Annotated in this window: 55 protein-coding genes and 1 pseudogene (1 of these 56 cut by a window edge); 34 read left to right on the plus strand and 22 right to left on the minus strand. The window is 67.3% G+C overall.

Annotated features, from left to right (window positions below):
• The 9 genes and pseudogenes from ACFVTE_RS21730 to ACFVTE_RS21770 form a co-directional block, all read right to left on the minus strand.
• Positions 1-791 (minus strand): annotated as a pseudogene (locus tag ACFVTE_RS21730) (hypothetical protein); the annotation flags it as partial.
• Between the two features lie 87 nt (positions 792-878).
• Positions 879-1898 carry a hypothetical protein gene (locus ACFVTE_RS21735; RefSeq protein WP_387104213.1) on the minus strand — a complete coding sequence of 340 codons (1020 nt, stop codon included), beginning with the start codon at positions 1896-1898 and terminating at the stop codon, positions 879-881.
• 309 nt (positions 1899-2207) lie between these two features.
• Complete coding sequence (locus tag ACFVTE_RS21740) at positions 2208-3278, minus strand: Gfo/Idh/MocA family protein (RefSeq protein ID WP_387104215.1); 1071 nt, start codon at positions 3276-3278, stop codon at positions 2208-2210.
• 222 nt (positions 3279-3500) lie between these two features.
• Positions 3501-4208, minus strand: coding sequence for an ABC transporter ATP-binding protein (locus ACFVTE_RS21745; protein ID WP_387104217.1), 708 nt, complete (start codon positions 4206-4208; stop codon positions 3501-3503).
• A 2-nt stretch (positions 4209-4210) separates the two neighbouring features.
• Positions 4211-5656 (minus strand): ABC transporter permease, encoded by a 1446-nt coding sequence (locus ACFVTE_RS21750; RefSeq protein ID WP_387104219.1) that lies wholly within the window; start codon positions 5654-5656, stop codon positions 4211-4213.
• A gap of 189 nt (positions 5657-5845) precedes the next feature.
• A complete protein-coding gene (locus ACFVTE_RS21755; protein ID WP_387104221.1) occupies positions 5846-6946 on the minus strand; it encodes a substrate-binding domain-containing protein in 1101 nt (366 codons plus the stop codon).
• A gap of 55 nt (positions 6947-7001) precedes the next feature.
• A complete protein-coding gene (gene mmsB, locus ACFVTE_RS21760) occupies positions 7002-8279 on the minus strand; it encodes a multiple monosaccharide ABC transporter permease (protein WP_387104223.1) in 1278 nt (425 codons plus the stop codon).
• The gene (gene mmsA / locus ACFVTE_RS21765) at positions 8276-9880 is read right to left on the minus strand and encodes a multiple monosaccharide ABC transporter ATP-binding protein (RefSeq protein WP_387104225.1); all 1605 of its coding nucleotides are present in this window, start codon (positions 9878-9880) and stop codon (positions 8276-8278) included. The genes mmsB and mmsA overlap by 4 nt, the downstream gene beginning before the upstream one ends.
• A 129-nt stretch (positions 9881-10009) precedes the next feature.
• On the minus strand, positions 10010-11200 hold the full coding sequence (locus ACFVTE_RS21770) for an ROK family transcriptional regulator (RefSeq protein ID WP_387104227.1): 1191 nt from the start codon (positions 11198-11200) through the stop codon (positions 10010-10012).
• Positions 11201-11400: 200 nt separating this feature from the next.
• Between ACFVTE_RS21770 and ACFVTE_RS21775 the strand changes: the two genes are divergently transcribed.
• Positions 11401-12216: a nitrilase-related carbon-nitrogen hydrolase gene (locus tag ACFVTE_RS21775; protein ID WP_387104229.1), complete on the plus strand. Its 816-nt coding sequence runs from the start codon at positions 11401-11403 to the stop codon at positions 12214-12216.
• On the opposite strand, the gene ACFVTE_RS21780 is transcribed toward ACFVTE_RS21775, so the two are convergent.
• Together ACFVTE_RS21780 and alr are read right to left on the minus strand one after the other, a co-directional pair.
• The gene (locus tag ACFVTE_RS21780; RefSeq protein WP_387104232.1) at positions 12213-13832 is read right to left on the minus strand and encodes a helix-turn-helix domain-containing protein; all 1620 of its coding nucleotides are present in this window, start codon (positions 13830-13832) and stop codon (positions 12213-12215) included. The two genes, ACFVTE_RS21775 and ACFVTE_RS21780, sit on opposite strands and share 4 nt — an antisense overlap.
• Positions 13822-15054 carry an alanine racemase gene (gene alr / locus ACFVTE_RS21785; RefSeq protein WP_387104233.1) on the minus strand — a complete coding sequence of 411 codons (1233 nt, stop codon included), beginning with the start codon at positions 15052-15054 and terminating at the stop codon, positions 13822-13824. The genes ACFVTE_RS21780 and alr overlap by 11 nt, the downstream gene beginning before the upstream one ends.
• A 138-nt stretch (positions 15055-15192) precedes the next feature.
• Between alr and ACFVTE_RS21790 the strand changes: the two genes are divergently transcribed.
• Together ACFVTE_RS21790 and ACFVTE_RS21795 are read left to right on the plus strand one after the other, a co-directional pair.
• Positions 15193-16731: an amino acid permease gene (locus ACFVTE_RS21790; RefSeq protein ID WP_387104234.1), complete on the plus strand. Its 1539-nt coding sequence runs from the start codon at positions 15193-15195 to the stop codon at positions 16729-16731.
• Complete coding sequence (locus ACFVTE_RS21795) at positions 16728-18461, plus strand: FAD-dependent oxidoreductase (protein WP_387104235.1); 1734 nt, start codon at positions 16728-16730, stop codon at positions 18459-18461. Before ACFVTE_RS21790 ends, ACFVTE_RS21795 begins: the two co-directional genes overlap by 4 nt.
• 85 nt (positions 18462-18546) lie before the next feature.
• Here ACFVTE_RS21795 and ACFVTE_RS21800 read toward each other — a convergent pair whose 3' ends face one another.
• From ACFVTE_RS21800 to ACFVTE_RS21815, 4 genes are all read right to left on the minus strand, one after another.
• Positions 18547-19071 carry a gamma carbonic anhydrase family protein gene (locus ACFVTE_RS21800; protein WP_387104236.1) on the minus strand — a complete coding sequence of 175 codons (525 nt, stop codon included), beginning with the start codon at positions 19069-19071 and terminating at the stop codon, positions 18547-18549.
• 104 nt (positions 19072-19175) lie between these two features.
• Positions 19176-19922, minus strand: coding sequence for a haloacid dehalogenase type II (locus tag ACFVTE_RS21805; RefSeq protein WP_387104238.1), 747 nt, complete (start codon positions 19920-19922; stop codon positions 19176-19178).
• Between the two features lie 23 nt (positions 19923-19945).
• The gene (locus ACFVTE_RS21810) at positions 19946-20284 is read right to left on the minus strand and encodes a DMT family transporter (RefSeq protein WP_387104316.1); all 339 of its coding nucleotides are present in this window, start codon (positions 20282-20284) and stop codon (positions 19946-19948) included.
• 126 nt (positions 20285-20410) lie between these two features.
• Entirely contained in the window at positions 20411-21823 is a 1413-nt protein-coding gene (locus ACFVTE_RS21815; protein WP_387104239.1) for a PLP-dependent aminotransferase family protein, read from the minus strand.
• On the opposite strand from ACFVTE_RS21815, the gene ACFVTE_RS21820 reads away from it, so the two are divergent.
• Positions 21822-22781, plus strand: coding sequence for a DMT family transporter (locus ACFVTE_RS21820; protein ID WP_387104241.1), 960 nt, complete (start codon positions 21822-21824; stop codon positions 22779-22781). The two genes, ACFVTE_RS21815 and ACFVTE_RS21820, sit on opposite strands and share 2 nt — an antisense overlap.
• 24 nt (positions 22782-22805) lie before the next feature.
• Here ACFVTE_RS21820 and ACFVTE_RS21825 read toward each other — a convergent pair whose 3' ends face one another.
• Complete coding sequence (locus ACFVTE_RS21825; RefSeq protein WP_387104244.1) at positions 22806-23165, minus strand: class I SAM-dependent methyltransferase; 360 nt, start codon at positions 23163-23165, stop codon at positions 22806-22808.
• A 143-nt stretch (positions 23166-23308) separates the two neighbouring features.
• Positions 23309-24169 (minus strand): formyltetrahydrofolate deformylase, encoded by an 861-nt coding sequence (purU, locus tag ACFVTE_RS21830; protein WP_387104245.1) that lies wholly within the window; start codon positions 24167-24169, stop codon positions 23309-23311.
• 303 nt (positions 24170-24472) lie between these two features.
• On the opposite strand from purU, the gene glyA reads away from it, so the two are divergent.
• The 13 genes from glyA (at position 24473) to ACFVTE_RS21895 (ending at position 36342) form a co-directional block, all read left to right on the plus strand.
• Positions 24473-25777, plus strand: coding sequence for a serine hydroxymethyltransferase (gene glyA / locus ACFVTE_RS21835; protein WP_387104247.1), 1305 nt, complete (start codon positions 24473-24475; stop codon positions 25775-25777).
• Positions 25778-25780: 3 nt separating this feature from the next.
• Positions 25781-26680 carry a bifunctional methylenetetrahydrofolate dehydrogenase/methenyltetrahydrofolate cyclohydrolase gene (locus ACFVTE_RS21840; protein WP_387104248.1) on the plus strand — a complete coding sequence of 300 codons (900 nt, stop codon included), beginning with the start codon at positions 25781-25783 and terminating at the stop codon, positions 26678-26680.
• Between the two features lie 164 nt (positions 26681-26844).
• Positions 26845-28029, plus strand: coding sequence for a sensor histidine kinase (locus ACFVTE_RS21845; RefSeq protein WP_387104250.1), 1185 nt, complete (start codon positions 26845-26847; stop codon positions 28027-28029).
• Positions 28026-28691 carry a response regulator gene (locus ACFVTE_RS21850; protein WP_387104253.1) on the plus strand — a complete coding sequence of 222 codons (666 nt, stop codon included), beginning with the start codon at positions 28026-28028 and terminating at the stop codon, positions 28689-28691. Before ACFVTE_RS21845 ends, ACFVTE_RS21850 begins: the two co-directional genes overlap by 4 nt.
• Before the next feature lie 156 nt (positions 28692-28847).
• The gene (locus tag ACFVTE_RS21855; protein WP_387104255.1) at positions 28848-29168 is read left to right on the plus strand and encodes an SHOCT domain-containing protein; all 321 of its coding nucleotides are present in this window, start codon (positions 28848-28850) and stop codon (positions 29166-29168) included.
• Between the two features lie 195 nt (positions 29169-29363).
• Positions 29364-30299, plus strand: coding sequence for an ABC transporter ATP-binding protein (locus tag ACFVTE_RS21860; RefSeq protein ID WP_387104318.1), 936 nt, complete (start codon positions 29364-29366; stop codon positions 30297-30299).
• Between the two features lie 100 nt (positions 30300-30399).
• On the plus strand, positions 30400-31218 hold the full coding sequence (locus tag ACFVTE_RS21865) for an ABC transporter permease (protein ID WP_387104320.1): 819 nt from the start codon (positions 30400-30402) through the stop codon (positions 31216-31218).
• Complete coding sequence (locus ACFVTE_RS21870) at positions 31215-32048, plus strand: ABC transporter permease (protein ID WP_387104258.1); 834 nt, start codon at positions 31215-31217, stop codon at positions 32046-32048. Before ACFVTE_RS21865 ends, ACFVTE_RS21870 begins: the two co-directional genes overlap by 4 nt.
• A gap of 63 nt (positions 32049-32111) precedes the next feature.
• Positions 32112-32675, plus strand: a complete 564-nt coding sequence (locus ACFVTE_RS21875) for a hypothetical protein (protein ID WP_387104259.1) — start codon at positions 32112-32114, stop codon at positions 32673-32675.
• Positions 32676-32685: 10 nt separating this feature from the next.
• On the plus strand, positions 32686-33519 hold the full coding sequence (locus ACFVTE_RS21880; protein WP_387104261.1) for an exodeoxyribonuclease III: 834 nt from the start codon (positions 32686-32688) through the stop codon (positions 33517-33519).
• A gap of 19 nt (positions 33520-33538) precedes the next feature.
• Positions 33539-34627, plus strand: coding sequence for a tryptophan--tRNA ligase (gene trpS / locus ACFVTE_RS21885; protein ID WP_387104264.1), 1089 nt, complete (start codon positions 33539-33541; stop codon positions 34625-34627).
• 4 nt (positions 34628-34631) lie between these two features.
• A complete protein-coding gene (locus tag ACFVTE_RS21890; protein WP_387104323.1) occupies positions 34632-35240 on the plus strand; it encodes a 2'-5' RNA ligase family protein in 609 nt (202 codons plus the stop codon).
• Between the two features lie 37 nt (positions 35241-35277).
• Positions 35278-36342, plus strand: a complete 1065-nt coding sequence (locus ACFVTE_RS21895; RefSeq protein ID WP_387104325.1) for a YihY/virulence factor BrkB family protein — start codon at positions 35278-35280, stop codon at positions 36340-36342.
• On the opposite strand, the gene ACFVTE_RS21900 is transcribed toward ACFVTE_RS21895, so the two are convergent.
• The 5 genes from ACFVTE_RS21900 to sdhC all read right to left on the minus strand — a co-directional run bounded on the left by ACFVTE_RS21900 (position 36299) and on the right by sdhC (position 40741).
• Positions 36299-37069 carry an alpha/beta hydrolase family protein gene (locus ACFVTE_RS21900; RefSeq protein WP_387104266.1) on the minus strand — a complete coding sequence of 257 codons (771 nt, stop codon included), beginning with the start codon at positions 37067-37069 and terminating at the stop codon, positions 36299-36301. The genes ACFVTE_RS21895 and ACFVTE_RS21900 overlap by 44 nt on opposite strands.
• Positions 37070-37173: 104 nt before the next feature.
• Positions 37174-37956 (minus strand): succinate dehydrogenase iron-sulfur subunit, encoded by a 783-nt coding sequence (locus tag ACFVTE_RS21905; RefSeq protein WP_354261993.1) that lies wholly within the window; start codon positions 37954-37956, stop codon positions 37174-37176.
• 1 nt (position 37957) lies between these two features.
• The gene (gene sdhA, locus ACFVTE_RS21910) at positions 37958-39760 is read right to left on the minus strand and encodes a succinate dehydrogenase flavoprotein subunit (protein WP_314192674.1); all 1803 of its coding nucleotides are present in this window, start codon (positions 39758-39760) and stop codon (positions 37958-37960) included.
• A 105-nt stretch (positions 39761-39865) separates the two neighbouring features.
• Positions 39866-40357, minus strand: coding sequence for a succinate dehydrogenase hydrophobic membrane anchor subunit (locus ACFVTE_RS21915; RefSeq protein WP_387104267.1), 492 nt, complete (start codon positions 40355-40357; stop codon positions 39866-39868).
• Between the two features lie 3 nt (positions 40358-40360).
• Positions 40361-40741: a succinate dehydrogenase, cytochrome b556 subunit gene (gene sdhC, locus ACFVTE_RS21920; protein ID WP_076798412.1), complete on the minus strand. Its 381-nt coding sequence runs from the start codon at positions 40739-40741 to the stop codon at positions 40361-40363.
• Positions 40742-40998: 257 nt separating this feature from the next.
• Here sdhC and ACFVTE_RS21925 point away from each other — a divergent pair, with 257 nt between their 5' ends.
• The 17 genes from ACFVTE_RS21925 to ACFVTE_RS22005 form a co-directional block, all read left to right on the plus strand.
• On the plus strand, positions 40999-42132 hold the full coding sequence (locus ACFVTE_RS21925) for a sugar phosphate nucleotidyltransferase (protein ID WP_331571499.1): 1134 nt from the start codon (positions 40999-41001) through the stop codon (positions 42130-42132).
• Between the two features lie 99 nt (positions 42133-42231).
• On the plus strand, positions 42232-43431 hold the full coding sequence (locus ACFVTE_RS21930) for an amidohydrolase (protein ID WP_354261992.1): 1200 nt from the start codon (positions 42232-42234) through the stop codon (positions 43429-43431).
• Positions 43432-43566: 135 nt separating this feature from the next.
• The gene (locus tag ACFVTE_RS21935; protein WP_387104270.1) at positions 43567-44001 is read left to right on the plus strand and encodes a MarR family winged helix-turn-helix transcriptional regulator; all 435 of its coding nucleotides are present in this window, start codon (positions 43567-43569) and stop codon (positions 43999-44001) included.
• A 36-nt stretch (positions 44002-44037) separates the two neighbouring features.
• A complete protein-coding gene (locus ACFVTE_RS21940) occupies positions 44038-44469 on the plus strand; it encodes an organic hydroperoxide resistance protein (RefSeq protein WP_387104273.1) in 432 nt (143 codons plus the stop codon).
• The gene (locus tag ACFVTE_RS21945; protein WP_387104275.1) at positions 44466-45494 is read left to right on the plus strand and encodes an NADP-dependent oxidoreductase; all 1029 of its coding nucleotides are present in this window, start codon (positions 44466-44468) and stop codon (positions 45492-45494) included. The genes ACFVTE_RS21940 and ACFVTE_RS21945 overlap by 4 nt, the downstream gene beginning before the upstream one ends.
• Before the next feature lie 201 nt (positions 45495-45695).
• Entirely contained in the window at positions 45696-46127 is a 432-nt protein-coding gene (locus tag ACFVTE_RS21950; RefSeq protein ID WP_387104277.1) for a cytidine deaminase, read from the plus strand.
• Positions 46124-47437, plus strand: a complete 1314-nt coding sequence (locus ACFVTE_RS21955; protein ID WP_387104279.1) for a thymidine phosphorylase — start codon at positions 46124-46126, stop codon at positions 47435-47437. Before ACFVTE_RS21950 ends, ACFVTE_RS21955 begins: the two co-directional genes overlap by 4 nt.
• Positions 47438-47439: 2 nt before the next feature.
• On the plus strand, positions 47440-48057 hold the full coding sequence (locus ACFVTE_RS21960; protein ID WP_387104281.1) for a DedA family protein: 618 nt from the start codon (positions 47440-47442) through the stop codon (positions 48055-48057).
• Between the two features lie 102 nt (positions 48058-48159).
• Positions 48160-48861, plus strand: a complete 702-nt coding sequence (locus ACFVTE_RS21965; RefSeq protein WP_387104282.1) for a DedA family protein — start codon at positions 48160-48162, stop codon at positions 48859-48861.
• A gap of 97 nt (positions 48862-48958) precedes the next feature.
• A complete protein-coding gene (locus ACFVTE_RS21970; RefSeq protein ID WP_387104284.1) occupies positions 48959-50104 on the plus strand; it encodes an adenosine deaminase in 1146 nt (381 codons plus the stop codon).
• 82 nt (positions 50105-50186) lie between these two features.
• Positions 50187-50768, plus strand: a complete 582-nt coding sequence (locus ACFVTE_RS21975; RefSeq protein ID WP_387104328.1) for a MazG nucleotide pyrophosphohydrolase domain-containing protein — start codon at positions 50187-50189, stop codon at positions 50766-50768.
• 142 nt (positions 50769-50910) lie between these two features.
• A complete protein-coding gene (gene eno / locus ACFVTE_RS21980) occupies positions 50911-52191 on the plus strand; it encodes a phosphopyruvate hydratase (protein WP_331571480.1) in 1281 nt (426 codons plus the stop codon).
• 87 nt (positions 52192-52278) lie between these two features.
• A complete protein-coding gene (locus ACFVTE_RS21985; RefSeq protein WP_387104287.1) occupies positions 52279-53076 on the plus strand; it encodes a septum formation initiator family protein in 798 nt (265 codons plus the stop codon).
• Between the two features lie 75 nt (positions 53077-53151).
• Positions 53152-53847, plus strand: a complete 696-nt coding sequence (locus tag ACFVTE_RS21990) for a DUF501 domain-containing protein (protein ID WP_387104290.1) — start codon at positions 53152-53154, stop codon at positions 53845-53847.
• The gene (locus tag ACFVTE_RS21995) at positions 53844-54800 is read left to right on the plus strand and encodes an exopolyphosphatase (RefSeq protein WP_387104293.1); all 957 of its coding nucleotides are present in this window, start codon (positions 53844-53846) and stop codon (positions 54798-54800) included. The genes ACFVTE_RS21990 and ACFVTE_RS21995 overlap by 4 nt, the downstream gene beginning before the upstream one ends.
• Positions 54801-54818: 18 nt before the next feature.
• Positions 54819-56228 (plus strand): S8 family serine peptidase, encoded by a 1410-nt coding sequence (locus tag ACFVTE_RS22000; RefSeq protein ID WP_387104295.1) that lies wholly within the window; start codon positions 54819-54821, stop codon positions 56226-56228.
• Positions 56229-56262: 34 nt separating this feature from the next.
• Positions 56263-57671: the 5' portion of an NAD(P)/FAD-dependent oxidoreductase gene (locus tag ACFVTE_RS22005; protein WP_387104298.1), read on the plus strand. Its footprint extends 52 nt past the window's final position; only the first 1409 of its 1461 coding nucleotides appear in the window; it begins with the start codon at positions 56263-56265; its stop codon lies beyond the right edge, outside the window.

The raw sequence follows: 57671 nt of genomic DNA on the forward strand, positions 1-57671 counted from the left end.
GTGATATCTGCAGCGGCTGCTACGTCGGCTGCGGGGACGGTGGTGCCCGTTCCGGCTGCAGTGTTGCCGAGGTTCACGTCGGCGGCGGCAGCCACGCCGGCCGCGGGGGCGGTACCCGTGGTCGTGTTTCCAAGGTTGACGTCGACCACGGCGGTGGCGTCAGCGGCCGGAACAGCCGTGCCGGTTCCGGTCACTGCGGTGTTGCCGAGGTTGACGTCGAGGGTGGCTGCTACGTCAGCGGCCGGAACAACGGTGTCGGTTCCGGTCACTGCAGTGTTGCCCAGATTGATATCTGCAGCGGCTGCTACGTCGGCTGCGGGGACGGTGGTGCCCGTTCCGGCTGCGGCGTTGCCGAGGTTCACGTCGGCGGCGGCAGCCACGCTGGCCGCGGGGGCCGCCGGGGCGGTACCCGTGGTCGTGTTTCCAAGGTTGACGTCGACCACGGCGGTGGCGTCAGCGGCCGGAACAGCGGTGCCGGTTCCGGTGCCGCCGAGGTTTACATCCACCACAGCCGTCGCGTCCGGTGCCACGCCTGCAGTGCTGCCGTTCGGGGTGCCGCTGTTGAGGTTGAGGTCGGCGTTGACGCTGACCCCGGAAGAATTCGACGGCGCTGGGCCACCCAGCAGACCCAGCGACGTCGAAGCTTTGAGATCCGCCGAAGCGGTTTCAGAGGCGACGTTGACCGCGCCCGCAGCAGTGGTGTCCGCGGCGCTCGCCGCGGTTGCGCCGAGGGCAAGTAACCCTCCGGCAAAGAGGGTGCCTAACAGGCCCCTGCGAATTGTCTGGTGCATTGTGATGTCTCCTGAAAAGTTGTTGACGGGCGCTCATGGCAACCCGATTGGCCGCGTGTCTGCCCCAGGGAGGCAGAGAGGGCCCAACTAGTCAGGAGAGGAGCCGGGGTCGATGGCCACCGGCGAAGGAACATGCTGAAGGGGCCCGCTGACCGGGACAAAGCCCATGAGCGGCAGGTATTCAAACGGGCTGTTCAGCCAGGCGGCAGAAGCAGAGGGGCCGCCAGAGGAGGTGCCGCTTCCCGACCCTGAGGCCGGCGATGGAAGAAGCGCCTCGGGCGACGGTGTGTTGTCTCCACCCGAAGGGGAGTCTCCGCCTGCAGGAATCTTCGGAGCAGACCCCGTGGGGTTAACTGCAGCAGCTTTCGGCGCAAGGGCGTGGCTGAACTGAGGGTAAGACGCGACGGCCGGCTGCACACGAGCCGCGGACACCGCAGAGGGCACGGCCGCAACGCCCAGAGTCGCCCCTGGACTTGCGGAAAGTTGTCCCGTGGCGGCGAGGTCAACTGCGGGCAGCCGCTCCGAAACCGCGACAGTGCCCGCCAGGACGTCGGTGACGGGCTCAACGGTCGGAGCCGTCAGAGAGGGTGCTTGCGTGAGTACCTCGGTGACCGGATCAACGGGAAGCTCGACAGGCAGTGCCTCAGTCACCGGGCTCACGGCGTCGGTTACAGGTTCCATCACCTCGGCTACGGGCTTAAGAACCTCGGCCACCGGCGTCACGACAGTTTCGGCCGTGTCCGTCAGCGATCCATCGGCAACGGAGGCAACGGGATCGGTAATCCCAGCCAAAGTGTCCTCGGGAATCGCCCCGCCAAGGGGTAGTCCGCCGAGAGTGGCGTCAACGGGTTCCACAATGTCCGTCACAACAGGGGCAACGACGGCCACAGGTGCTGGCGCCGCAGGCGTGGAGGAATCGGGAGCCACCGGGGGAGGCACAACAACCGAAGGCTGTGGGGCCGGCGCAACTGTCGCCGGCAATCGTGCCGGGATGGCTGCCGGATCAACGGCGGGAAGGGGCAGGGGCGCTACTTCCGGCGTCGGCTGTGCAACGGCGCGGGCTTCGTGTGCCTTCGGGGAGACCAGCGCACCAACGCTTCCCGCCACGCTGTCAGCATTGCCTTTGACGGACGAGACAGCCGAGGAGATACTCCCGCCAAGCGAGTCAGATCGGTGTGAATCGGCATCGGCGGCCGGGGCGGATACAGCCAGCCAGGCCACAGCGGCGGCGCCGGCCAACAGAACCGGGCGCAAAGGGCGCAGCGCAGACCACGACAAAGCCGCAATGGTCATGCTTACCACCCCCAAGCCCACCGAATGAATCGACGATCGACTACAGCCTAAGCCTGCCCCAAAGTGAGAGTCCAGACCCGGCGAGAATAATTCTTCCGATTCGATGAAGCCCTGAAGAGGTACTCAGTGCGCATCGTTGGGGTACGCGACACCGAGCTGGGCGCGCACGCCGTCGAACAGCCGCATCGTATTGAGCGAGTCCTCGAGAGGCATGACCGGGCTCTCGGTCAGGCCTTGCTGGATGCAACGCGTTACCTCACGAAGCTCGTACGTGTAACCCCGCCCCGTCACCTCAAAGTGTTCCGTCCGCGGTGTTTCCTGTCCGATCCCCACCACCAGCTTTTTGGGGTTGTTGATCGAGCCGAGTGTCTGCAGGTACCCCAGGCTCCCCGCAACCGTAGCGGTACGGGGTCCGTGGCCCAACAGGGATGAGGTGAGCTGTGCCTGCGCACCGTGGTGGTAACCCAGCGTCAGTGCATTCTGGGCGTCCACGCCGTCGTCGTTCAAGGTGCCCATGGCACTGACCGTCTGCGGGAAGCCCAGGGTGCCGAGGGCCCACAGCAGCGGGTAGACGGTGATGTCGAGCAGAGCGCCGCCGCCGTCCTGGACGGCCCAGAGCCTGGCGGTGGGGGAGTAGGGTGCCGGGAAGCCAAGATCCGCCGTGACCCATTGGACAGTCCCGAGTTCGCCGGAATGTGCGATCTCGAAGGCCCGCTGCATGCTGGGCAGGAAACGGCTCCACACGGCCTCCATCAGGAACAGCTTCTGTTCGCGGGCGACGTCGATCAGTTCGGCAGCCTCACGGGCGTTGATGGTGAACGCCTTTTCGCAAAGCACATGCTTGCCTGCCCTGAGCGCAGCCAGCACCACCCGGTAGTGCTGCGCGTGGGGCGTGGCCACGTAGACCACGTCCACCGAGTCGTCGGCGAGGAGCCGCTCATAACCGTGCTGTCCGCCGTCGTCCCCGTAGGCCACAGCAAAGCCGAACTCGCCCGCGAACGCGTCCGCGGTGTGCTGGGCCCGGGAACTGACGGCGTACAGTTCCGCATCCTCCAAAAGCGCCAGGTCCTTTGAGACCAGGGAAGCGATTCGGCCTGTGGCGATGACACCCCACCGCAGCCGGCGGCCCGTCGCCGCAAGGGGATCCTGGTTGGACTGGCTGAAGAGCCATGGCTTGGCGATCGGTGACGTCATGACGCCATCCTCTCACCCGGGTGAGGAAGCGTCGGGTCAAAACCTGCAGGAGGTGAGGAAGCGTCCGGTCAAAACCTGCAGGAGGTGAGGAAGCGTCCGGTCAAAACCTGCAGGAGGTGAGGAAGCGTCGGGATAAAGCGTGCGAAAGGTGAGGGAGGGTTTGGGCCCGCCCCCACCTTTCTGCGCCAACTCGACGTCGGTTATCTTGAACTGCCGCGCTGCCTAGACCGTTGCCGGCTCTGCAGCGCGGCCGCGGACGGGCTCCTCCGTGAGCTTGCCCTGCTGGAGGCGGAACCGGCGGTCCGTCTTGTTGGCGAGCGTGCGGTCGTGCGTCACCACGAGGATGGTGGTGTTGTGGTCGCGGCTGAGGGAGCTGAGCAGTTCGATGATGTGCTCGCCCGTCTGCTCATCGAGGTTGCCCGTGGGCTCGTCGGCGAGGACCAGCTTAGGTTCGTTGGCGAGGGCCCGGGCGATGGCCACGCGCTGCTGCTCGCCGCCGGAGAGCCGGTTGATGCGGCGGCCGTGCTTGTCCGGATCGAGCTGAACCTGCTCCAGCAGCACCCGTGCCCGCTCGGACCGGACCGACTTCCGGACGCCGGCGAACTCCATGGGAAGCATGACGTTGTCCAGCGCGGAGAGGTTGGGGACCAGGTTGAACTGCTGGAACACGAAGCCGATGTCGCGGCGCCGGTAGTCGGTCAGCTTCCCGTCCGGCATGCCAGCCAGGCTCACGCCGTTGACGACGACGTCCCCGCTGGTGGGCTTGTCCAGCGCACCCAGGAGGGAGAGCAGCGTGCTTTTGCCGCTGCCGCTCTTGCCCACGATGGACGCCAGCGTGCCCTGCTCCAGCTCGAAGCTGACGCCGTTGACCGGCTTGATGGTGCGGTCGCCGGACTTGAACGTGCGGACCAGATCCTTGACTTCAATCATGGCTATTCTCCTCGGAGGACTTCGATGGGGCGGATGCGGGCGGTGAGCAGGGCCGGGACCAGGGCGCCAATGATGGCGACGCCGAACACTGCTGCGATGCCGGCGGCGAGGATTTCAGGGGACACGCTGGCGGTGACGGAGGTGAGCAGCTGGGAGGCGCCGCCGAACGGTCCACCTTGGCCGCCGGGGACTCCGCCGGCACCGCCGGCGAACCCGCCGCCGCGCCCGGTGGGGGCCGCCGTCGTGGTTGTGCTGGAGCTGATCAGGGCGGAGGCGATGCCGCCGCTGGCGAAGGAGGCGATGACGGCGCCCACAACGCTGCCGAGGGCCACCAGGACCAGGGCCTCGAGCACGAACTGCAGGCCGATGGTGCGGTTCGGTGCGCCGATCGCCTTGAGGACGCCGATTTCGCGGCGGCGCTCGCGGACCAGCATGACCATGATCAGCAGGATGATCAGGCCCGCGGTGCCAAGTGCTGCGATGAACGCCACCAGGGAGATGTTCTTGACGCTGTCCAGCGAGGTGACGGCGGTTTCGAGGTTGCGCTGGCCCTGGGTGACGTCGGCCTTGTCGGTGCCGAGCGCGCTCTGGAGTGCCGTCTTGGCGGCGTCGACGTGCTCCATGCTGTCCACCGTGACGATCATCGTGGACAGCTCGCCGGGCAGTTCGGCCAGGGTCTGGGCGGTGGGGAGCGTGACGTAGAGAGCGTTGTTGCCGAAGGCGGTGCCGGCATCGAACAGGCCGGCGACGGTGAAGGTCTTGCTGTTGATGGTGAAGGTGGAGCCGACCTTGAGGTTGTTCTTCTCGGCGAGGGTGGTGCCCAGAAGCGCCTTGGTGGACTCTGCCGTGTAGTCACCCAGTCCGGTGCCCGAGGCCAGGTCCAGTGCCTTGCCGGTGCTGTCCACCTCGGCACCCGTTCCGGTGGCCGTGATGGGAAGGGAGCGCGCAGGCTGCGTGGTCCCGGTGGCGCCCGCGGTCCCGGTTGTTCCCGTGCTGTCCTGGTTGCGCGCGCCGAGCGTTCCGGCATCGACTGCCGCGGTGAGGCTGGTGGTCAGGGTGGTGGTGGTCTGGCCGCCGGGGCCGCCCTGCCCGCCGCCGGGGCCAGCCTGGGTGCCGGCTGCCGCCTGGGCGGCGGCTTCGGTCGCGTTCCGCAGCCGCAGCGCTTTGGTTCCGACGACGGCGGCCACGTTCGGGACGCCCGCTGCGGTCGCTGCCTGCTCGGCAGTGAGCGGCTCGCCGCCGCCTTCGAAGCCCTGGCCGCCGGCCGGATTCACCGTCAGCACGGTCCCCACCGAAGCGTTCAGCTCCTGGACTTTGGCGCCGACGGCCTGGTTGGCCACCTGCATGGCCAGGGCCAAGCCAATGGCGACCGCCAGCACGGCCACAACCGCGGCTGTTCGGATCTTGTTTCTAAACGCATTGCCTACACTTCGGGCGAGGACGCTCACTGCACTCCTTGGGATCACATGCCGGGGGATTGGCCGGCTTCGGATCCCACACTGGTGCCCGCTGCTGTGCAGGAAACGGGCGGTACCTATGTTTCCGCTGTGAGGCCCCGGAGGGCGAAAAGAAGAGCCCCGGCCTCCCGAGTGAACTGGTCACTGGCGGGAGGGCCGGGGCCCCGGGTGTCTGCGGTGTTACTTGGTGATCGGGCCGAGAACCGGGTCGTCCGCGTAGGCCGTCTTGACGTTTTCCTTGGTCACGATGACCGGCTCCAGCAGATAGGCCGGAACGGTCTTGACCTTGTTGTTGTAGGACTTGTCATCGTTGATCTCAGGCTTCTTGCCGGCCTGGATGTCCTTGACCATGACGATCGCGTGCTCAACGAGCTTGCGGGTGTCCTTGTTGATGGTGGAGTACTGCTCGCCGGCCATGATGGATTTGACCGATTCCACCTCGGAGTCCTGCCCGGTGACCACCGGAAGCGGCTTGCCGGCACCCTTGACCGACGTCAGGATGGCACGGGCCAGGGTGTCGTTGGGGGAGAGCACACCATCGATCGGGGCGCTGGTGTACGTGCCTGCGAGCAGGGTATCCATGCGCTTCTGGGCGTTCTCTGCCTTCCAGCCCTGGGTCACGGCCTGCTCGAAGGTCTTCTGTCCGGAGAGCACCTTCAGGGTGCCGTCGTCGATTTTCGGCTGCAGGACGCTCATGGCGCCGTCGAAGAAGACCTTGGCGTTGGCATCGTCAGGGGAACCTGCGAAGAGCTCAACGTTGTACGGGCCGTTCGGCTTCTTGGCCTTCATGCCGTCCAGCAGCGCCTTGCCCTGCAGCTCGCCCACCTTGAAGTTGTCGTAGGCCACGTAGTAGTCCACGTTCGGGGTGTTCAGCAGCAGACGGTCGTAGGCGATGATGGTGGCGCCGGCGTCCTTGGCCTGCTTCAGCTGGGTGCCGAGCTGGGCGCCGTCGATCGCGCCGACGATGATGACCTTGTCACCCTTGGTAATCATGGCGCTGATCTGGTTCTGCTGCTCCGAGACGCCGCCATTGGCGAACTGGACGTCCGGCTTGAAGCCCGCCTGGCTGAGTCCGTCGTTGAACAGCTTCTCGGCAAGCACCCAGTTCTCACTGGTCTTCTGCGGAAGCGCGACGCCGATGGCGGAGTCCTTGGGGAACGCCTCGCCGCCGGAACTTCCGCCGCTCGTCGTGCCGCTGTCTGAACGGCCGCAGGCTGTCAGCGCCAGTGCCGCAATGGCAGCGATTGCTGCCGCCTTTCCTGCCTTACCAATCATTCGCATTTGCTCGGTTCACTTTCTATAGGGGTGGGAAATGTATCCGGGGAGCGGGCGGTGCTCAGGCTTCCCGGGAGATGGTTTCCTTCGTGGAAGTCACTTCGTCCGGCTGGTTGGGGGCGCCGCCGCTGGGGCGGTTGAAGCCCTGGGTCAGCATGCCGATGATGGAGCGCTTGCCCTGGCTCTTGTTGTAGACGTCAAAAGCGACGGCGACCAGCAGGACCAGGCCCTTGATGATCTGGGTCAGGTCGGCGCCCACGCCCAAGAGCTGCAGGCCGTTGTTCAGCACGGCCATGACCAGGCCACCGACGATCGAGCCGATCACGGTTCCGACGCCGCCGGTCACCGCAGCGCCGCCGATGAACACGGCAGCGATGGCGTCGAGTTCCCAGCCCACGCCGTCGAACGGGCCGGACGCCGTGGAGCGGCCGACGAAGATCATGCCGGCGAGGCCGGCCAGGATGGACATGTTCATCATCACCAGGAAGTTGACCTTCTTGGACTGGACGCCGGAGAGCTCGGCCGCGTGGCGGTTGCCGCCCACAGCGTAGATGTGGCGGCCGACAACGGTCTTGGAGGAGATGAAGCCGTAGATGAGCACCAGGACGGCCAGGATCAGGCCCGGGATGGGGAAGGACGTGCCGGGCCGGCCGGTGGCGAACAGGTACGTCGCGTAAAGAATGGCGCCGCAGACCAGCACCAGCTTGGTGACCACCACCCAGCCTTCGGGGACTTCGGCACCGAGGGCCTTGGCGGTGCGGCGGTTGCGGAGCTCGCTGTAGACGACGAACGCGACGGCGAGCAGGCCCAGCAGCAGGGTCAGGTTGTTGAAGCCCGTGTTGGGGCCGACCTCCGGAAGATAGCCGGAGCCGATGTACTGGAAGTCGGGCGGGACGGGAATGGTGTTGGACTTGCCGACGAACTGGTTGAAGCCGCGGAAGAGGAGCATGCCGGCCAGCGTCACGATGAACGCGGGGATGCCCACATACGCGGTCCAGAAGCCTTGCCAGGCTCCGATCAGGGCACCCAGGACGAGGCCCACCAGAATGCCCGCGTACCAGGGAACATTCCAGTCCTGCATGATCAGGGCGACCGTGACGCCGACGAAAGCAGCCACGGATCCGACCGACAGGTCGATGTGGCCGGCGATGATCACGAGCACCATGCCGATGGCCAGGATCAGGATGTAGGAGTTGCCGTTGAAGAGGTTGATCACGTTTCCGGGCGTCAGCGTGCGGCCCGCCGTGGCGAATTGGAAGAAGATGATCAGGGCGACCAGGGCGAAGATCATGCCGAATTGGCGGGTGTTGCCGCCAAACAGCTTCTTGAGCGCGTTCATTTTGTCAGTCCTTGTTCTGGAAGGTTCTGGAGGGTTTCCAGAGGGTCAGGCGTTTTTCGGGCGGAAGTCATGAGTTTCATGAGGCTTTCCTGGCTGGCGTCGTCTTTGTCCAGGACACCGGTGATGGCGCCCTCGAAGATGGTGTAGATCCGGTCCGAGAGGCCGAGCAGTTCAGGCAGCTCGGAGGAGATCACGATGACGCCCTTGCCCTGGTTGGCCAGCTGCTGGATGATCCCGTAGATCTCGTACTTGGCGCCGACGTCGATGCCGCGGGTGGGTTCGTCCAGGATCAGCAGGTCCGGGTCGGTGAACATCCACTTCGCCAGGACCACCTTCTGCTGGTTCCCGCCGGACAGCTTGGCCACGCCCTCCTCCACGGACGGCGTCTTGGTCCGCAGCGACTTGCGGTACTGCTCTGCCACCGTGAATTCCTTGTTGGCATCCACGACGAAGCGCTTGCTGATCTTGTGCAGCGCGGCCGAGACGGTGGTGGTCTTGATGTCATCGAGGAGGTTCAGGCCAAGGGACTTCCGGTCCTCGGTGACGTAGCCCAGGCCGGCATCGATGGCCTGCTTGACGTTCTTCAGGTGGAGTTCCTTGCCGTCCTTGTAGATCTGGCCGCTGATGAAGCGGCCATAGGATCGGCCGAACACGGACCGTGCCAGTTCGGTGCGGCCGGCGCCCATCAGCCCGGCGAAGCCGACGATCTCGCCGCGGCGGACAAAGAAGTTGGAGCCCTTGCAGACGAGCCGGTCCTGGACCTGCGGGTGCCCGACGGTCCAGCCTTTGACCTCGAACAGGACGTCGCCGATCTTGGGTTCGTGGTCCGGGAACCGTGATTCCAGGGTGCGGCCCACCATGCCCTTGATGATGCGGTCCTCATCGACGCCGTCGGCCTTCACGTTGAGCGTCTCGATCGACTTGCCGTCGCGGATGATGGTGATGGAGTCCGCGATCTGCTCGATCTCGTTGAGCTTGTGGGAAATGATGATGGAGGTGATGCCGCGGCCCTTCAGGCCCAGGATCAGGTCCAGCAGGTGCTGGGAGTCGGACTCGTTCAGCGCGGCGGTGGGCTCGTCCAGGATGAGGAGCTTCACGGACTTGTTCAGCGCCTTGGCGATCTCCACCAGCTGCTGCTTTCCGACGCCGATTTCCTTGACGGGAGTGTCCGGGTCCTCCCGCAAACCCACCCGGGCAAGCAGCTCGCGGGTCCGGGTGCGGGCCTCGGCCCAGTCGATCACACCGCGCTTGACCGGTTCGTTGCCCAGGAAGATGTTCTCCGTGATGGAGAGCTCCGGGATGAGTGCCAGCTCCTGGTGGATGATCACGATGCCCGCGTGTTCGCTGGCCCGGATGTCCTTGAACTGCTGGACCTCGTTTTGGTACACGATGTCGCCGTTGTAGCTGCCGTAGGGGTACACGCCGGAGAGGACCTTCATGAGCGTGGACTTGCCGGCGCCGTTTTCCCCGCAGATCGCGTGGATTTCCCCGGCCTTCACCACCAGGCTCACATCGGACAAGGCTTTAACGCCGGGGAATTCCTTGGTGATGGAGCGCATCTCCAAGAGAACCGGCTCGCTTTGCGTGTTGAGGGACGTCATTTGCCCTTACGCCTCCAATGCATTGACTTCGTTGTCTTCCCTGCAAACCACAGGGCCGTCTGATGAAAAAAGTAGATGGAGCATGCCCTTGTCGTCAAGTCTTTAACGCAACGGCCGGATAACGAAAGGCTACGTGCGCCGGATTCCGGCGTGCTGGAAGACGAGGGATGCAGCGCCGAGAGCCTCCGCGCGGTCATTCAGCGAAGACATGGTCAGCGTGGTGGTTTCGCCGATGACCGGCACGGCGTGGCGCACCAGTCCGCGGCGGATGGGGTCCAGCAGGATGTCGCCCAGCCCTGCCAGCGGGCCGCCCACCACGATGACCTCGGGGTTGATCAGATTGGCCACGTTCCCCAGCGCCCTGCCTACGGCGAGGCCTGCGTCGTCCACCACGCGCAGGGTGGCCGCATCCCTCGCCAGCGCCTTGCGGACGATGTCCTCGGGCGTGAGCGGACGCGCCTCGCCCCGGCTCAGCAGCTCGATCATGGTGGTGGTGGAGGCGATGGTCTCCAGGCACCCCCTGTTGCCGCAGCGGCAGATCAGGCCGTGCTCGTGGATGGTCGCGTGGCCGATTTCGCCGGTAATCCCGACGTTGCCGTAATACGGGTTGCCGTTGAGGATCAGGCCCGCGCCAATGCCGGAGCCGATCTTCATGAACAGCAGGTTGCTGATGCCGCTGTGCGGTCCCCAGGTGACCTCGGACAGGGCGCCCAAATTCGAGTCATTGTCGATGAATATGGGGAACTGGAACGCCTCTTCGAGGCGTTCCAGGATGTCGATGCCCACCCACTCGGGCAGGATCGCTCCCTGTGCCACGGTGCTGGTCCTGCGGTCGATGGGGCCGGGGATTCCGACGCCGGCACCCACTACGGCGGTGCGCTCCACCCCGCTGTCCGCCAGCAGCTTGTCGAGCAGGGCGACGGCCGCCTGGATGCCCTGCTCGGCCTGGTGGCCGAGGGGCAGGAGCACTGATTCCTCGGCGATGATGTGGTAGCTGAGCGAGGCGAGAACCACCCGCAGGTGCCGCCGGCCAAAGTCGATGCCCACGGCCACGGCGCCGTTGCTGTTCAGCCGGACGTTGAGCGCGCGGCGCCCGGAACTGGTGGTCGGCTCCGTGGAGGCGAGGCCTGAATCCTGCATGATTTTTACGATGTTGGACACTGTCGCGGTGGACAGGCCCGTCTGCCGTGCCAGCTCCGCCTGGGTCGAAGGGCCGTTGAGCAGGCACTCGATGATCCGCTGCTGGTTGAGGCTCCTAAGGGCGGATTGTGACCCGGGGTTTTTGGTTCGGCTCCTCGTTGAGCGCGATGGTGAGGGCATGAAATGAACATTGCACCATCGGCAGCCTTGTAGTCAAGAAGTTAACGCAACACTCCCGCGCGTGGAAGCAGGGACGCGCCGGGCAATCTGTCCCATGGGCGGTGCAGGGTGGTGCAAATGGACCGGACCGGCGCCGCCCACCGCGGATACGCTGAGTGAAACGGCGTCCGGTGTTGGGCGGGCGTCCACGAAGACTTGAGGTGATCACGGTGAAGCTGGCGCTGATGCAGGCGAACTCCAATGTTTTGGACATCGAACGGAACTGCGCAGCCATCGCCCGTGCGGCTCAGGCCGCCGCGGAAGCGGGTGCCGCCGTGCTCCTGACCCCCGAACTTTTCCCGGTGGGCTACGCCCCGCTGCGGGTCAGAGCGGAGCTGGACCCAGGCACGCTGCCCGGGATCCGGCATACCCTTGCCGGCATCGCGGCCACGCATCGGGTCGCCCTGGTCTACAGCCTGCCCGCCGTTACGGCCGAGGGGGAGTGGCAGATCACCGCGACAGTCCTGGACAACAGCGGACACGAACTGCTGAGCTACGCCAAGGTCCACCTCTTCGGCCCGGAGGAGCGTAAGGCGTTCAGCCCCGCGGAAGCAGCCCCCGCCGTCGTCGATCTGGGTGGCATCAAAACCTCGTTGGCCATCTGCTACGACGTGGAGTTTCCCGAAACCGTGCGCGCCGCCGCCACGGCGGGGGCCGACCTGCTCCTGGTTCCGACGGCGCTGGCTCACGGCTTCGAGTCGGTGCCGCAGGTGCTGCTGCGGGCGCGTGCACTGGAGAGCCAGCTGACGGTGGCCTATGCCAACCACTCCGGGGACGAGGACGGCTGCACGTTCCTGGGCGGAAGCGTCATTGCCGGCCCCGACGGCGAACTGCTCGCCGCTGCCGGTTCCGGCCCGGAACTGCTGTATGCGGAGGTCAGCGCCGAGGCGGCCCGCCAGGCGCGGGATGCCGTGCCCTATCTGCGCGAACGCCGGCCGGAGGTTTACCGCGCCTGGGACGGGACCGGACGGCCCTAATCAGGGCTGGCCGGCAGCTCGTCCACGTACTGCAGGGCAATCCAGAGTTCGGCCCGGACCTGGGCCTGGTTCAGGTCGGTGTCCAACAGTTCGGCCACGGCATTGATCTGCCGACGGACGCTGTTGCGGTGCAGGCCCAGCGCCTTGGCGGTGGCGTCCCAGTTCCCGTTCTCGCCGAGCCAGGTCCGCAGCACGGAGAGGTGCCCGGCCCGGCGTTCGCTGTCCTGGCTGAGTATCGGCTCCAGGAGCCGGCCGGCCAGCATGGTTCCGGCCTCCTGCCCCAGGAGTCCGGCGACCGTCCACGTCACTTCGCCCACCCGGGCGCTCCTGCCGGTGGTCTGGACGCGCTGCCGCAGGGCGGTCACCCGCTGGTAGGCGCTGCTCAGGTCTGTGAGCTCGCTCGCGTCGCCGATGACCAGCCGCCAGCCGAGCTTCTCCACTTCGGCCAGCAGTGCGTCGTCCACCTTGAGCCGGGTGATGGCGGCGAAACCGTAGTCAGTGAGCTCCACGAGCTTGGTGTCGAACAGGCGGCGCCACTGCAGCAACTCCCGTACCGGGCTTTCCGCGGTCCGCCCGGCGACCGGCCCCACCCTGATTCCCTGCACGACGCGCAAGGGCCCGGAGCGCGTGGAGGAAGTGCTCTGGGCCAGCAGGTCCCGGAGCCCGTTGATGTGCCGCGCCCCGCCGGAGGCGAGGCTGTCCGGGTGAAGCAGCAGCGACGTTGCCAGCTGGCTCGGTGCCAGGGAACCGCTGGTCCGTTGCCGGACCAGCAGCTCAAGGAGTCCGACGGCGGAAGAGACCACGTTGTTTTGCGCCGGAGTCAGCGGGGCATCAGTGCCCAGCACCAGCGCCCCAAGGTTGGCGTCCCGGGTGCTGCGCAGCGGGTGCCCGAAGACGAGCGCCGATCCAGGGACATTGAAGGTATCCATCTCCACCCGGGGTCCGCTGCCGCCCAGAAGCCGGCCGAGCAGCGGCTGCAGGGACGCAACCTCGACGCCGGAGCCAGCCCGGGCGCGCACCCGCCCGTCCGCGCCGACCAGCATGGCCCAGACGGGGACGCGCTGGACCAGTGCGGCGAGGAGCTCGTGTTCGGGCCGGGCGGACAGGACGGCGCGCATCAGCTGCCGGTTCGTGTCCGCGAGGTGGCGGAACAACTTCGCGTTCTCCGACTCCAGCAGCTGGGAGAACTCGAGCCCGATGGCGGCGAACGGGACCGTGCTGGGCACTTTCACCAGGGTCAGGTTGTGCCGGACACAGGCCTCCACCACCGTGTCCGGGACCCCGCTGAAGTACGGTTCCAGGCCAAAGCCCAGGGCCCCCACCCTGGCCTTCACCAGGCGCCCGACGTAGGCATCAACCCGGCCGGCGTCACCCGCGTCGCCAACGAAGGGCAAGCCGGCCGTGAGGAGGAATTCGCCGTCGAGCAGGTACGGCGTGGGGTCCTCCAGTTCACTCGGTTCAACCCACCGCAGCAGTCCTGAACCGTTGCCGCCGTCGTGAAGAACGGTGAGCTCCGGCGGCAGCTTCGCCAGGAACTGTTCCAGGGTGACGACGCTCAGCCGCTCCGCCGCACTGGCTGCCGCCGGAACCGTCCGCGTCCCCGCCTCAGGCGACATCCGGCGCACCGTCCCCTGGCTCCTCGTAATCCGGGCACTCGTGTGCCTGCGGCAGGCGGTAGGACCGGGGCAGACGCGGTGCGATCCTGTTGATGATCTCGTCGCCGTGGCTCCCAATCGCGGCACCCCACTCATCGGCGCTCGCGGCCCCGCTCCGGGGATCGCCGAACAGGACGGCCGTGTCACCGACGCTGACACCGCCGGGCTCCGGACCCAGATCCACCATGAACTGGTCCATGCACACCTTGCCGATCACGGGAACCCGCCTGCCGCCCAGCTGCACCACCCTCCGGCCGGAAATGCCTTTCGGGATGCCGTCGGCGTAGCCCAGCGGGATCAGCGCCAGGGACCTCGGCTCATGGGTGATGGCCTGGTGTTCGTAGCTCACGCCGGTGCCGGCCGGAACTTTCTTCACCAGCACCACGGGGGCCGTCACCGACAGGGCGGGCCGGAGTCCGTAATCGGCCGGATCAAGGTGGTCCGCCGGAGCGAGGCCATAGATGGCCAGGCCCGCCCGCACCATGTCGAACGCAAATTCGGGCCGGTCCAGAATGTTCGCCGAACTGGAAACGTGGCACAGTTGCGGGTCCAGTCCCGCCTCGCGCCCCTGGCGGACGGCCGCCTCGAAGGCGTCTACCGCGGCCGCGTTTCCCGGGTGGGCGGGAACGTCGGCCCATGCCAGATGGGTCCAGATGCCTCGCACCGCCAGGTGCCCTGCGACTTCCGCTTCCCGCGCTGCCGCCACCAGTCCGGGCCAGTCCTCGGCGCGGGCGCCGCCGCGGCTCAGGCCGCTGTCCAGTTCGAGGTGGACAGCCGCGGGTTGCCCCAGGGAACGTGCGATGCCCGCCACGATATCCAGTTGCGTGACGCTGCCCAGGGAGATGTCGACGTCGTGGCTGACGGCCTCGCGGATCGTTTCGCTGGACGCGGTGGCGAGGTACAGCCACGACAGCACCGGTGCAGTGATGCCCGCCTGGCGCAGCGCCAGGGCCTCGGTGAGCTGAGCGGTTCCCAGCCAGTCGGCGCCGGCGGCCAGGGCTGCCCGGGCCACGTCGATCAGGCCGTGGCCGTAACCGTTCCCCTTCACCACGGCCATGAAATGCGGCGCCGGCGTGAGTGCCCTGAGGGCCCGGACATTGTCTGAAATGGCGGACAGATCAACGCTGACCTGCCCGGAAAGCAGCGCCTCAGGCGTGCCCGTCTGTTGTGCATTACGTCTCATGCCAGAACACTATAGGACATTTTGCACATCCATGAGATCCGGCTCACACGCCTAGGCTGGAGGCACGGAAAGCCCCCAACTACCCACGAACGGACGTCAACGATGACTGTGCCCACCCAAGCAGGAGAACGGCCTCCGATGCAGGCCGGCCGCCCCGGACTGGCAGCCCAGCTGCTTCGCCGCAAGCCGATCGGACAGATGGTCCAGGAAGCCGAATCGGGCCACGGCGGAACCCGCCTGGTCCGCAGCTTCGGGGTCCTGCAGCTGACGATGATCAGCGTGGGCGCCACCCTCGGCACCGGCATCCTGGTGATCCTGGGCGAGTCCGTGCCGCTGGCCGGACCGGCCATCTGGATCTCGTTCGCCATCGCCGGCCTGGCCGCGCTGCTCTCCGCCGTCTCCTACGCCGAAATGGCCGGCCTGGTGCCTGCCGCGGGCTCCAGCTACTCCTACACGTACGCCACCATGGGCGAGGGCATGGCCTGGATCTGCGGCTGGTGCCTGGTACTCGAATACGCGGTTTCCGTCGCGGCGGTGGCCGTGGGCGCCGGCCAGTACGTCAACGAAACGCTGGGCGTCTTCGGGCTGGTTCTGCCGGACGGGGTGTCGCAGCCCCCGGGCGACGGCGGTCTGGTCAACGTCCCGGCCATGGTGATCGTGGTGTTGGCCATGGTCCTGCTGGTCCGCGGCGCCAAGGAAAGCGCATGGATCAACACCGCGATCGTGCTCATCAAGGTGGGCATCCTGGTCTTCTTCTGCGCCGTGGCCTTCACCGCCTTCAACGGCGGCCACTTCGAACCGCTCCTGCCGATGGGCGCCGCCGGCGTCTCGGCAGCCGCCTCCCGGGTGTTCTTCTCCTACATCGGCTTCGACGCCGCCTCCACCGCGGGCGAGGAAGCCCGCAACCCCAAGCGCGACCTGCCCCGGGCCATCATGCTGTCCATGCTGATCGTCACCACCATCTACGTGCTCGTCGCGGTGGCAGCAATCGGCGCCCGCCCCTGGGGCTGGTTCGACGGCACCGAGGCTGCACTGGTGAAGATCCTGGAGGAAATCACCGGCCAGCCGTGGATCGCGCTGGTGTTCGCCGTCGGCGCTGTCCTCGCCATCGCCAGCATCGTGCTGACCGTGCTCTACGGACAGACCCGCATCCTTCTGTCCATGTCCCGCGACGGGCTGGTTCCCCGCATCTTTGGCCGCGTCTCCCACCGCACCGGCACACCAGTGGCCGGAACGCTGATCGTGGGGACCGCCGTCGCCCTCACCGCAGGGCTGGTCCCGCTGGGCGCGCTCGCGGACGCCACCAGCATCGGCACCCTGTTTGCGTTCGCCCTCGTGAACGTGGCAGTCATCCATCTCCGCCGCACCCGGCCGGAGCTCAGGCGCACTTTCCGGGTTCCGCTGTTTCCGCTCACGCCGATCCTGGGCGCGCTGATGTGCATCTACCTGATGGCCAACCTGGGTGCAGACACGTGGGTGACCTTCGGAGTCTGGATGCTCGTGGGCCTTGCCGCCTACCTCGGTTACGGCCGGCGGCACTCACGGGTAGCCGCACTGGGGCAGGAGGAATACCGTGAACTATCCGGCCGTGATTTTTCCGCAGCGCCTGCACCCGCTGAACAGACCATCCCCACCAGTAAGACAACACACGAGACCACGGAGACAGACCTTCCATGACAACCGCCACCGAACTGCCGGCCTTCGACCCGTCCAGCACCACGACCACCGCGCCCGGCCTGCCGGGAGCCGGAGCGCCGGACCAGGCCCCGGTGACCATGCTGAACCCCGACTTCCCGTTCAGCTACGACCACTACCTGTCCCACCCGGACGGGCTGGGGTCGGTCCCGCCGGAGCTGCACGGCACCGAAGTCGCCGTGGTGGGCGCCGGGTTGTCCGGGCTGGTGACGGCCTACGAACTGATGAAGCTCGGGCTGCGTCCGGTGCTCTACGAGGCTGACCAGCTGGGCGGGCGGCTGCGCACTGCCAGCTTCCCCGCGGCCCCGGACGTGGTGGCGGATCTGGGCGGCATGCGATTCCCGGTTTCCGGCAAGGCGTTCTACCACTATGTGGATCTGCTGGGACTGGAGACGCAGGACTTCCCCAACCCGCTGGCCCCGGCCACCTCCAGCACCGTGATTGAGCTGGCAGGGCAGAAGCATTACGCCACCACGTCGGCGGACCTGCCGCCGTTTTTCCGCGAAGTCGCCGACGCCTGGAAAGCGGCCGTGAACGACGGCGCGCAGTTCACCCAGATGCAGGAGGCCATCCGGGCGCGGGACACGGCCCGGATCAAGGAACTCTGGAACGAGCTCCTTCCCGAGCTGGACGAGGAGACGTTCTACGGCTTCATCGCCGGCAGCCAGGCGTTCCGGAAGGCGGGCTTCGCGCACCGCGAGGCGTTCGGCCAGGTTGGCTTCGGCACCGGCGGCTGGGACACCGACTTCCCCAACTCCATCCTGGAAATCCTCCGCGTCGTCTACACCGACGCCGACGACCAGCACCGGCTCATCGCCGGGGGAGCGCAAAGGCTCCCCGAGGCACTCTGGCGCCACGCGCCGTCGGGCATGGTGCACTGGCCGGAGGGGACATCCCTGGCGTCCCTGCACTCAGGCTCCCCCCGGGGAGCGGTGGAGCGGATCAGCCGGGACAGCGACGGCAACCTCCGGATCCGGGAGCGCTGGGGGAGGGAAGCCTCCTACCCGGCAGTGGTCACCACCTGCCAGTCGTGGCTGCTGTCCACCCGGATCCACACCGAGGAGGCCCTGTTCCCGGCGGAGCTGTGGACGGCGATCGAGCGCTCACACTACATGCAATCGTCCAAGACGTTCGTGATGGTGGACCGGCCCTTCTGGAAGGACATCGATCCGGAAACAGGCCGGGAGGTGCTGTCCATGACGCTCACGGACCGGCTCAACCGCGCCACCTACCTGCTGGACAACGGCCCGGACCAGCCCGCCGTCATCCTGCTGTCCTACACCTGGAACGACGACGCGCTGAAGTGGCTGGCGCTCGACGCCGACGAACGCGTGGAGCTGATGCTGCACTCGCTCGAGCAGATCTACCCCGGCGTGGACATCGCCAGCCACATCGTGGGCCAGCCGATCACCGTCTCCTGGGAGGCCGACCCCAACTTCATGGGCGCGTTCAAGGCGAACCTGCCCGGGCACTACCGCTACCAGCAGCGGCTCTTCACGCACTTCAAACAGGACAGGCTGCCGGAAAACCAGCGCGGCATCTTCCTCGCCGGCGATGACGTGTCCTTCACCGCCGGCTGGGCCGAGGGCGCCGTGACCACGGGGCTGAACGCGGTGTGGGGCGTGGTGAACCACCTCGGCGGCTCTTCGGCACCCGGCAACCCCGGCCCCGGCGACCTGCTGGACGAGCTGGGCCCGATCAGCCTGGACTAGCCCCATCAGCCTGGACTGACGCGCCGGGCCCAACTAAGTAGCACTTCAGGGCGTTCCCAGCGCTGGGAAGGCCCTGTGCTGCGACCTACTTGCTGGCGTGGAGTTCGCGGTGCGCCCGGGCGAGCTCGCGGTAGCGGGCAGCGTTGCCCTTCACGCCGTCGAACTCCTCATCGGTGAGTTCCCGGCGGACCTTGGCCGGGACCCCGGCCACCAGCGAGCGGGGCGGGACTACCGTCCCTTCCAGCACGACGGCGCCGGCCGCCACGAGCGAGCCGGCGCCGATCACCGCCCCATTGAGGATGGTGGCGCCCATGCCGATGAGGCAGTCGTCCTCGACGGTGCAGCCATGGACGACGGCGCTGTGCCCGACGCTGACGCGCGCCCCGACGCTGCAGGGGAAGCCGGGGTCGGCATGCAGGACCACGTTGTCCTGCAGGTTGCTGCCGGTGCCCACGGTGATGGCGGCGGTATCGGCCCGCACGGAGACGCCGTAGAACGCGCTGGCGTCCTCGGCGAGCGTGGCGCGGCCGATGACGGACGCCGTCGGCGCAACGAAAACGGAGGGGTGGATGTCCGGCGTGTCACCGGCGAAGGGGTAAATGGGAGCCATGCCCCCAAGCCTAGGACACCATGGACGGATGCCCCCTCCTTTGGAGTTTTTGTCCACTTGTCGCGACTTCCGGGGCGTTTAAGTCGCGATATCTGGACGAAAACTCAATCCGAGAGGGTGAGGGTGCGTGCCAGCTGGATGAAGTCCGGCGCCACGGCATCCCAGTTGGATTCCGGGGCCAGGTCCGTGGTCTGCCCCGGCCCGTGCTCGGTTGCCCGCGGGACGAACGCGGTGGCCAGCCCGGCGGCCCGGGCCGCGCCAAGATCCCCGTTGTGGGCGGCAACCAGCATGACCTCGCCCGGGTGGAGCCGAAGGAAAGAGGCGGCGCCGAGATAGGCCGCGGGATCGGGCTTGTAGACCCGGAGCAGGTCCAGGCCCACCACTAGATCCCATGGGAGCCCGGCGTTCTTGGCCATATTGACCAGCAGGGCGGTGTTCCCGTTGGACAGCGGCCCGATGACGTAGCGGCCCCTCAACTGGTGCAGGCCAGCACGGACATCCGGCCACGCGGGCAGCCGCTGCCAGGCGCCGTTGAGTTCCTCGAGATCCTCGCCTGCAAAGCCGGACGGGGAGAGCCCGCTCCATTCGAGGATGCGCTTCAGGTTTTCCAGATGCAGCTGGTCCAACGGAACGTAGCCGCGTTGGCCCGAGCGGACCGCTTCCATGGACGGCTGGTACTCCGCCCGCCATTTGTCCGCCAGATCGAACGGGTCCAGTGCGAGCCCGTGTTTCTCCGCGAACCTCCCGAGCTCCGCGGCCACGCCGGACCGCCAGTCGACCACCGTTCCGAAGGTGTCGAACAGCACGGCTTTGAGCTGCCGCCCAGTGGACGGTGAAAGGAAGGCCGCCATAAGATCTCCTGCCGGGGAGTCCGTCAGTGTGCTCCGCCGACATTCAACACGACGACGCCGGCAACCACCAGTGCGATCCCCAGGACCTTCATCAGGTTCAGTTCCTCGCCGAGGAAGACGGCGCCGATGGCCACGATGGCAACCGTCCCGAGGCCTGACCAGAGGGCATACGCCACCCCGACCGGCACACTCTTGATCACCTGCGACAGGAGCGCGAAGGCAATGCCGTAGGACGCCAGGCACCAGACGCTGGGCCAGAGCCGGCTGAATCCTTCGGTCGATTTCAGGAGGCTGGTGCCCAGGACCTCCGCGGCGATCGCCAGTGCCAGATACACGTAGCCCAAGAAGCTGTCCTTTCCCATTGCGGTGGCCTGGCCGGCGTCCTGCCGGCGTGGTGCACCAAAGACGCTGTGCACCAAAGACTCTGTGCATCCAAGACGTTGCGCACCCAGACCACTTCCCATCCTAGGTGCCCGCAGAACGCGGACTTACCCGATGCCTCGCGAGAGCTGCTGGCCGAGTACCCGGGCGCCTTCGGGGAAGGCACCCGGGTTGGGACCCGCGTAGTTGAGCCGGATGAACGGCCCCGCCGGTTCGGCAGGGAACCACTCCGTTCCGGCGGCAATGATGACGCCGGCGCTTTCGCAGTTGCGGGCGAGCTGTTCGACGTCGGTCCCGTCCGGAAGGCGTGCCCAGAGGTTCAGGCCGCCCTTGGGGACATTCTCGATGTGGGCCTGCGGTGCGTGCTGGACCAGGCTCGTGAGCAGGAGATCGCGGCGGGACTGGAGCTGGTGCCGGAGGCTTCTCAGGTGGGTCTGCCAGGCCGGCTGCGTGACAACGTCGAGTGCGGCAGCCTGGAGCAGGCCGCTGACATACATTGACTCTGCTGCCCGGTCGGCCAGGATGCGGTCCCGCGCCGGGCCGCGGGCGATGACGGCGGCTACGCGGACAGCGGGGGAGACGCTCTTGGTCAGCGAACGGAGATACACGACGTGGCCGGAATCGTCGCGGGCCGCCACGGGCTGGGCCGTGGTGGTGATGCCGAAGTCGTGTGCCCAGTCGTCCTCGAGGAGGAATGCGCCGTTCCGGCGGACGACGTCCAGCACCTGTTCGCCGCGCCGGTCGTCCCATTGCGCGCCGGTGGGGTTCGCGTAGTTCGGCTGGGCATAAAACATCCGTGCCCCCGTCTCTTCGAAGGCGCGGGCCAGCTCGTCCGGGTCCGGTCCGCCGGCGCCGCTGGGCACGGGAATGACCCGGACGCCTGCCTGCGCCGCGGCAAGGATGGCTCCCCAGTAGGTCGGCGATTCCAAGAGCAGCGGCTGCCCGTAACCGACCAGTGCCCTGAAGATGGAGCTGAGGCCGCTTTGGCTGCCGGGAAGTACGACGACGTCACTCGGGGTTGGCGGGGCAAATCCGGCCGGGGTGGAACTTGCGAGTTCGTGGGCAAACCAGGACTGCAGTTCGGGCAGCCCCGCCGCCGGGGGCCGGGACAGCGCTGCCTCGCCGCGGGCCGCCCGTGTGAGCGCGGAACGCACCAGCCGCTCGGGCAGGAGCTCGCGGTCCGGATAACCGGAATGGAACGCAATGACATCGTTAGGTGCGGTGCGCATTGCCGCAGAGCCGGGCCGAAGCGGCGCCTGCGGTGAACGCAGGGCCGCCGTCTGCCAGCCGTAGTCCGACGGCCGCGCGGTCCGGACAGCGCGCACGAATGTCCCCACGCCTGGCCGGCTTTCGATGACGCCTTCCCTCGTGAGGGTCTGCAATGCCTTCTGAACGGTCACGGGGCTGGCCTGGTACTCCGCGACGAGCGACCGCGTCGACGGCAGTCTCGATCCCGGCACCGCCGCTGCAACCCACTGCCTCAGTCGCGACGCAATGCGGGAACTGCTATCGTCATTCATGAGAGACAATAGTAGCGCTACTGTTCCAGTTCGCACAGTGATATCGTCCCCCGCCGGATCGTCCCCCGTTGCGTCTGCCCGCAATCACGCCGGAATCTGGTGGGGCCTCCTGGGAGTGGCGGCCTTCTCGTTCACCGTTCCCTTTACCCGCCTCGCGGTCGAGGGGCTTTCACCGCTGTTCATTGGCTCGGCCCGGGCGGTGGTGGCGGCTGCCCTGGCCGCCGCGGCCCTCGCGCTGACGCGGCAGCGCCTGCCCCGCGGCAGGGAGTGGCTTCGCCTGGCGGTGGTCGCCGGAGGGGTCGTCGCCGGGTTCCCCCTGCTCACCTCCTTCGCGCTCACCACTGCGCCGGCCAGCCATGGGGCCGTAGTGATCGCCCTGCTCCCGGCTGCGACGGCGACGATGTCGGCACTCCGCGGCCATGAGCGTCCACGAACAGGGTTCTGGATCGCGACCGGAGCGGGAGCGGTTGCCGCCGTTGCCTTCGCCCTTGCGCAGCCAGGTGGCTTCGGCCAGCTGCAGTGGACGGATCTGCTGTTCTTCGGTGCCGTGCTGGCCGCCGCCGTGGGGTATGCAGAGGGCGGCCTGCTGGCCCGCGAGCTTGGCGCGTGGCAGACCATATCCTGGGCCCTCGTCCTCGCCTCGCCCGTGATGGTGGTTCTTGTTGCTGTCTCCGTGTCCCAGCAGCCGCCCGCGGGCACGGCGGTGCAGTGGGCCGCCTTCGCTTACCTCGGCGTCGTCAGCATGTTTCTGGGCTTCTTCGCCTGGTACCACGGCCTTGCCATCGGGCCGATGGCGCAGGTGAGCCAGGTGCAGCTCGCCCAGCCGGTGATGAGCATCTGCTGGGCTGCGCTGCTGCTCGGCGAGCAGCTGACGTGGGCCACCGTCGTCGGCGGACTTGCGGTCATCCTCTGCGCCGGCGCCGCCGTCCGCGTGCGGCTCGGGTCGCCGCCGTCCTAAAGAGGCGGTCAGGTAGGGCGGCGGTCAGGGAAGGGCGACGGCGATCGGCGCACCCGGTTCTGCCACCCGCTCAAGTTCGCGCACGACGTCGTCCGCCTGGTCTGCCGTGAGCCCCTCCAGTGACTGGACCGCCCAGATCGCCGGGAACGTGTTCGCGGCGAAGGGCAGGCTCGTGGGCTCTGCCACGGACACGCTCAGGCGGCGGGCCATGGCGTACCGGACGTTGCCGCCGAAGGGATCAACGCCTGTGTAGTGGATGCCGGCCTGGACAAACCGGACGCCGTCGTCGCCCGGACCACAGCATACGTCCAGCACGGCGTGCCTTCCCTGGGCCTTGAGCAGGGCGATGAACGGTTCCAGCGAGGTTTCTGTCAGCAGAGTCATCGTGTTAACCAGTCTTGGTTAAAACCCCTTGCGTGTGAACCGTCCCCGGGACCCAAACCGCCGCGGGCATCTGCCCGCGGCGGTTTTAGGCGGCGACGGCAAGTCGGCCAAACAGGAATCAGTTAGTTCCAAACAGGAATCAGTTAGTTAAAGACGACCGTCCGGTTGCCATCCAGGAGCACGCGGTGCTCGGCGTGCCACTGCACGGCCTGGGCCAGGGTGCGGCCCTCCACGTCCCGGCCCATCTGCACGAACTGCTCCGGCGTGCGCGCGTGGTCCACGCGGATGACTTCCTGCTCGATGATTGGGCCCTCGTCCAGCGCGGCGGTGACGTAGTGCGCCGTGGCCCCGATCAGCTTCACGCCGCGGGCATGGGCCTGGTGGTAGGGCTTGGCGCCCTTGAAGGAGGGCAGGAAGGAGTGGTGGATGTTGATGGCCTTGCCGGTCAGCTCGGTGCACAGGTCATCCGAGATGATCTGCATGTAGCGGGCGAGGACGGTCAGTTCGACGCCCTCCTCGGCGATGATCTTGCGCAGCTGGTCCTCGGCCTGGTCCTTGGTGTCGGGCGTCACCGGGATGTAGTGGAACGGGATGCCGTAGAACTCGGCCAAGCCCGCCAGGTCGCGGTGGTTGGAGACGATCGCGGGGATCTCGATGGGCAGGGTGCCCGAGCGCTGCAGGAACAGGAGGTCGTTCAGGCAGTGGGCGGACTTGCTGGCCATCAGCAGGGTACGGACCTTGCGGCCGACGGGGTTCAGGTTCCACTGCATGCCGAAGGCTTCGGCAACCGGCTCCAGGGCAGCAACCACTTCGCTTTGGGATGCGGTGGTGGTGGCTTCCACGCGCATGAAGAAGGTGCCGGTGGACTCGCTGCCGTACTGCTGTGAGTCCGTAATATTGCAGCCCGCCACGAGCAGGGCGCCGGCTACGGCGTGCACAATTCCGGGGCGGTCAGGGCAGGACAGGGTTACTACGTACGATTTGGCGAGCTGGTCTTCATTCACGAAGAACAGCCTACCCGCGCGTCGGTTCCGGTTTTGATACTGTGGTGGCGTCGCAACTGGCGTTTGGGTGGCTAACCACCAGGGAGCGGCACTCACGAAGACCACGGATCGTACGCCTGGGCCGAGGGTCATGTTTTGCCGGTAGCGCTGCGCTTCTCGAAGAGCAGCCACCCAGTGCGCTGCGGCGCCCGTAGCAGACCTGCGCCCGGAACCATTTCCGGATGATGGTCATCGAAGGGCGGAGCAACGTTCCAGCCGGTAGCCTGACCTTTAGCAGTGCCCATCCCTAGCCAGGAGTTCTTCGTGACTACTTCACCGACTTCCGTTAGCACCTCCTCTGTCAGCAACCAGCCGCTGGCTGAACTCGACCCCGAGATCGCCGCAGTACTGGACCAGGAACTCGGCCGCCAGCGCGGCACCCTGGAAATGATCGCCTCCGAAAACTTCGCGCCCCGCGCGGTCATGGAAGCCCAGGGCTCCGTTCTGACCAACAAGTACGCCGAGGGCTACCCGGGCCGCCGCTACTACGGCGGCTGCGAGTACGTGGACGTCGCCGAGCAGCTGGCGATCGACCGGGTCAAGGACCTGTTCGGCGCCGAATACGCCAACGTCCAGCCGCACTCCGGCGCGCAGGCCAACGCGGCCGCGCTGCACGCCATGATCACCCCGGGCGACAAGATCCTGGGCCTCTCCCTGGCGCACGGCGGCCACCTGACGCACGGCATGAAGCTGAACTTCTCCGGCAAGCTCTACGAAGTTGCCGCTTACCAGGTCGAGGAAGACACCTTCCGGATCGACATGGACAAGCTGCGCGAGCAGGCCATCGCCGAGAAGCCGCAGGTCATCATTGCCGGCTGGTCCGCATACCCGCGCCACCTCGACTTCGCAGCCTTCCGCTCCATCGCCGATGAAGTTGGTGCCCTGCTCTGGACCGACATGGCGCACTTCGCCGGCCTCGTCGCCGCGGGACTGCACCCGAGCCCGGTGCCGCACTCCGACGTCGTCACCTCCACCGTGCACAAGACGCTGTCCGGCCCGCGCTCCGGCGTCATCCTGGCCAAGCAGGAATGGGCCAAGAAGCTCAACTCAGCCGTCTTCCCGGGCCAGCAGGGCGGCCCGCTCATGCACGTCATCGCCGCCAAGGCCGTTGCCTTCAAGATCGCCGGCACCGCCGAATTCAAGGAGCGCCAGGAGCGCGTCCTGGAAGGCGCCAAGATCATCGCCGACCGCCTCAACCAGTCCGATGTTGCCGAGGCCGGCGTCTCCGTCCTCACCGGCGGCACCGATGTCCACCTGGTGCTGGTCGACCTGCGCAACTCGCAGCTGGACGGCCAGCAGGCCGAGGACCTCCTGCACTCCGTGGGCATTACCGTCAACCGCAACGCCGTGCCGTTCGACCCGCGCCCGCCGATGGTCACCTCCGGCCTGCGCATCGGCACCCCGGCCCTGGCCACCCGCGGCTTCGGCGCCACCGAATTCACCGAGGTTGCCGAGATCATCGCCACCGCGCTGAAGTCCGGTTCCGCCACCGACGTGGAGGCCCTGCAGGCCCGCGTGGACAAGCTCGCTGCCGACTTCCCGCTGTACCCGCAGCACGAGCAGTGGTGATCCGTGACTGAAACCGCAAAAACCGCGCAGATCCTTGACGGCAAGGCTACCGCCGCTGCCATCAAGGCCGAACTGACCGAACGCGTGGCCGCACTCAAGGCCAAGGGCGTCACTCCGGGACTGGGCACCATTCTGGTGGGGTCCGACCCCGGCAGCACCTGGTACGTGGGCGGCAAACACAAGGACTGCGCCGAGGTGGGCATCAACTCCATCCGCCGCGACCTGCCCGAGGAAACCACCCAGGACGAGCTCCTGGCCGTGGTCCGCGAGCTGAACGACAACCCGGAGTGCACGGGCTACATCGTCCAGCTGCCGCTGCCCAAGCACATCGACCAGGACGTCATCCTGGAGGCCATGGATCCGGACAAGGACGCCGACGGCCTGCACCCGATGAACCTGGGCCGGCTCGTGGCCAACATCAGCGGCCCCATGAAGTCCCCGCTGCCCTGCACTCCCAAGGGCTGCGTGGAACTGCTCAGCCGGCACGGCATTGACCTGAAGGGCAAGCGCGTCCTCGTGGTGGGCCGCGGCGTGACCATCGGCCGCCCGGTAGGCCTGCTGCTGACCCGCAAGGACGTCAACGCCACGGTCGTGCTGGCCCACACCGGCACCGCCGACCTGCCCGCCGAACTCCGGCAGGCCGACGTCGTGATCGCCGCGGCCGGCGTGCCGCACCTGGTCAAGGCGGAGGACCTCAAGCCGGGGGCCATCGTGCTCGACGTCGGCGTGAGCCGTGTTGACGACGGCACCGGCAAGGCGGTGGTCACCGGAGACGTGCACCCCGGCGCCGCCGACGTCGCAGCCTGGCTGTCCCCGAACCCGGGCGGCGTGGGTCCGATGACCCGCGCCATGCTCCTGGCCAACGTGGTGGAAACCGCGGAACGCCAGGCGGGCATCGCTTAGCCACTGAGCTGGGCCCACGCCCGGGCCCACGCCGGCAGGGGTCCCTGACCGAGCTTGCGAGGTTGGGGTGCCGGTGGGGCGCAGGGCGCTTACTCCTCCGGGAGTAGGCGCCCTGCGCCGTTAAGCCGACGACGCGTGCGGCCTTCCCGGCTAGGCTCGGAAACATGCAGCGCCGTTTCCGGGGACCGCCCACAGCAGCCATCGTGGTTGCCGTGGCCATCTTCGAGGTGGTGGGCACCGTCTTCGCCTCGGCCCGGCAGCCTGACCACCGGCCACTGGATGCCCTTGCGTTCGTCCTGGTGCTGGCAGGACCGGCCGCGCTGTCGCTGCGGCGCCGCGCCCCGCTGGTGATGCTTCCGGCCGCCGCTGTGTCCGTTGGCGCGTACCTGGCCCTTGGCTATGCGTGGGGGCCCGTGTTCCTGGCGCTGGCGCTGGCGATCGTGCTCTCGGCCGCGGCCGGGAAGCGCTGGCAGACCTGGGCCGTGGCCGGCGCATGTGCAGCCGTCCTGGTGGCCGGCGCGGCAGCCAGCGGCGACGAGTTCGCCGTGGTCCGGGCCTTCGCCGGCACCTCGTGGCTGGCCATTCTCGTGCTGGTGGGGGAGGGCATCCGGCTGCGCACCGAGCGCGTGGCGGAACGGCACCGCCAGCGGGAGGCCCGCGAGCAGGCCGCCCGTGACGAATACCGGCTGGCACTGGCCCGCGACATCCACGACGTCGTTGCGCATTCCCTATCGCTCATCAACGTCCGCGCCTCCGTGGCGCTGCACCTCGGGGAGAAAGACCCGGAGCAGTTCCGGCCCGCGCTGGAGGCCATCAAGGCCGCGAGCAAGGATTCGCTGGCCGAGATCCGCCAGCTGCTGGGCGTGCTCCGGGAGGACGCCCCGCTCACCCCCGCGCCTCCGCCGCGGCTGGACCGGATTCCGGCCCTCGCCGACGACGCCCGCCGCGCCGGGCTCGAGGTCAGCGTGACCCAGTCGGAGGCAACTGCTGTGCAGCAGCTGCCCGATGCCGTCCAGGAAGCGGCGTACCGGATCGTCCAGGAAGCCCTGACCAACGTGGTGCGGCATTCCGGCGCCCGGAAGGCCGCCGTCGTCCTTGCCCTGGAGGGCCCGCCGCCGGCGGGGAACCCCGGAACGCAGCTCACCGTGACCGTTGACGACGACGGCGCCGGGGCCGCCGGGGTGCCGGAAGGGAACGGAGTGACGGGGATGCGGGAGAGGGCGGCCGCCGTGGGCGGTTCGCTGCACCTGGCGTCGTTGAACATGGCGCCGCTGCGCCCGGGCTGGCGGGTCCGGGCCGTGATACCGGTGGCGTGGCCGCCGGCCGGACCGGCACGGGAGGCGCCGTGATCCGCATCCTGCTGGCCGACGACCAGACCCTCATCCGTGCCGGCTTCCGCGCCCTCCTGAACGCCGAACCGGATATGGAGGTGGTGGCCGAGTGCGGAACCGGCCGCGACGCCGTCCGCCTGGCCGCCCGTGAGCGTCCCGACGTGGTGCTGATGGACATCCGGATGCCCGAGACGGACGGGCTGGAGGCCACCCGCAAAATCATGGCCGACCAGGGCCTCACCGGCACCCGCATCATCATCCTCACCACCTTCGAACTGGACGAATACATCGCGGAGGCGGTGCGCGCCGGCGCGGCAGGGTTCCTGGTGAAGGACACCGAACCCGAGGAGCTGCTCCGCGCCGTCCGGGTAGTGCATGACGGCGACGCCCTGCTCTCCCCGTCGGTCACCCGGCGCATCATGGCGCAGCTGGCGCTGCAGTCCCGGGCGACCATGGCTCCGGTGTCGCTGGCGAACATCACCGAACGCGAACGCGAGGTGCTGCGGCTCGTGGGGGAGGGCCTGAACAACGCGGAGATCGCGGAACGTCTGGTGATCACGCCGCTCACCGCCAAAACCCACGTCTCGCGCATCATGACCAAGCTGCTGGTCCGCGACCGCGCGCAGCTGGTGGTGCTGGCCTACGAATCGGGCCTCGTCCGGCCCGGCTGGGCGGGTTAGGCGCAGACCCGGCCGAGGCAGCAGGGGCGGGACTCCCGGCGGAGTACGCGGGGCACCCCAAGGTGACTCCCGGCGTCGGACGACCTGCCGGCGTCGGACGGCCAGACTCGAATCAGAGCCGAAGGCCGGCCCGTACCGAGATTTTGGGAGCATGACATGACTTCATCCCTAGCCACCGCGTTCGCGGTCCAGGCCGCGCAGCTGCTGGCCGACCCCGTCGCCCACGGCCCGTGGGCGGGCGGATTCTCGCCGTGGTTCCTGCTGTTCCCGCTGTTCTGGATCCTGGTGATCGGACTGATCATCTTTTTCGCCCGGCGCACCTGGCGGCGGAACCACGAGTGGGCCACCGCCCGCGGCGGCGAAAGCGTCCTGCGTGAGCGCTACGCACGGGGCGAAATCGACGAGACCGAATACCGGCAGCGGCTGGAGGTCCTCCGCGGGGACTCTCGGGGAGACTCCAGGGGCAACCGCCGGTAACGCCAACCGCAACGCGGGGTCAGATATCGCCCAATGATGCGGCCACATTGGGCGATATCTGACCCCGCGTTGCTGTTCCGGGGGTTTTGAGATTTAGCTATTCCTTTGGCTAACGCCGCGTACTAGCGTAATGGGGTGCCCGAACTCCATTCCGCTGAAGGAACCTCCAAGAAGCCTGTGCCCGACAACGAAACTCTGCCCGCCGCGCCGCGGTATGTGATCACCGCCGAGAACCTGACCAAGACCTACGGCGACGTCACCGCCGTCGACGGCATTTCCTTCAGCGTTCCGGCGGGGGAGTCCTTCGGGCTCCTCGGGCCCAACGGCGCGGGGAAGTCCACCACCATGAAAATGATCGGCGGAGTATCCCAGCGGACCTCCGGAAACCTGACCATCATGGGCCTGGACCCCGAGCAGAACGGTCCCGAGGTGCGCGCGCACCTGGGCGTGGTGCCGCAGCAGGACAACCTGGACGAGGAACTCAAGGTCCGGGACAACCTGCTGGTCTACGGCCGCTACTTCGGCCTGCCCATGAGCTACCTCAAGCCGAAGGCGGACGAGCTGCTCGAATTCGCCCAGCTGACGGACAAGGCCAGGTCCAAGGTGGACGCCCTGTCCGGTGGCATGAAGCGCCGCCTCACCATCGCACGCTCGCTCATCAACGAGCCCCGCATCCTGCTGCTCGACGAGCCCACCACGGGCCTGGACCCGCAGGCCAGGCACATCCTCTGGGACCGGCTCTTCCGGCTGAAGGAGCAGGGCGTCACGCTGATCCTCACCACGCACTACATGGACGAGGCCGAGCAGCTGTGCGACCGGCTGATCGTGGTGGACAAGGGCCGGATCATGGCCGAGGGCTCGCCGGCCTCGCTCATCCGGGACTACTCCACCCGCGAGGTCCTGGAGCTGCGGTTCGGGTCGGAGCGCAACGCCAGCATCGGTGCCGAGCTGGAGGGCATCGGCGAACGCCTGGAAACGCTCCCGGACCGGGTGCTCATTTACACGCACGACGGCGAGGCGGCGCTGGAGGAAGTCTCCGCGCGCGGACTGCGGCCACTGACGTCGCTGGTGCGCAGGTCATCGCTGGAGGACGTGTTTCTCCGGCTCACCGGCAGGAGCCTCGTTGACTGAGCCGTCGCCTGCTGTGCCGGCCGGCGGGCGCGCCGCCGGGGCAGCCACCGGGCCCGCCGCCGTCGGGGATTCACCGGAAGGCCCGACGGCGGGACGCACCCTGCGTGCCCACGCTCCGGAGGTGTCGGCCGCCAGGGCGCGGCGCTGGGGCGCGTTCTTCTACGCCGAGCAGGTCCTGCGCGTCATGAAGGGCTACGGCTGGTCCATCTTCCTGTACAGCGTGGGACAGCCGGCGGCGTACCTGTTCGCGATGGGGGTCGGCCTGGCCACGCTGGTGGACACCAACAGCGCCACCGCGTTCGGCGGGGTCAGTTACATCGCCTTCATCGCCCCGGCCCTGCTGGTGTCCGCCGCGGTCATGACGGCAGCCAACGAGTTCACCTTCCCGGTGATGGACGGCTTCAAATGGCGCCGCGTCTACTACGGGCCGCACGCCTCACCGCTGACCCCGGAGCAGATCGCGGGCGGTCAGATCATCGCGGTGACCCTGCGGTTCCTGCTGCAGTCCGTCATCTACTTCGTCATCGTCGCCATGTTTGGGGCATCACCCAGCGGCTGGGGCTGGGGCTCCGTGCTGGTGGCAACCCTGGCCGGTCTCTCGTTCGGGCTGCCGCTCATGGCCTACGCGGCATCCATCAAGGAGGACAAGGGCCAGTTCGCGATGGTGATGCGCTTCATCGTCATGCCGCTGTTCCTGTTCTCCGGCACGTTCTTCCCGCTGGACACGCTGCCCGTCCTGGTCCGCTGGGTCGGCTGGATCTCGCCCATCTGGCACGGCACGGAGCTGGGCCGGGTGATGACCTTCGGCTACGAGGAATCCCCGGCCCTGACCATCGTCCACGTCGTGTTCCTGCTGGCCCTGGCCTGGTTCGGCTGGGTCCTCACCAAGCGCCAATTCGCAAGGAGGATGGGGCAGTGACAGTCCTGACCCAGGGCCACGCCGTCACGGCCGAAGCCCGGAACCGGCGCTTCGGCCCGCTGTACTCACGCAACGCGCGTGCGGTGATCGGGCGCGGGCTGATGGCCACCAAGAGCAGCAACTGGCTGGTCATGTTGTCCGGGTTCTTCGAGCCGGTGCTGTTCCTGATTTCCATGGGCGTCGGGATGGGTGCCGTGGTGGGCTCGGTTGCCGGGCCGGGCGGCCAGGAAATCAGCTACGCGGCGTACATCGCACCGGCGCTCCTGGCGGTTTCGGCCATGAACGGGGCGGTGTACGACTCCACCTGGAACGTGTTCTTCAAGATGAACTTCGCCAGGCTCTACCAGGGGATGCTGTACACGTCGCTCGGGCCGCTGGACGTGGCCATCGGGGAGATCTTCCTGGCCCTGCTGCGCGGGCTGCTGTACGCCACCGGGTTCACGGCGGTCATGGCGGTGATGGGCCTGATCACCACCCCGTGGGCATTGCTGATGATTCCGGCCTCGGTGCTGATCGCTTTCGGGTTCGCCAGCTTCGGCATGGGCATCACCAGCTTCATGAAGACCTTTCAGCAGATGGATTGGGTGAACTTCATCATGCTGCCAATGTTCCTGTTCAGCGCCACGTTCTATCCGCTGAGCGTCTACCCCGAGTACATCCAGTGGCTGATCCAGGCCATGCCGCTGTGGCACGGGGTGGAGCTGCTGCGGCAGATCAGTGCCGCTTCCTTCACGCCCGCCACAGCCATCCACGTGGGCTACTACCTGGTGATGATCGTGCTGGGCCTCATGCTCACCACGGGCAGGCTCCGGAGTCTGTTCCTGAAGTAGGGCAGGTGTTCGCCGCCGGTGGAAGCGTCCTGGGGCGCTCCGCGGATTTGAGAGAATAGCTTCATGCAATCTCTGGGCAGCTCCAAGTCGTCATCCACCCCGGGCCGGGGCGGATTCTCTCTGTTCCGTATCAGCGGTCCGGGCCTGCTGGTCCTGGTCACCGCCTTCCTGGTGGCCGTGATCTTCGCCGCCAACCAGAACGACGTCGTCGGCTGGGTTGTTGCTGTCATCGCACTGTTCTGGCTCGCGCTTGCCTCCTTCGTGGTCTTCAGCATCCAGCGGGCGGCCAGGAAGGCCGGCGCCAAGATCAACGAGGCGCACAACGCGTTCAACGCCGCCACCGGCCGCGCGCCCTCCACCGTTTCGGCCGACCACGGCGGAACCCGCCTGGTGCGTGAACGCGGCGAGGCGGAGGAACTCCGGGACATGAAGCTGGACCACTCCTTCAAGATCGTGCAGGTGCAGGTGCGCGTGGTGGAGCAGGAACGGGCCAAGGGCGCAGCCGCGGACCAGGACACCATCCGCCGCGCCCTTGAGACCATCGAGATCACCGCCACCAACGCCCGTGACATGATCAAGTCGTCCGGCGGCTCCGGCGAGCCCGTGACCGGAACCATCATCGACTAGAGTGGAACGGGTGAGCTCGGCATTGAAGAAGGACCACCTTCGCATCGCAACAGTTAACGTCAACGGCCTCCGTGCTGCCTATAAAAAAGGCATGTCCGAGTGGCTCGCGACCCGCGAAGTGGACATCCTGACCCTGCAGGAAGTGCGTGCGCCTGACGCCATCGTCCGCCAGCTCATCGGCGAAGGCTGGCACATTCTGCACGCCGAAGCCGAGGCCAAAGGACGCGCCGGCGTCGCCATCGCCTCCCGCGAGGAGCCCCTCGTCACCCGCGACCACATCGGGGACGACTACTTCGCCACCGCCGGCCGTTGGGTGGAGGCGGACTTCCGGGTCCGCGACGCCGCAGGCAACGCATCCCAGCTGACCGTTGTGAGCGCCTACGTGCATTCCGGCGAGGCGGGCACCCCCAAGCAGGACGACAAGTACCGCTTCCTGGATGTCATGAGCACACGGCTTCCCGAGCTCACCAAACACAGCGACCACGCCCTGGTCACCGGTGACCTGAACGTCGGCCACACCGAGCTGGACATCAAGAACTGGAAGGGCAACGTCAAGCGTGCCGGCTTCCTGCCCGAGGAGCGCGCCTACTTTGACCGCTTCTTCGGTGAGGAAATCGGCTGGAAGGATGTCCACAGGGGCCTGGCGGGTAACGTCAACGGCCCCTACACCTGGTGGTCGCAGCGCGGCCAGGCCTTCGACAACGACACCGGCTGGCGCATCGACTACCACCTGGCCACCCCCGACCTCGCGGCCGCAGCAGTGCAGGCCGTCGTGGACCGGGCACCCTCGTGGGACACCCGCTTCTCTGACCATGCCCCGCTGGTAGTGGACTACCGGCTCTAGCTCCAAAGGCCCCCGACGAATGACCTCCACTTCCACCGTGACCGACGCCGCAGCTGTGCAGCCCGAAGCAGCCAACGGAACCCAGCCGGCTGCCGGCATCCGCCACCGCATCCTGTCCGGCATGCAGCCTTCCGCCGATTCCCTGCACCTTGGCAACTACCTCGGCGCCCTCGTGAACTGGGTGCGGATGCAGGACGAGTACGACGCCATCTTCTTCATCCCGGACCTGCACGCCATTACCGTTCCGCAGGACCCGGCCGAACTGGCCCGCCGCACACGGGTGACGGCCGCGCAGTACATCGCCGGCGGCGTGGACGTGGACAAGTGCACGCTGTTCGTCCAGTCCCAGGTGCCCGAACACGCCCAGCTCGCCTGGGTGCTGAACTGCATCACGGGCTTCGGCGAAGCCTCCCGCATGACGCAGTTCAAGGACAAGTCCCACAAGCAGGGCTCCGAGCACGCCAGCGTGGGCCTGTTCACCTACCCCATCCTGCAGGCGGCGGACATCCTGCTCTACCAGCCGCACGGCGTCCCAGTCGGCGAGGACCAGCGCCAGCACGTCGAGCTCAGCCGTGACCTCGCTGCACGCTTCAACACCCGCTTCGGCGAGACCTTCACCGTGCCCAAGCCCTTCATCCAGAAGGAATCGGCGAAGATCTACGACCTGCAGCACCCCACCGCAAAGATGTCCAAGTCCGCGGAATCCCCGGCTGGCCTGATCAACCTGCTCGACGAGCCCAAGGTCACGGCCAAGCGGATCAAGTCGGCGGTCACGGACACGGAGACGGAGATCCGCTTCGACCGGGAAACCAAGCCCGGCGTGTCCAACCTGCTCACCATCTACTCGGCCATCACCGGCAAGTCCGTGGACGCCCTCGTTGGCGAATACCAGGGCAAGATGTACGGCCACCTCAAGGTTGACCTCGCCGAAGTGGTGACCGAGCGGCTCACGCCGATCCGCGACCGCGCCAACGAACTGCTGGCAGACCCGGCGGAGCTGGACCGGCTGCTGGCCCACGGCGCCGACAAGGCCCGCGCGATCGCCTCCGCCACCCTCCAGGATGTCTATGCCAAGACTGGCTTCCTGCCGTATGCCGGAGCCCGCTAGCGAGATGCCGGCCCCCAAGCCCGCCAGCAGCGGAGTCAGCGACGGAATGAGCCTCGGGGTCATTCTGGGCTTCCCGCCTGAAATCGCCGAGGAACTGCAGCGGTGGCGGGCATCTTTCGGGGACCCCATGGCCACCGTCATTCCGGCGCACATCACCCTCGTGACCACCACACCCACGCACGACTGGGAAGCGGCCCGCGACCACGTGCGGGAGGTGGCCCGGACGCAGGCCCCGTTCATGGTGACCATCGCCGGAACGGGGTCCTTCCGGCCCGTCTCCCCGGTGGTGTTCATCAAGGTGGAGGACGGCTTCCAGGAATGCGTCGACCTGCACGAAAAGCTCCAGACCGGACCGCTCGAACGTGAGCTGCCCTTTCCCTACCACCCACACGTGACCATCGCCCACGACGTCGCACCGGAAAGCCTCGATGAGGCCGAAACGGTGCTGAAGGACTACAGGGCAACCTTCCCGGTGGTTAGCATGGGACTCTACGAGCACGACACTGACGGTATATGGCAGCTACGGGAAGAGCTTGACTTTGGTACCGAACCAGACGACGAACGGGACGCCCTCCGAGCAACAAACGCCGACGGAGCCACCGCTCCCCACTGAGCGTGCGCGGCTCAACCTTGAGGTCATCCGCAAGCAGGTGGAGTGGGGCAAGGCCCGCAGGTCCGGCAAGGGGGCGTTTCCCCAGTTGATGGCCCTGGCCCAATGGCTGCAGGCCAGGCTGAACGCCTTCCGCCCGATGCGGGCCTGGCAGCACTACACGCGGCAGCACGGCCCGCTGATGAGCGCGGGCACCGGCTTCAACATGTTCTTCTCCATCACCGGCCTCCTCACCACCGGGTTTTCCATCGCGGGGCTGGCGCTCCGCGGCCAGCCCGCACTCCTGGACCGGATCGTCGCCAGCGTGGCCCAAAGCGCCCCGGGCCTGTTGAAGGTCGACGGCGGCGACGGGCTGGTGGATCCGAAGGACCTCCTCAACCCCGACGGTCTGGGCTGGACGGCAGTCATCGCCGCCGTGGTCACCGTCATCACATCCCTGGGCTGGATCGCCGGCCTCCGGGAGGGACTCCGGGGTGTGATGATGCTGGGGCCGCTCAAGCTCAATCCCGTGGTCATGAAACTGCGCGACGCCGGTACGCTGCTGCTGCTCGGCGTCGCCCTGGTCATCAGCTCGGGTGCGTCCCTGGTGTTCGGCACCGCCGCGGGCTGGGCGATGGAGCAGCTCCGACTGGACCCCGCAGTGGCAGGGCCGCTGGCGGCCCTGATCAAGATCGCCGTCCCGCTCGTGCTGAACTGGATCACGGCGCTCATCATGTTCCGTCTGGCCGGCGGCCTCAAACTTTCGAGGCAGGCGCTGCTGGAAGGAACCATCCTCGCCGGCGTGGGCACCACGGTCCTGCAGGTCTTCAGCACCGAACTGCTGGCCGGCGCCGGACGCAACCCGATCCTGGCGCCCTTCGCCATCATCATCGGGCTGCTGATCTGGTTCAACCTGGTCAGCCAGGTCTATCTCGTTTCCGCGGCCTGGTCGGCTATCCGCGAGGAGGACCTGAAGGCCGCCCCGGCAGCGAAGACCACGGGCTGGGGGTCCCGGCAGGTGCAGCCCGGAAAGACACCGGTTGAGCGGCAGCACCCGGCGGAGCATCCGCGCCCCGTGGGCGTCAGTGTCCGGCGTCGAGGTACTGGTCGGCCCACGCCGCGATAATCTTCGCGGCCCGCGCGGCCTGCCCCTTGCCGGTCAGCAGGTGGTCGCTGCCCTCCAGCGAGACGAAGTTCCGCGGGTGGCGGGCGGTCTGGAAGATGGTGCTGGCGTTCTCGATGCCCACGGTGTTGTCCGTGGGGGAGTGCAGCACCATCAGCGGCTTGTGCAGCCGCCGGATGCAGTCCGTGAGGTCGGCGTTCTCGAGATCCTCCACGAAGTGCCGGCGGATCTCCACGCGCTTGCCGCCGAGGTCCACCTCGGCGCTGCCCTCGCTCAGGATCTTGTCCAGGGCGGCATCGAAAACGTGGGCGACATGCTTAGGGGAGAAGGGGGCCCCGACGGTCGCAACGGCATCGACTTCAGCGATTTCGGACGCTGCCGCGAGCACGGCGGCGCCGCCGAAGGAATGCCCCACCAAGAGCGAAATGGCGCGGCCCTCGGCCCGCATGTACTCCGCTGCCCGTACAGTGTCCGCCACCTTGTGGCTGAAGGACCCCGCGGACCACTGCCCGGCGGAGCCGCCAAGGCCCACGTTGTCGAAGCGGAGCATGCCGATCCCGTTGTCCGCCAGCGCCTTGCACATCCGGGACGCCGCGGGACTGTCCTTGCCCAGCGTGAAGCCGTGCGAAAAGACGCCCCAGCCCTTCACCGGGCCTTCCGGCACATCGAGGACGCCGGAGAGCAGTTCGCCGGTGGTGCCTTCGAACGAGACTTTTTCGGAGCGGTGCACGGTGTCTTCTTTCGTGGGGGACGGGTGGGGAGAAAACGACGACGGCGCCGCTCACCGTACGTTTACCGTACGTGGTGAGCGACGCCGTCGTCCGCGTTTAATCCTTAGATCTTGCGGGCCAGGATGGCCTGCTTGACCTCTGCGATGGCCTGGGTGACCTGGATGCCGCGGGGGCAGGCCTCCGAGCAGTTGAAGGTGGTGCGGCAGCGCCACACGCCTTCCTTGTCGTTGAGGATCTCCAGTCGCATGTCGCCGGCATCGTCACGGGAGTCGAAGATGAACCGGTGGGCGTTCACAATCGCTGCCGGGCCGAAGTACTGGCCGTCGGTCCAGAACACCGGGCACGAGGACGTGCACGCGGCGCACAGGATGCACTTGGTGGTGTCGTCGAAGCGCTCACGGTCCTCGGCGGACTGCAGGCGTTCCTTGGTGGGCTCGTGGCCCTTGTTGATGAGGAACGGCATGACCTCGCGGAAGGACTGGAAGAACGGCTCCATGTCCACGATCAGGTCCTTCTCCACCGGCAGGCCCTTGATGGGCTCGACCGTGATGGGCTTGGACGTGTCGAGGTCCTTCAGCAGGGTCTTGCAGGCGAGGCGGTTGCGGCCGTTGATGCGCATGGCATCTGAGCCGCAGACCCCATGGGCGCAGGAACGCCGGAAGGAGACGCTGCCGTCAATGTCCCACTTGATCTTGTGCAGGGCATCCAGCACGCGGTCCGTGCCGTACATGGTCAGCTTGAAGTCGTCCCAGCGGGCTTCGGCCGAAACCTCGGGGTCGTAGCGGCGGACACGCAGCGTGATGTCGAACGTCGGGATTTCCCCGCCGCCGCCAACACCGGCGGGAAGTTCGATCTTGGAGGCTGGCTCAGCAAGTTCAGCGGACATATTAGTACTTCCTCACCATCGGCTCGTAGCGCGTAAAGACAACCGGCTTGGTGGCAAGCCGGACACCGGCGATTGCCTCCTCCGCGGAACCGTCGGCCGGTGCGTGGTCTTCTTTGTACGCCATGGAGTGCTTCATGAATTTTTCGTCGTCGCGGTCCGGGAAGTCCTCGCGGAAGTGGCCGCCGCGGGATTCCTCACGGTGCAGGGCAGCAACCGTCATGACCCGGGCCAGTTCCAGCAGGAATCCGAGCTCAACGGCCTCGAGCAGGTCAAGGTTGAAGCGCTTGCCCTTGTCCTGGACGTTGATGCGCGTGTACCGCTCCTCGAAGGACTCGATGTCCTTCAGGACCTGGTTCAGCGTCTCTGCCGTGCGGAACACCTGCATGTTGGCGTCCATGGTGTCCTGCAGTTCCTTGCGGATCGCGGAGACCTTCTCGGTGCCGTTCGCGTTGCGGGCCACATCCAGCAGCTGGATGGTGAATGCTTCCGGGTTCTCCGGCAGTTCCACGAAGTCGGCCGTCTTGGCGTACTCCGCGGCGGCAATGCCGGCGCGCTTGCCGAACACGTTGATGTCCAGCAGGGAGTTGGTGCCAAGGCGGTTGGAGCCGTGCACGGAAACGCAGGCCACCTCGCCGGCAGCGTAGAGGCCCGGAACCACAGTGTCGTTGTCCTGCAGGACCTCGGTGGTGATGTTGGTGGGGATGCCGCCCATGGCGTAGTGCGCCGTCGGGAAGACGGGGACCGGCTCCGTGTAGGGCTCAACGCCGAGGTAGGTGCGGGCGAACTCGGTGATGTCCGGCAGCTTGGCGTCGATGTGGGCCGGCTCAAGGTGCGTCAGGTCAAGGAGCACGTAGTCCTTGTTCGGTCCGCAGCCGCGGCCTTCGCGGACCTCGTTGGCCATGGAGCGGGCCACGATGTCACGCGGGGCGAGGTCCTTAATCGTCGGGGCGTAACGCTCCATGAAGCGTTCACCCTCGGAGTTACGCAGGATGGCGCCTTCACCGCGGGCGGCTTCGGACAGCAGGATGCCGAGGCCGGCGAGGCCGGTCGGGTGGAACTGGAAGAACTCCATGTCCTCCAGGGGGATGCCGCGTCGGAACGCGATGCCCATGCCGTCACCGGTCAGGGTGTGGGCGTTGGAGGTGGTCTTGAAGACCTTGCCGGCGCCGCCGGAGGCGAACACCACGGACTTGGCCTGGAAGACGTGCAGCTCACCGGAGGCGAGGTCGTAGGACACGACGCCGGCAACGCGCTTCTGCTTGAACGGCGTGCCGTCCTCGCGCACGGCGTCTTCCTCGACGGTCAGGAGGTCCAGGACGTAGTACTCGTTGTAGAACTCAACGTTGTGCTTGACGCAGTTTTGGTACAGGGTCTGGAGGATCATGTGGCCCGTGCGGTCGGCGGCGTAGCAGGCGCGGCGCACCGGAGCCTTGCCGTGGTCACGGGTGTGGCCGCCGAAGCGGCGCTGGTCGATGCGGCCCTCGGGCGTGCGGTTGAACGGCAGGCCCATCTTTTCGAGGTCCAGCACCGCGTCGATGGCCTCCTTGGCCATGACCTCAGCGGCGTCCTGGTCAACCAGGTAGTCGCCGCCCTTAATGGTGTCGAAGGTGTGCCATTCCCAGTTGTCTTCCTCGACATTGGCCAGGGCTGCACACATGCCGCCCTGCGCCGCACCCGTGTGGGAGCGGGTGGGGTACAGCTTGGTCAGTACTGCTGTTCGCGCACGCTGACCGGACTCGATCGCGGCGCGCATCCCGGCGCCACCGGCACCGACGATGACTACGTCGTACTTATGGACCTGCATACCAGACGCTCTTTCTCTCAAAATTCGCAATAAAACAGCGGGCGGTCGAAGCCGTCTCCGCACAAAATTGCGGCCCGCCAATGGATGGCGGGCCGCCACGGCGTGCTACGCGGGGCAGAAGCCGCCGGGCAGCTGGACGCCGTCCACCACGGGGCACGGGTTGAAGGTGAAGATCACCAGGGTGCCGAGGATGATGATGACGGCGGAGGCTGCGTAGAGGACCATCTTGAGCCAGAAGCGGGTGGAGTCCTTCTCGGCGTAGTCGTTGATGATGGTGCGGACGCCGTTGGTGCCGTGCAGCATGGCGAGCCACAGCATGGCCAGGTCCCAGAACTGCCAGAACGGATCTGCCCACTTGCCGGCAACGAAGCCGAAGTCGATGGCGTGGATGCCTTCGCCCACCAGGAGGTTCACGATGAGGTGGCCGAAGATCAGCACAACCAGGACCACGCCGGAGAGGCGCATGAACAGCCAGGCCAGCATTTCGAAGTTGCCGCGCGAGTTGCCGTTGCGGCGGTACTTCGGGGCGATCTTGCCGGACTCGGGCTTGCCGCCGATCTGTCCGCTGCGCGGGGACTGGATCTCAGTTGCAGACATGGCTTAGTGACCTCCGAGCGCGAGGGACAGGTGGCGGATGGCGAAGGCGACCATGGTGACGACCCAGAGGCCCAGCACCACCCACAGCATCTGGCGCTGGTACTTGGCGCCCTTCTTCCAGAAGTCGACGGCGATGATCCGCAGGCCGTTGAAGGCGTGGAACACAATCGCTGCGACGAGGCCCGTTTCACCCAGGGCCATCAGCGGGTTCTTGTAGGCACCGATCACGGCGGTGTAGGCCTCAGGCGACACCCTCACCAGCGAGGTGTCCAGCACATGGACCAACAAGAAGAAAAAGATCACTACACCAGTAATGCGGTGTCCAACCCAAGACCACATGCCTTCACGGCCGCGGTACAAGGTGCCAGCTGGTTTCGTCGGCACTGAATAAACCTCCCTGCGACACAGCGGCGCTGGCGTGGGATCCACGCGGGGGGAACGCCTACTGCGAGAGCACTCGTAGCTCAGGCCTAAATCTAGGCTTCGCTCACAGCTTATTCAATTCAGGCGTTCCTTGCCCGCCAGCTACTGTACGGATTTTGAGTTAATTTGAGACGAAGACCACATCCGTTGCCACTGTATCGGCATGCCGGCCGCCGGCGAAAGGCCGTCCTGAGGTGCGTCGGCTAAAGTAGGGCCTGATGAGTAACGACAAAGTGACAAGCCAGGATTCACCTCTCAGCCGTTTTATCGCTGTGATTCCTGCGGGCGGTGTGGGGACCCGCCTCTGGCCTCTGTCGCGTGCAGCAGCTCCCAAGTTCCTTCACGACCTGACCGGTTCCGGCAGCACGCTCCTGCGTGCCACCTACGACCGCCTCGAACCGCTGGCCGGAAACCGCGTCCTCGTGGTCACCGGCGTGGCGCACCGCAACGCCGTGTGCAGCCAGCTTCCCGAGGTCGAGGACGGCGACCTTGTGCTCGAAAGCGAGCCCAAGGACTCCGGCGCGGCCATCGGCCTGGCCGCAGCCATCCTGCATCAGCGCGATCCCGACGTCATCATGGGTTCCTTCGCCGCGGACCACGTGATCAGCCCCGACGGGCTCTTCCAGGACACCGTCCGCGAGGCCATTCACACAGCCGCGGCCGGCAAGATCGTGACCATCGGCATCAAGCCGACGCACCCCTCCACAGGGTTTGGCTACATCCGGTCCGGAGGCTCGCTGCGCATTCCAGGGGCCCCCAACGCCCAGGCTGTGGTGGAGTTCGTGGAGAAGCCGGACGAGGACGTTGCCCAGCAGTATGTGGACAGCGGCGACTACGTCTGGAACGCCGGCATGTTCGTGGCGCCCGTTTCCCTCATGCTCAAGCACCTGGAAGCGAACCAGCCCGAGCTGTTCAACGGCCTGCAGGAAATCGCCCAGGCGTGGGACACCCCGCAGCGTGATGAAGTCACCGCCCGGATTTGGCCCACCCTGCCCAAGATCGCCATTGACTACGCAGTCGCCGAGCCCGCGGCGGCAGCCGGGGACGTCGCCGTCGTGCCCGGATCCTTCCGGTGGGACGACGTCGGCGACTTCGCCTCCGTGGGCCGGCTGAACAGCGCCAAGGAAGTGGACGAGGTGACGGTCCTCGGCGAGGGCGCCCGCGTCTTCACCGAAAACGCCAGCGGCGTGGTGGTCTCGGACACCAAGCGCGTCATCGCGCTGATCGGGATCAAGGACGTCGTGATCGTGGACACCCCGGACGCGCTGCTGGTCACCACCAAGCAGCACTCACAGCGGGTGAAGCAGGCCGTTGACGCGCTGAAGGCAAGCGGCGACACCGACGTCCTCTAGCGGGCGGCGCCTTCCAGAGATATGTAAACCGGAGACGGCGAACACGTAACGCGGGGAAGGCGATGCCGCTAATTTTTGCGGCCTCGCTACAGTTGAGGTGTGCGCAATTACACTACTGAAGCTGAGCCCACCGCCTTGGTGGGGCCGTGGCTCGAGCCCCTGCTGCCGGAACTGATCGATTTTCGCCGTGACCTGCATGCGCACCCCGAACTGTCCTTCAGGGAATTTCGGACCACGGACAAGCTGGCCGAGCGGCTCGAGGCCGCCGGCCTCGAGCCCCGCCGGCTCGAGGGTACCGGCCTGACCGTCGACATCGGCGAGGGACCGATCGCCACGGCGCTGCGCGGTGACATCGATGCCCTGCCGATCATCGAGGAAACGGGACTCCCGTTCGCCTCGAAAAACCACGGCGTTACCCACGCCTGCGGCCACGACGTGCACACCACCACCATGCTGGGCATCGCCCTGGTGCTGCACCGCATGCACCAGGAGTCCCCGCTGGGCGGGACGGTGCGCATCATCTTCCAGCCCGCCGAGGAAACCATGCCCGGCGGCGCCCACTCCTGCATCGAGCAGGGCGTCCTGGAAGGCGTGCCGCGCATTCTGGCGCTGCACTGCGACCCGCGCATCGAGGTGGGCAAGATCGGCACCCGCATCGGCGCCATCACCTCGGCGTCGGACACCATCCGGATTGAACTGTCCGGCCGCGGCGGCCACACCTCGCGCCCGCACCTCACCGAGGATCTTGTTTTCGCCCTGGCGCAGATTGCCGTGAACGTGCCGGCCGTCCTGTCCCGCCGCGTGGACGTCCGCAGCGGCGTCTCGGTGGTGTGGGGCCACATCTCGGCCGGGTCCGCGCCCAACGCGATCCCCGGAACCGGATACATGGCCGGCACCATGCGCTGCCTGGACCGTGATGCCTGGCACAGCGCCGGCGAGCTGCTGGACGAAGTGGTGCACCAGGTGGCGGCGCCCTACGGCGTCGACGTGCGGCTGGAGCACACCCGCGGCGTTCCTCCCGTGGTCAACTCCGAGCATGAGACGGCGCTGATCGAGGCCGCCGCCCGCGCCGAGATTGGCGAGAGTTCGGTGGTCCTGACGCCGCAGTCCATGGGCGGGGAGGACTTCGCCTGGTTCCTGGCCGAGCTGCCCGGAGCCATGATGCGCCTTGGCACCAAGACTCCCGGCGGCGAGGAGTACGACCTGCACCGCGGCGACTACATCCTGGACGAGCGGGCCCTCGGCTACGGCATCCAGGTCCTCACCGCCGCAGCACTCCGCACCATCCGCGACCTCTAGGCGCGCAGCCCCTCCCAGCGCGAACTGGCAGCTGATGCCCTCAAATTCCGATTTTGCAGGCATCAGCTGCCAGTCCGCGCTTTCTTCGGATGAGTTAAGTTGTGCACAATTGAATTGCGCGTTATCGTTATGACCATGCCCGATGCTCCCCGCCTTGACCGCCAGGTGTGCTTTGCCCTCTACTCTGCGTCGCGGGCTGCTACCGCGGTTTACCGCCCGCTCCTGGACGAGCTCGGCCTCACGTACCCGCAGTACCTCGTCATGCTCGTGCTCTGGGAAAACGAGCCGCGCGGCGTCCGGGAACTGGGGGAGGAGCTTGGACTCGACTCCGGCACCCTCTCGCCCCTCCTGAAGCGGCTCGAGGCACTGGGCCTCGTCGAGCGGCGGCGCTCCGCCGAGGACGAGCGCCGGGTTGCCGTGTACCTGACCGACGCCGGCAGTGCCCTGAGTCGCAAGGCCTCCGGCGTGCCGCAGCACCTCGCCGCCGCAGCGGGCCTGAGCCCTGCCGAACTTGACCAGCTGCGCGAAACCCTCGGCAAGCTCACAGCAGCCCTGCACGATTCGCTCTGACCCAAGCCCGCAGACCTCCAACCGGAAGGAAATCCATTGAAGACTCTCTACACCGCCGAGGCCCTCGCGTCCGGCGAAGGCCGCGACGGTTCCGCGCGGACCAAGGACGGCAAGCTCGACGTCAACCTGGCCAGCCCGGTGGAGCTGGGCGGCAGCGGCGAGGGCACCAACCCGGAGCAGCTGTTCGCCGCCGGCTACGCTGCGTGCTTCCACTCGGCCCTCCGCGTGGTGGGCCGGCAGGCCAAGGCGGACCTCACGGACTCCGCCGTCGCAGCCAAGATCCATTTCGGCGCCCTCGAGGACCGCGCCGGCTACGGTCTGGCCGCCGAGCTGGAAATCGCCCTCCCCGCACTGGACCGTGACACTGCCGAGGCGCTCATGGCCAAGGCGCACACCATCTGCCCGTACTCCAACGTGACGCGCGGCAACATGGACGTGGCCTTGACGCTCGTGGAGTTTGCAGCGTGAGCGCCGGCGCAGCGGCCACGTTGCCGGTGACCACCCGCGAGATCCAGCTGGCCTCCAGGCCGCAAGGCCGGCCGGTCCCGGAAAACTTCCGGCTCGCCGAGACGGCCGTCCCGGCCCTCAACGAAGGCCAGGTCCTGGTCCGGAACCTGTTCATCTCGGTGGACCCCTACATGCGCGGACGCATGAACGACGCCAAGTCCTATTCAGCGCCGTTTGCGCTGGACAAGGCGCTCGACGGCGGTGCGGTGGGTGAGGTGATCGCGTCCCGTTCCGATGAACGCAAGGTGGGGGACGTCGTCGTCCATCAGCTCGGCTGGCGGGAGCTTGCCGTGGTGGACGCGGAGCGGACCACCCCCGCGGACACCAGCGTGGCCCCGGCGTCGGCATTCCTGGGTGCCTTGGGCATGACCGGACTCACCGCGTACGCCGGCTTGCTGAAGGTCGCGGAGTTCAAGCCCGGCGACGCGGTGTTCGTCTCGGGTGCGGCGGGCGCGGTGGGCTCGCTCGTGGGACAGATCGCCAAGGCGATGGGGGCCTCAAAGGTGATTGGCAGCGCGGGCACCCCGGAGAAGGTTGCCCGGCTGCTGGACCTGGGCTTCGACGCGGCGTTCAACTACCGTGACGCCCCGGTCGTGGACCAGCTGAAGGCCGCGGCGGGCAGCAACGGCATCGACGTGTACTTCGACAACGTCGGCGGGGACCACCTCGAAGCCGCGCTGTCCGTGCTGAACGTCGGCGGCCGCGTGGCCATGTGCGGCGCCATCGCCCAGTACAACTCGACCGAGCCGCCGGCAGCGCCGCGCAACCTGGCCGTGGCGATCGGCAAGCAGCTCACCCTGCGGGGGTTCCTGGTGGGCGGCCAGCGGCAGCACGCCGCCGAGTTCGCCGGGCGGATGGCCGGCTGGCTGGCCGACGGCACCGTCCGGTACGACGAGACGGTGGTCGACGGCCTGGAGAACGCTCCGCAGGCCTTCATGGGCATGCTCGACGGCGGCAACACCGGAAAGATGCTCGTCCGGCTCTAGCCCGCACAACAGTCCGCCCCCGAGCGCGAACGTACACTTGAGGCCCCTGGGAAACGTTTCCCAGGGGCCTCAAGTGTACGTTCGCGCCGGGCGTGTTGGCCGGACCGTGTTACTTGGGGACGGAACAGGACACTAAAGTGGGCTCAGAAGTGCGCTTCGGCGCACCCGGGTGCCGGCCCGCGGCATCCCGTACGCCAAGGGGTGACGGCCGTGCAGAACGACGCCAACGAAGCGGGCGCCATCATTGACTGGACGGCCCTGGAAACCGCCGCGCTCGCCGCCATGAAGAACGCCTACGCGCCCTACTCGAACTTTCCCGTGGGAGCCGCCGCCTTCACCGCGGACGGCAGGATCGTCAGCGGCTGCAACGTGGAGAACGCCAGCTACGGCCTGACGCTGTGCGCCGAGTGCGTCCTCGTGGGAAATCTGCAGATGACCGGCGGCGGGCGGCTCCGCGCCTTCTACTGCGTGGACGGCGCCGGCAACGTGCTGATGCCCTGCGGACGCTGCCGGCAGTTGCTGTACGAGTTCCGGGCGCCCGGCATGGAGCTCATGACCACGCTGGGGATCAAGACCATGGACCAGGTGCTGCCCGACGCATTTGGCCCCGAACACCTGGAGGGAACCCGGTGACTCACAAGAATCAGGCGTTCGACGCCGTCGAGATCATCAGGGCCAAGCGCGACAAGCATGCGCTGAGCCCGGAGCAGATTGCCTGGATCATCGACGCGTATACCCGCGGCGTCGTCGCCGAGGAGCAGATGGCCGCGCTGAGCATGGCCATCCTTCTCAACGGCATGGACCGTGCCGAGATCTCGCAGTGGACCGCAGCGATGATCGCCTCGGGGGAGCGGATGGACTTCAGCGGCCTCCGGCGGCCCGACGGCGGCGTGAAGGTCACCACCGACAAGCACTCCACGGGCGGGGTGGGGGACAAGATCACCCTGCCGCTGGCACCCCTCGTTGCGGTCTTTGGCGTGGCGGTGCCGCAGCTGTCCGGGCGGGGCCTGGGCTACACCGGCGGCACGCTGGACAAGCTCGAGTCCATTCCCGGCTGGCGGGCCTCCCTGAGCAACGACGAAATGCTGGCCCAGCTCCAGGAGGTGGGCGCGGTGATCTGCGCCGCCGGTGCAGGGCTCGCCCCGGCGGACCGGAAGCTCTACGCGCTCCGCGACGTCACGGGCACCGTCGAGTCGATCCCGCTGCTGGCGTCCTCGATCATGAGCAAGAAGATCGCCGAGGGCACGGGGTCGCTGGTTCTGGACGTCAAGGTGGGCAGCGGGGCGTTCATGAAGGACGAGGCCGGCGCCCGCGAGCTGGCCGAGACCATGGTGGCCCTCGGCAAGGACGCCGGGGTGGAAACTGTGGCCCTGCTGACCAACATGGGCACCCCGCTCGGGCTTACCGCGGGCAACGCCATCGAGGTGGCGGAATCCGTTGAGGTCCTGGCCGGCGGCGGCCCGGAAGACGTCGTCGAACTGACGGTGAGGCTCGCGGAGGAGATGCTGCGGTGCGCCGGTGTTTCCGACGCCGATCCGGCCGCAGCGCTCAAGGACGGCAGGGCGATGGACGTCTGGAACCGGATGATCGCGGCGCAGGGCGGCGACCCGCGCGCCAAGCTGCCGGTGGCCAAGGAATCGGAAACCCTTTACGCGCCCGCCGACGGTGTCCTCGTGGGGCTCGACGCGTTCGCCGTGGGTGTGGCGGCCTGGCGCCTCGGCGCCGGCCGGGCGCGGAAGGAAGACGCGGTGCAGGCAGCCGCCGGCGTCCGCATGCACGCCAAGCCGGGTGCAACTGTGCGTGCAGGTGAGCCGCTGATGACCCTGCTGACGGACACGCCGGAGAAGTTTGCCCGGGCGAAGGAGGCGCTGGACCACGCCGTCACCATTGCGCCGGAAGGTTCCAGGCCCGCCCAGCAGCTCATCATCGACCGCATCGCCTGACCGTGCAGGCCATCAATGACTTCATCCTGGCTGCCGCCGGCCAGCCGTGGGTCCTGTTCATAGTCCTCGCCTGCTGCGTCATCGACGGTTTCTTCCCGCCCATCCCCAGCGAGTCGGTGGTGGTGGGGCTGGCCGCCGTCGCCGCGACGGCCGACGTTCCCAATCCCTGGCTGCTCGCGGCCGTGGCCGGACTGGGCGCCTTCACCGGCGACAACGCCGCCTATCTCATCGGCCGCGGTGTGGGCACGCAGCGCTGGGGCTGGATGCGCGGACCGCGGATGCAGCGCGCCTTCCGGTGGGCCGGGCGCGAGTTGCGCAAGCGGCCGGCGTCGCTGATCCTCGTAGCGCGCTTCGTCCCCATCGGCCGGGTGGCCGTCAACCTGACCGCGGGAGCCACGCACTATTCGCACGCGCGCTTCGTCGGGCTGACTGTGCTTTCCGCCACCCTCTGGGCTTCATATTCCGTGGCCATCGGACTGTTCTTCGGCCAGTGGTTCGAGGAGAACCACCTGCTCGGGGCCGTGATCGCCATTGTTTGCGCGATTGTGCTGGGGATCCTGTTGGACCTCGGCATCAACAGGCTCCGGGGCCGCATACAGGATCCGTTCGGAGAAAGTTGACTTTCCATTCAAGGCGTAGCGGACTATCCTCCGGCCGTGCGACACTAAAGAGCGATTTGCGTCACTTCCTGTCTTGTTATATTGCCGAGGAGCAACACCCGCGTGGAGTTTATTAATGAGGCCGTGCTCCATGCAGCGGGTCAGTGGTGGATTTATCCCGTATTGCTTGTGTTCTTCTTCGTTGACGGGTTCGCGATGGTGGTCCCCAGCGAGACGCTCATCGTCGCGCTCTCGGCCTTCTCCCGGCACAGCGGCGAGCCCAACCTCTGGATCCTCGGCCTGACTGCCCTCACCGGCGCCATGGCGGGCGACAACATGGCCTACATGCTGGGCCGGAAGATCGGCCTGGAGCGCTGGAAGTGGATGCGCCGGCCCAGGGTGCAGAAGGTCTTCGGCTGGGCGCGGTATGAACTGGAGAAGCGCGGCGCCGTCCTGATCTTCACGGCGCGCTACATCCCGTGGGGGCGCGTGGCGGTGAACTATGTCGCCGGCACTACCGGATACCCGCACCGCAGGTTCTTCCTGCTCGATGCCTTTGCCTGCTTCACCTGGGTGGGCTATTCGATTGGCATCGGCCTGGTGGCAAGCTCGTTCCCCTGGCTGCACCACAACCCGCTGATGGGCGCCGGCATCGCCGTCGTGTTCGCCATCATTCTGGGGATCATCATTGACCACGCCCTCCGTTGGTGGCACAAGCGGCTGGGTCGCAACGACGCCGCCGCTCCGGACCAGAGCGACGTGCCGGAGGGGAGCCCCGCACCGGAAACGGGCGGTGTCCCGGAACAGAGCAGCCGCGTGGCCTAGCAGGGTGGCCGGGCAGCGTGCCAGGGACCTTCTGGCCGCCCGTCGCCATGCGGTGCGCGCGTTGGCATTGCCGCCGGTCCAACCCTAGAGTTGGTACGTGACTGAGCCAATCGTTGACGCCGCCCCTGCCCTTGACTTCGACCTGAAGAGCCTGCCCAAGGTATCCCTTCACGACCACCTGGACGGCGGCCTGCGCCCGGCCACCATCATCGAGCTGGCCGAAGCGGTGGGGCACAGCCTCCCGTCCACAGACCCGACTGCGCTGGGCGAATGGTTCCGCGAATCCGCCGACTCCGGCTCGCTGGTCCGCTACCTCGAGACGTTCGACCACACGGTGGCCGTCATGCAGACCAAGGAAGGCCTGTTCCGCGTCGCCAAGGAGTTCGTGGAGGATCTGGCGGACGACGGCGTGGTGTACGGCGAGGTGCGATGGGCACCTGAGCAGCACCTCCAGAAGGGACTGACGCTGGACGAGGTGGTCGAGGCAGTCCAGGAAGGCCTCGAGGCCGGCGTGGAAGCCGTCGCCGAGAGCGGCCGGGAGATCCAGGTGGGTCAGCTGATCACGGCCATGCGCCACGCTGACCGTGGCCAGGAAATCGCAGAACTTGCCGTCCGGCACCGCGACAAGGGCGCCGTCGGGTTCGACATCGCCGGCGCCGAAGACGGCTTCCTGCCCTCGCGCTTCCGGGACGCCTTCACCTACCTGGCCGAAAACAACTTCCCTGCCACCGTGCACGCCGGCGAAGCCGCCGGACTGGACAGCATCCAGTCCGCCCTCGTTGACGGCCGCGCGCTGCGCCTGGGCCACGGTGTCCGGATCGCCGAGGACATCATGGTGGAGTTCGATGAGGACGACGCCGACGACGAGGACAGCGACAACATTGGCCTGGTCACCCTGGGCAACCTGTCCAGCTGGATCCGCGACCGCGGCATCGCCCTGGAAATCTGCCCGTCCTCCAACCTGCAGACCGGCGCCATCGCCGGCTTCGGCGAGGGCATCGAAAGCCACCCGCTGGACATGCTCTACCAGCTGGGCTTCAACGTCACCATCAACACGGACAACCGCCTCATGAGCGGCGTGACGCTCACTGACGAGTTCGAGCTGCTGGTGGAAACCTTCGACTACGACCTCGACGACCTGCTGGAGCTCACGCTCAACGCCGCCGAGGCCTCCTTCCTGCCCCTTGAGGAAAAGGAAGCCCTCGTGGAGTACATCAACGACGCGTACGGCGACCTTGGCTGAAACCGTCGGGCCGGCCGAACCGACCGACCCGGTGGGGGAGCTGCTGGGGGTGATTGCGGCTCTTCGCGAGCACTGCCCCTGGATGGGCGCCCTCACCCACGAGTCGCTCGTGGAGTACCTGCTGGAGGAGGCCTATGAAGTGGCCGAAACCATCGAGACGGGTGCGGACGAGGCTGAACTGAAAGGCGAGCTGGGCGATGTGCTGCTCCAGGTGGTGCTGCACTCCCGGCTCGCCGAGGAACGCGGCGTGTTCGGCTTCGGCGACGTCGCACGCGGCCTCACCGGGAAGATGATCCGGCGCAACCCGCACGTATTCCGTCCGGACGGTTCCCTGCAGGACTCCTTTCCGGCCACCGTGGAGGAGATCGTGCTCAAGTGGGATGCCGTGAAGAAGGCCGAAAGCCCGGAGCGCAGCACGCCTTTCCAGGGCATTCCGGTAGCTCTGCCCGCACTGGCCCAGGCCCAGAAGACCTTGGACCGGGCGGAACGGGCCGGGCTGCCGCCCGGTGAGCCCGTCGAAACCGGGCTCGCCGAAAAAATGAAAACCGAAGCCGAACTCGGCGAGCTGCTGCTCGCCGTCGTCCGTTCTGCCCGGAACAGGGGGTTCGACGCCGAACGCGCCCTCCGCGGGGCCGTCCGGCGTTACCAGAACCGCCACCTTTGAAACTTCCGCGCCCGGATCATGACGTCCGGGTTCTGGATAGGTTTCCGTAACGTGCACCACTCTCGACTACGCTAGTGCCTGACGAGGACGTCGAGATTTTTTTCCCCAGAGTCCCAGTAAATCGCCCACAAGGAGCACATCCATGGCGCTTATCGATGCCATCCACGCCCGCGAGATCCTCGATTCCCGTGGCAACCCCACCGTCGAAGTTGAAGTTCTCCTCTCCGACGGCCAGATCGGCCGCGCTGCCGTTCCGTCCGGCGCATCCACCGGCGAGCACGAAGCCGTTGAACTGCGCGACGGCGACAAGGGCCGCTACCTCGGCAAGGGTGTCCAGAAGGCCGTTGACGCCGTCATCGACCAGATCGCACCGGCCCTGACCGGCTTTGACGCCACCGACCAGCGCAGCATCGACCAGGCCATGATCGACCTGGACGGCACCGCCAACAAGGGCAAGCTGGGCGCCAACGCCATCCTCGGCGTCTCCCTGGCAGTTGCCAACGCCGCAGCAGCCTCCGCTGACCTGCCGCTGTACAAGTACCTGGGCGGCCCGAACGCCCACGTCCTGCCCGTCCCGCTGATGAACATCCTCAACGGCGGCTCGCACGCGGATTCCGACGTCGACATCCAGGAATTCATGATCGCCCCGATCGGCGCCGAGACGTTCTCCGAGGGCCTGCGCTGGGGCGTCGAGGTCTACCACAACCTCAAGTCCGTGCTGCAGCAAAAGGGCCTCTCCACCGGCCTCGGCGACGAGGGCGGCTTCGCCCCGAACCTGCCGTCCAACCGCGCAGCCCTGGACCTGATCCAGGAAGCCATCCAGAACGCCGGCTACACCCCGGGCACCGACATCGCCCTGGCCCTGGACGTCGCCTCCTCCGAGTTCTTCAAGGACGGTGCCTACCAGTTCGAAGGCAAGTCCCTGAGCGCCGCCGAGATGAGCGCCTACTACGCCGAACTCGTTGCCGACTACCCGCTGGTATCCATCGAGGACCCGCTGGACGAGAACGACTGGGAAGGCTGGAAGATCCTCACCGACACCATCGGTGACAAGGTCCAGCTGGTGGGCGACGACCTGTTCGTCACCAACCCAGAACGCCTGCAGCAGGGCATCGACGCCGCCACGGCCAACTCCCTGCTGGTCAAGGTCAACCAGATCGGCTCGCTGACCGAAACCCTGGACGCCGTTTCCCTGGCCCAGCGCTCCGGTTACACCACCATCACCTCGCACCGCTCCGGCGAAACCGAAGACACCACGATCGCCGACATCGCGGTTGCCACCAACGCCGGACAGATCAAGACCGGTGCTCCGGCCCGCTCCGAGCGCGTTGCCAAGTACAACCAGCTGCTGCGCATCGAAGAGGAACTCGACGACGCCGCACGCTACGCCGGCCGCAGCGCGTTCCCGCGTTTCAAGGCCTAGTAGCCAAGCAAACAGCTGACCGGTGGCTATGGTGGAAAGACCATAGCCACCGGTTTTGTTTTTGGCGCCACACGTTACAGGAGTGTCATGGCTACCCGCCGTCCCAAAGTTCCCAGGGTGACCCCACCAGCACAGCAGTCCGCCACCGGATCGGCCGGGGGAGACGTCATCCAGGCGGACTTCGGCGGACCGCGTTCGGCGCCGCCCAGCCATGACACGGGAACGGGACGCGGGCACGCTCTCCCCGGAGTAAACGCACCGGGCAGCGGCGCCGGTGCGAAGGCGGGGGCCGGGAACCAGTCCGGCACGGGTGGCAAGACAGCAACGGGTACCAGCGGTTCCGGCTCCACGGGCACAGGTTCCACGGGCTCAGGTGCAAAGCCCGGGGCAGGTACCAAGGCCGCGGCCACCAAAAACGGCGCCGGAAAGGCAGGCAGCGGCCGTGGGAAGTCCGGATCATCAGCGGTCGGGACCAAGGAAGAGAACCTCGACCCCGTTCCCGCCAAGGCGTTTTCCGGCCGCATGCTGGCGCTGGCTGTGGTGATGGTTGCCATCACCATCATGCTGGCACCCACCGTGAAGATCTTCATCGACAAGCGGGCCGAAATCGCGGCCCTGGAGTCGGACATCGCGGACAGCAAGGCGGACCAGGACAACCTGAAACGCCAGGTTTCGCGCTGGCAGGATCCCAACTACGTCAAGCAGCAGGCCCGCGACCGCATTAACATGGTTATGCCGGGAGAGACCGGCTACTGGGTATTCGGCAGCGATGTGCCGGCCGGCGCAACAGGCAGCCAGCCCAGTGCAGCAGAAACACAGGACCCCGCCGACGTGCCCTGGGTGGATTCCCTCTGGGAATCCATCAGGCGCTCGGCAACAGACTAGGAGCGGCGCCCGCCGCGGGACTGCCTACCGGATTTTGGGGGCGGCCAGAACCGGGCAGGAAGGACGGCCACGCCAGTGGACGACAACACGGCAACCGCCCCCGGTGAATCCAGGCAGCCCTCAGCGCAGGACCTCGATGTGCTCAGCCGCCAGCTGGGGAGGCCGGTACGCGACGTGGTGGAGATCCCGGCGCGCTGCGTCTGCGGCAACCCGCTCGTGGCGGCAACATCCCCGCGGCTCAGCAACGGAACGCCCTTCCCCACCACGTTCTACCTGACCCACCCCGTCATCACGTCTGCGGTCTCCCGCCTTGAGGCGGCCGGCCTCATGAACGAAATGAACGACCGGCTTGCCGCGGACGAGTCCCTCGCCGCCTCCTACCGGGTTGCCCACGAGGCCTACCTCGCTGCCCGCGCCGACATCGGGGCACGGTCGGGGATCGGCGACGTTCCCGAGATCGACGGCGTCTCAGCCGGGGGCATGCCCACCCGCGTCAAGTGCCTGCACGTCCTGGTGGGGCACTCGCTGGCCGCCGGACCGGGTGTGAACCCGCTGGGCGACGAAGCCATTGCGGCCATCAGCGAATGGTGGACCGCCGACCGCTGCTACTGTGACGGCGCCTGGGACACAGCGGGTGAGGCACCGTCCCGGGACCTCAGCCGCCACGGCCCGCAGGGCCTGCCGGAGATTGTCGGCCGCCCGGCGCCCGTTCGCAGATCAAAGACCGATGCAGGAACAACCGAGGCAACCGCCACGGAGGCAGGCGCATGACCCGGGTGGCCGCCATCGACTGCGGAACCAACTCCATCCGCCTGCTGATTGCCGACATTGACCGCAGCAACGGCGCAACGAAACTCACCGACGTCGTGCGTGAAATGCGGGTGGTGCGGCTCGGCCAGGGAGTTGACGCCACCGGCGAGCTGGCCCCCGAGGCGCTCGAGCGGACCTTCGCGGCCACGGCAGACTACGCCGCGCTCATCCGCGAGTACCAGGCCCGGAAAGTCCGCTTCGTGGCCACCTCGGCCAGCCGGGACGCCCGGAACCGCCAGGTCTTCGTGGACGGCATCCGGAACCTCATCGGCGTGGAGCCCGAGGTGATCACCGGCCACGAGGAAGCCTCGCTGTCCTTCGCCGGCGCCAGCAGCGTGCTGCCCATCTCGGCGGAGGACAAAGTGCTGGTGGTGGACCTGGGCGGCGGCAGCACCGAGTTCGTGCTCGGCGATGCCAACGGCGTGATCGCCGCGAAGTCCGTGGACATCGGCTGTGTCCGGCTGACCGAACGCCACCTCACGTCGGATCCGCCCACGGACGAACAGATCGCCGCAGCGGAGGCCGACGTCGACGCAGCCATTGCCGAAGCGAAACTGGACGTTCCGCTGGAACGCAGTACCGCCGTCGTCGGGGTTGCCGGCTCGATCACCACCATCACGGCGCACGCGCTCAAGCTCCCCGAATACCTGCCGGCAGCCATCCACGGCGCCGAACTGTCCATCTCCGCCGTGCAGGCCGCGGCCACCGACCTGCTGCAGATGCCGCGGGCGCAAAGGGCCGAGCTGCCGTACATGCACCCCGGCCGGGTGGACGTCATCGGGGCCGGTGCCCTGGTCTGGCGGCGCATCCTCACCCGCATGGGCGAGCTCAGCGGCGGCCGCATAATTACGGCCACGGCCAGCGAGCACGATATTCTGGACGGAATTGCCCTGAGTGCCGAGGCACCGAAGTAACCGAGTATTGGATCCTGAATGACCAGAGCAACAGCCCGGCGTCGCCGGACGGTCTCGGCCCTTCTGTCCGCGGTGCTTGCCGGTGGCATCGCCGCGTCCGCCGTTGCCACCGCGCCGGCCGCACAGGCAGACTCCTGGCGGGACAAGGAGTACTGGCTCAAGGAAGCCGGCATCACCAAGGCCTGGGAGGTCTCCAAAGGCGCCAACGTGAAGGTCGCTGTGATCGACAGCGGCGTGGACGGCAACCATCCCGACCTCAAGGGCGTGGTGGCCGGCGGCCATGACGTCTCCGGCGCCGGCGCCGCCGACGGCGGGAAGAGCATCGGCGCCAAGCCCGAGCACGGCACGCTGGTGGCCACCATGCTCGCGGGCCGCGGGCACCAGCCGGCGAAGAAGGCCACCGCCAGCGCCAAGCCGTCCCCGAGCGCCGCCGCAACGGCGTCCAGCGCCAAGCCGGACGGCATCATGGGCGTGGCACCCGAGGCGCAGATCCTCGCCGTGTCCACCTGGCTGGGATCGGAAAACCCCGGCGGCAAGAGCGACCAGGACCAGATCCCCGAGGCAGTGCGCTGGGCCGTCGACAACGGCGCCAAGGTCATCAACATTTCGCTGGGCAGCACCTCGCCGGAATGGCCGCAAAGCTGGGATGCCGCCTTCCTCTACGCCGAGCAGAAGGACGTGGTCATCGTGGCCGCGGCCGGCAACCGGGTGGGCGGCAACGTCCAGGTGGGGGCTCCGGCCACCATCCCGGGCGTGCTGACCGTGGCGGGCCTGGACCGGAGCGGTCAGGCGAGCACCGATTCCTCCTCCCAGGGCATCAGCATCGGAGTGGCAGCGCCCGCGGAGAAGCTCGCCGGCGGACTGCCCGGCGGCAGTTATGCGGAGTGGGCCGGCACGTCCGGTGCCACGCCCATCGTTTCCGGGGTTGCGGCGCTGATCCGCTCCAAGTGGCCCGAGATGAGCGCCAAGCAGGTCATCAACAGGATTGTCTCCACTGCCAAGGACGAGGGCACGCCGGGCAAGGACCCGCTGTACGGCTTCGGCGTCCTCAACGCGGAGGGTGCGCTCAAGGACGATGTGGCCGAGACGAAGACCAATCCGCTGGGTTCCATCGCGGACTGGATCCGCGTCCACCGGCGCGGGAACCTCGCCACGCCCGCCCCAGAGCCGACTGCCGCCGCGCCCACCGCGCAGGCCACGCTTCCCAAGGCGACTGTGCCGGTTGCCGTGCCCCCGTCGCAGCTGGACAGTGCGCTTCCGGCCGCGGTGGTCATCGGGTTCGGTGCGCTCTTCATAGCCATCATTGCGGCGGGCGCGGTGCAGCTGCGGCGGGCCTACCGGGCGTCCGGCGGGGCCTCGGGCGGGGGAGTGGAGGAGGCGGAAACCGGTGCCGTGGGAAGGGTGGATCCGGCAGACCGGGCAAGTTAGTGAAGATTTTCACAAAGTACTGTACTCTGGAGTTATGGCAACCACCCCACAGCTCCAGGATCGTCCGCGTGTGCTCGTCGTCGGCGGCGGGTACGTCGGCCTCTACGTAGCCCTCAAACTGCAGAAGAAGATCGCGAACGCAGGCGGCATCGTCACCGTCGTTGATCCGCTGCCCTACATGACTTACCAGCCCTTCCTGCCGGAAGTTGCCGGTGGAAACATCGAGGCCCGCCACGCAGTGGTCTCGCACCGCCAGCACCTCAAGCAGAGCGAGCTCATCCAGGGCCGCGTCGTCTCCATCGACCACGCCAACCGCACGGCCGTGGTTGCCCCGGCTGACGGCGGAGACAACTTCGAGATTCCGTACTTCGACGTCGTGCTTTCCGCGGGCGCTATCACCCGCACGTTCCCCGTCAAGGGCCTGGCGGACAAGGGCATCGGCCTGAAGACCATCGAGGAAGCCGTTGCACTGCGCAACAAGGTGCTCGACCGCATCGAGCGCGCCTCCACCATGACCGATCCCGCAGAGCGCGCCCGGGCCCTGACCTTCGTGGTGGTGGGTGGCGGCTTCGCCGGCATCGAGTGCATCACCGAAATGGAAGACCTCGCCCGCGCCGCCGTCCGCAACAACCCGCGCGTCAAGCAGGAGGAAGTCCGCTTCGTCCTCGTCGAGGCCATGGGCCGCATCATGCCCGAGGTCACCGCCCAGCAGGCCGAGTGGGTCGTGGAGCACCTCCGCAGCCGCGGCATCGAGGTCCTGCTGAACACCTCGCTGGACAACGCCGAAGGCGCCCTGAAGCTGATCAACCTGCCGGACAAGACGCTGGCCCAGGAATTCGAGTCCGACACCCTTGTGTGGACTGCCGGTGTCCAGGCCAACCCCATGGTCCGCTCCACCGACTTCCCGCTGGAACCCCGCGGCCGTGTCCGCGTGCTGCCGGACCTGCGCATCGCGGGCGATGAAGGCATCATCGACAACGCCTGGGCAGCCGGCGACATCGCCGCGGTTCCCGACCTGTCGGGCGGCGGGCTGCCGGACGGCACCTGCGTTCCCAACGCCCAGCACGCGCTGCGCCAGGCCAAGCGCCTCGCGAAGAACCTGTGGGCTTCCCGCTGGAACAAGCCGCTGGTGGACTACAAGCACAAGAACCTCGGTGCTGTGGCCGGCTTCGGCGAGTGGAAGGGTGTTGCCAACATCAACCTGTTCGGCCGCATCGGGCTCAAGGGCCCCCTCGCCTGGCTGGCACACCGCGGCTACCACGGCATGGCCATGCCGACGTTTGAACGCAAGTTCCGCGTGGTCTTCAACTGGATCCTGAGCTTCTTCGCGGGCCGGGATACCACCCAGCTGCTGGACCTGGACAACCCGCGCGGCGCCTTCGTGGCCGCCGCCACCCCGGCGCCCAAGCCCGCGGCTCCGGCGGCGTCGGCTGAGAAAGCCGC

The sequence above is a fragment of the Arthrobacter sp. NPDC058097 genome, assembly GCF_042884885.1.
Classification (GTDB): domain Bacteria; phylum Actinomycetota; class Actinomycetes; order Actinomycetales; family Micrococcaceae; genus Arthrobacter.

What these genes read in the sequence shown, in the direction of transcription:
- ACFVTE_RS21845 (WP_387104250.1), top strand. Translation starts at nt 26,845, where the DNA reads ATGCAGCGCCGTTTCCGGGGACCGCCCACAGCAGCCATCGTGGTTGCC.
- ACFVTE_RS21875 (WP_387104259.1), top strand. Translation starts at nt 32,112, where the DNA reads ATGCAATCTCTGGGCAGCTCCAAGTCGTCATCCACCCCGGGCCGGGGC.
- ACFVTE_RS21820 (WP_387104241.1), top strand. Translation starts at nt 21,822, where the DNA reads ATGAGAGACAATAGTAGCGCTACTGTTCCAGTTCGCACAGTGATATCG.
- mmsB (WP_387104223.1), bottom strand. Translation starts at nt 8,279, where the DNA reads ATGAACGCGCTCAAGAAGCTGTTTGGCGGCAACACCCGCCAATTCGGC.
- ACFVTE_RS21815 (WP_387104239.1), bottom strand. Translation starts at nt 21,823, where the DNA reads ATGAATGACGATAGCAGTTCCCGCATTGCGTCGCGACTGAGGCAGTGG.
- eno (WP_331571480.1), top strand. Translation starts at nt 50,911, where the DNA reads ATGGCGCTTATCGATGCCATCCACGCCCGCGAGATCCTCGATTCCCGT.
- ACFVTE_RS21890 (WP_387104323.1), top strand. Translation starts at nt 34,632, where the DNA reads ATGCCGGCCCCCAAGCCCGCCAGCAGCGGAGTCAGCGACGGAATGAGC.
- ACFVTE_RS21745 (WP_387104217.1), bottom strand. Translation starts at nt 4,208, where the DNA reads ATGATTGAAGTCAAGGATCTGGTCCGCACGTTCAAGTCCGGCGACCGC.
- ACFVTE_RS22000 (WP_387104295.1), top strand. Translation starts at nt 54,819, where the DNA reads ATGACCAGAGCAACAGCCCGGCGTCGCCGGACGGTCTCGGCCCTTCTG.
- ACFVTE_RS21740 (WP_387104215.1), bottom strand. Translation starts at nt 3,278, where the DNA reads ATGACGTCACCGATCGCCAAGCCATGGCTCTTCAGCCAGTCCAACCAG.
- mmsA (WP_387104225.1), bottom strand. Translation starts at nt 9,880, where the DNA reads ATGACGTCCCTCAACACGCAAAGCGAGCCGGTTCTCTTGGAGATGCGC.
- ACFVTE_RS21935 (WP_387104270.1), top strand. Translation starts at nt 43,567, where the DNA reads ATGCCCGATGCTCCCCGCCTTGACCGCCAGGTGTGCTTTGCCCTCTAC.
- ACFVTE_RS21825 (WP_387104244.1), bottom strand. Translation starts at nt 23,165, where the DNA reads ATGACTCTGCTGACAGAAACCTCGCTGGAACCGTTCATCGCCCTGCTC.
- ACFVTE_RS21855 (WP_387104255.1), top strand. Translation starts at nt 28,848, where the DNA reads ATGACTTCATCCCTAGCCACCGCGTTCGCGGTCCAGGCCGCGCAGCTG.
- trpS (WP_387104264.1), top strand. Translation starts at nt 33,539, where the DNA reads ATGACCTCCACTTCCACCGTGACCGACGCCGCAGCTGTGCAGCCCGAA.
- alr (WP_387104233.1), bottom strand. Translation starts at nt 15,054, where the DNA reads ATGAGACGTAATGCACAACAGACGGGCACGCCTGAGGCGCTGCTTTCC.
- ACFVTE_RS21770 (WP_387104227.1), bottom strand. Translation starts at nt 11,200, where the DNA reads ATGCCCTCACCATCGCGCTCAACGAGGAGCCGAACCAAAAACCCCGGG.
- ACFVTE_RS21805 (WP_387104238.1), bottom strand. Translation starts at nt 19,922, where the DNA reads ATGGCGGCCTTCCTTTCACCGTCCACTGGGCGGCAGCTCAAAGCCGTG.
- ACFVTE_RS21915 (WP_387104267.1), bottom strand. Translation starts at nt 40,357, where the DNA reads ATGTCTGCAACTGAGATCCAGTCCCCGCGCAGCGGACAGATCGGCGGC.
- ACFVTE_RS21995 (WP_387104293.1), top strand. Translation starts at nt 53,844, where the DNA reads ATGACCCGGGTGGCCGCCATCGACTGCGGAACCAACTCCATCCGCCTG.
- ACFVTE_RS21975 (WP_387104328.1), top strand. Translation starts at nt 50,187, where the DNA reads ATGGGCGCCCTCACCCACGAGTCGCTCGTGGAGTACCTGCTGGAGGAG.
- ACFVTE_RS21925 (WP_331571499.1), top strand. Translation starts at nt 40,999, where the DNA reads ATGAGTAACGACAAAGTGACAAGCCAGGATTCACCTCTCAGCCGTTTT.
- ACFVTE_RS21790 (WP_387104234.1), top strand. Translation starts at nt 15,193, where the DNA reads ATGCAGGCCGGCCGCCCCGGACTGGCAGCCCAGCTGCTTCGCCGCAAG.
- ACFVTE_RS21795 (WP_387104235.1), top strand. Translation starts at nt 16,728, where the DNA reads ATGACAACCGCCACCGAACTGCCGGCCTTCGACCCGTCCAGCACCACG.
- ACFVTE_RS21985 (WP_387104287.1), top strand. Translation starts at nt 52,279, where the DNA reads ATGGCTACCCGCCGTCCCAAAGTTCCCAGGGTGACCCCACCAGCACAG.
- ACFVTE_RS21810 (WP_387104316.1), bottom strand. Translation starts at nt 20,284, where the DNA reads ATGGGAAAGGACAGCTTCTTGGGCTACGTGTATCTGGCACTGGCGATC.
- ACFVTE_RS21780 (WP_387104232.1), bottom strand. Translation starts at nt 13,832, where the DNA reads ATGTCGCCTGAGGCGGGGACGCGGACGGTTCCGGCGGCAGCCAGTGCG.
- sdhA (WP_314192674.1), bottom strand. Translation starts at nt 39,760, where the DNA reads ATGCAGGTCCATAAGTACGACGTAGTCATCGTCGGTGCCGGTGGCGCC.
- ACFVTE_RS21800 (WP_387104236.1), bottom strand. Translation starts at nt 19,071, where the DNA reads ATGGCTCCCATTTACCCCTTCGCCGGTGACACGCCGGACATCCACCCC.
- ACFVTE_RS21755 (WP_387104221.1), bottom strand. Translation starts at nt 6,946, where the DNA reads ATGCGAATGATTGGTAAGGCAGGAAAGGCGGCAGCAATCGCTGCCATT.
- ACFVTE_RS21905 (WP_354261993.1), bottom strand. Translation starts at nt 37,956, where the DNA reads ATGTCCGCTGAACTTGCTGAGCCAGCCTCCAAGATCGAACTTCCCGCC.